The following is a 57,671-nucleotide window of genomic DNA, read 5'->3' as shown; positions in this document are numbered from 1 at the left end:
TGCACATCCGAACCCGCCCCGGGTTCGAGGTCCTCGTCGCGGGCCGCGCCGACGCCGTGCGCGAAGTCGAGCGTGCGCAGCCACGCCCAGTCCACCGGCCGCCCGTCGGCGTCGGCGTCCATCACCGCCGCCCACTGGTCGACGTCGTCATGGGCGCGCGCCAGCCAGGCGGCGCCGTCGCCGGCGGAAGCCATCGTCATCGCCATCCCCTCGTCCCTCTCCGGCACCGGCGCGCCGCGCCGGCCGGCGCTCACAGGTCGAAGCCCAGCTCCTGCGCGGCCTCGGTCGGCACCGGGTCCTCGCACCACAGGTCGGACAGGTTCTCGTCGCTGCACAGCGAGCGGATCTCGGCCCGGTCGATGTACACCTCGCCGGACAGGTGGTCGGTCTCGTGCTGGAAGATGCGCGCCGGCCAGCCGTGCAGGCGCTCCTCGTGGCGGTTGCCGTCCTCGTCCTGCCAGCGGGCGACGATGTCGAGCCAGCGGCGGCGCACCGCCTGGTAGCCCGAGAAGCTCAGGCAGCCCTCGTAGAAGCTGGCGGTCCGCTCGCCGACCGGCTCGTAGCTGGGGTTGATGATGACGTGGAACGGCAGCTCGCTGATCTCGCGCGGGTCGTCCTCGTCGCCCTCGCGCACGTGGTCCTCCAGCACCGCGATGGCCAGCCCCAGGCCGATCTGCGGGCCGGCCAGGCCGACGCCCGGCGCCTCCAGCATCGTGGCGCGCATCGCGTCGATCAGCTTGTCCAGCGTGCGCTTGGAGAGCTGGCCGGCGTACGGCTCGGTCCGCTGGCGCAGCACCGGCTCGCCCATCTGCACGATCGGCAGGATCCGCTCCTTGCCGCCGGTCTTGATCAGGCGCTCGACCTCACGGTTGAGCTCGGTATCGACTTTGGCGTGTTGCCCGAACATCGCGGTTCCTTTCCGTGGTTCGCATGGTTCTCATGGTTCGTGTGGTTCGTGTGGTTCGCGGCCGCGGGCCGCACCGGCCCGTATGGCCCATATGGCCGACGCAGCCCGCATGGCCGCAGGCGGGCCGCATGGGTCCGGGACGCCGGTCGCGCCCGATCGCGCCGGTTCACCGGCCCGCCGCTGCCGCAGGGCTACAGCGCGAGCTCCTCGGCCACGACGGCGGCCAGGCGCCCGCACACCGCGTCGGCCTGCTCCTGCGTGGCGGCCTCGGCCATCACGCGCACCAGCGGCTCGGTGCCGGAGGGGCGCAGCAGCACGCGGCCGGTGTCGCCGAGCAGCCGCTCCTCGCGTTCCACGGCGGCCTGCACCTTGGCGTTCGTGGAGGCGGCCATCTTGTCGACGTTCGGCACGTTGACCAGCTGCTGGGGCAGCTGCGGGAAGTCGGCGGCCAGCTCCTTGAGGCTGCGGCCGGAGCGGACGACCTCGTTGCACAGCGTCAGCGCGGTGAGCGTGCCGTCGCCGGTGGTGGCGAACTCGCGGTTGATGACGTGGCCGGACTGCTCGCCGCCCAGCGTGTAGCCGCCGCGCAGCATCTCCTCGAGCACGTAGCGGTCGCCGACGTTGGTCTGGACCGTGGCGATGCCCATGTCCTTCAGGGCGAGCTTGAGGCCGAGGTTGCTCATCACGGTGACGACCAGCGTGTCGTGGGCGAGCTTGCCCTCGGCCTTCTTGGCGCGGGCGAGGATGCCCATGATCTGGTCGCCGTTGACCATCGTGCCGTCCTCGTCGACCGCCAGGCAGCGGTCGGCGTCGCCGTCGAAGGCCACGCCCATCGCCGCGTCCGAGGCGCGGACCATCGCCTGCAGCTGCTCGGGGTGCGTGGAGCCGGCGTTCTTGTTGATGTTGTAACCGTCCGGCGAGGCGTTGATGACCACGACCTCGGCGCCGGCGCGGCGCAGCGCCTCCGGGGCGACCACCGAGGTCGCGCCGTTCGCGCAGTCGGCGACGATCTTCAGGCCCTCGAGCGGCTTGGGCTGCACCTTGTCCGGGCCGATCGGGGCGATCGTGGAGACCAGGTGGTCGATGTACAGGTTGGTGGCGGTCACCGTGTCGTGGCTGACGCGGCCGACGCCGGCGCCGGTCGGGCGCTCCCAGTCCTGGCCGAGCACGGCCTCGATCTCGTCCTCCTTGGCGTCGGCGAGCTTGTAGCCGCCGCGCGCGAAGAACTTGATGCCGTTGTCCGGCATCGGGTTGTGCGAGGCGGAGATCACCGCGCCCATCTCGACGTTGAGCACGCTGGTCAGGTAGGCGACGCCCGGCGTGGGGATGATGCCCGCGTCGATGACGTCGAAGCCGCCGGCGCTCATGCCCGCGGACAGCGCCGAGGCCAGGAAGTCGCCGGAGACGCGCGTGTCGCGGCCGATCAGCGCGCGGCGGCGGCCCTCGGGGCGGCCGTCCTGGCTGGCGGGGTCGCCCAGCACGCGCACCGCGGCGTCGCCCAGATCGAGCGCCAGCCTCGCGGTGAGGTCGCGGTTCGCAAGTCCTCGTACGCCATCGGTTCCGAACATTCTGGGCATCGTCACTTCTTCCTTCCGCAAGGCGGCATGGGCCGCTTATCCATGTACCGTCACCATGGTACTCACCCCGGGCCGGATCGGCCGCGCCGATGCCGCGATGCTGCCCCGTTTCGACGCATTTGCCGCATGGGCCGCATGTGCAGGCCCAATATGGCGGGAACCGTGCGTCCCGCGTCCGCGGATCGCACGGTTCCCGACGGTTGCCCTCCCTCGGGCGCCGTCACAGGGCGGCGTTGTAGTCGCGCACCTTGAGCATGCGGTGCGAGGCGTCGACGTTCTCGAGGATGATGCGGCGCAGCGCGTTGTCCGCGTCCTCGTGGCCGGCCAGCCAGGCGTCGCCGAGCTCGACCAGACGCGCCGGATCGGCGTTCACCGGGTACAGGCCGTTGAGCAGCGCCTCGGCCATGTGGAACGTGCGGTTCGTCCAGATCCAGTCGATCTCCTCGAAGTAGCGGTCGGCGTACGGCTCGGCCAGCTCGGCCTTCGCGGCGGTGCAGCCGCGGGCGACGGCCTCGAGCTGCATGTTGGTCAGCGACTCGTTGCGGATCGCCTCGTTCCACGCCCAGTCCTTGGCCTCGGCGGTGGCGCGGGAGGCGCGGGCGCCGAGCGCGAACTCGCGGTTCTCGGTGGTGTCGCGGCGGGCGAGCTCCTCGTCGATGCCGGCCTCGTCGACGAGGTTCACCGTGGCGAGGGCCTTGATCAGCGACCAGCGCATGTTGTTGTCGATCTGCAGGCCCGGCATGCTCACGGTGCCGTCGAGCAGGCCGCGCACGTTGGCGGCGAACTCGGCGTCGCCCTCCTCGCCGTAGGTCAGGTAGGCGCCGACCAGCTGGAACTGCTCGTCGGAGCCGGCCTCGGCGGCGTTCGCGAGCTTCCACAGCTCGGCGGCGACGTGCCGGGCGACGTCGGCGCGGCGGGCGGGGGCCACGTAGTGGTGGGCCGTCGTGGAGACCTGGCCGAGCGCGTAGCGGAACGTCGTCGACTCGTGCTCGGTGGCGAGCGCCTTGAGGCTCAGGTCGATGAACCGCTCGGCCGGGAACTCGGCGTCGCGCGTCATGTCCCACAGCGACAGCCAGACCACGGAGCGGGCCAGCGCGTCGTCGAAGCGGTACAGGTTCTCGGCCGCGAACTCGAGCGACGCGTCGTCGAAGCGCAGCTTGGCGTAGGTCAGGTCGTCGTCGTTCACGAGGATGAACGCCGGGCGCGGGCGGCCGGCGGCCTGCTCGACCACGGTGGTCTCGCCGTCGACGTCCAGCTCGATGCGGTCGGTGCGCACGATGCGGCCGTGCCCGTCCTCGTCGTAGAAGCCGATGGCCAGGCGGTGCGGACGCAGGACCGGATGCTCGGCGGGCGCGGTCTGGGTCAGGGTCAGCGAGGCGATGGTGCCGTCGGCGCCCTCCTCGACCGTGGCGGCGATCGTGTTGGCGCCGGCCTGCTCGAGCCACTTGGCGCTCCACGCCTTCAGGTCGCGGCCGGAGGTCTCCTCCAGCTCGGCGAGCAGGTCGGCGAGCGTCGCGTTGGAGTACGCGTGGTTGTTCAGGTAGTGGTTGATGCCCTCGAAGAAGCGGTCGCGGCCCACGTAGGCGACCAGCTGCTTGAGCACGGAGGCGCCCTTGGCGTAGGTGATGCCGTCGAAGTTCACGTACGTGTCGTTCAGGTCGTTGATCGGCGCGACGATCGGGTGCGTGGTCGGCAGCTGGTCCTGGTTCAGGCCCCAGCTCTTCTCGCCGGAGTTGAACGTCGCCCAGGCGTCGCGCCACTCGGTCGCCTCGGCGGTGGCGAGCGTGGAGGTGAACTCGGCGAAGGACTCGTTGAGCCACAGGTCGTTCCACCACTTCATCGTCACGTAGTCGCCGAACCACATGTGCGCGAGCTCGTGCAGCACGGTCACCACGCGGCGCTCGGCCATCGCGTCGGTCACCTTGGACTCGAAGACGTACTGGTCGCGGATCGTGACCAGGCCGATGTTCTCCATGGCGCCCGCGTTGTACTCGGGCACGTAGATCTGGTCGTACTTGGCGTACGGGTAGGGGATGCCCCAGGTCTTGGCGTAGAACGCGAAGCCGGCCTTGGTGACGTCGAACAGGTAGTCGACGTCCTTGGCCATCGCGTCCTTGAGCGCCTGGCGGCAGTACATGCCCATCGGCACGGTGCGGCCGTCCTCGTTCGCGTACTCGGTGTGCCACTCGGCGTACGGGCCGGCGCAGATCGCGGTCAGGTACGAGCTCATCGTCACGGTCGGCTCGAACGTCCACAGCCGCACGCGCTCGGCCGGGTGGTCGCCCAGCGTGCCCTCGGCGGTCATGCCGTCGACCGACGAGACGGCGTGCACCGGCTGGTTCGACAGCACGGTCCAGCTTTCCGCGGCCAGCACCGAGAAGTCGAACACGGCCTTGATGTCGGGCTGGTCGAACACGGCGTAGACTCGGCGGGCGTCCGGCACCTCGAACTGGGAGTACAGGTACACGTTGCCGTCGGAGGGGTCGACGCTGCGGTGCAGGCCCTCGCCGGTGTTGGAGTAGCGGCACAGCGCCTTGACGACGACCTCGTTGTGCTCGCGCAGGCCCGTGAGCTCGATGCGGTCGTCCGCGTACGCGGCGGCCGGGTCGAGCGGCTCGCCGTTGAGGACGATCTCGCTGACCTCGTCGGCGATCAGGTCGAGGAAGGTCGTGGCGCCCGGCGTGGCGTCGAAGGTGACCCTGGTCGCGGAACCGAAGTTCCGCGCGCCGACCGTGACGTCGAGCGAGACCCAATAGTGAACGGGAGCCGAAACTACGGCCTTGCGCTCCCCGGCTTCGACCCGGGTCAGGTTTGCTCCTGGCATTGTGTACCTTTCTGCTGTTGCGGTTTCCCGCGTCCGGTGCGGACGCGGCGATGACATCGCCGGGCCGGTCTCATGGACCGGTCCGGCGCATGGGTGTCGGTTTTCGGTTGTCGGTTGCCTGTGCCGTGTGCTGTCGCCGCTGGCTCCGACGCCGGCCTCTTCCGGCCGCCGCCAGCCGCCGCCAGCCGCCGCTGGGCGCCGCCGGGCGTTCGCGTCCCGGGGCTACTCGCGCTCCCCGGCCTGCGCGATGTCGGCCACCACGGGCACGATCATCGGCTTGCGGCGCAGGCGGCGGGCGATCCAGCCGCCGAGCGTGCGGCGCATGATCTGCTGCAGCTTGTAGGTGTCGCGCGTGCCCTGCATCATCGCGTCCTCGAGCTGCTCGACGATCTGGTGGCGCACCTTGTCGAACTCGCTTTCGTCCTCCGCCACGGCGTTGAGGAAGATCTTGGGGCCGGTGACGACCTCGGCGTGCTCGGTGTCCACGACGACGAAGCTGGACACGAAGCCCTCGGTGCCGAGGATGCGGCGCTTCTCGAGCTCCTCGTCGGTCAGCTCGCCGACCGAGTCGCCGTCGACGTAGACGTAGCCGCACGGCACCGAGCCGACGATGGCGGCCTTGCCGTGGTACAGGTCGACGACGTCGCCGTCCTGCGCGAGCACGACGTTGTCCGGGTCGACGCCGGTCTTGACGGCGATCAGGCCGTTGGCGATGATGTGGCGGTTCTCGCCGTGGATCGGCATCGCGCACTTCGGCTTGACGATGTTGTACAGGTAGAGCAGCTCGCCCTCGTTGCAGTGGCCGGAGACGTGCACGGCCGCGTTCTCCTTGTTGATGACGCGGGCGCCGAGCTGGACGAGCTTGTTGATGACCTTGTACACCTCGTGCTCGTTGCCGGGGATCAGCGAGCTCGCCAGGATCACCGTGTCGAACTCGTTGATCGTGATGTCGCGGTGGCTGCCGTCGGCGATGCGGCCCAGGGCCGACATCGGCTCGCCCTGGGAGCCGGTGCACATGTAGACGAGCTTGTCGTCCTGCACGTCGTTGGCCTGCTTGAGGTCGATGACGGTGCCCTCGGGGATGTGCAGGTAGCCCAGATCGGCGGCGATCGACATGTTGCGCACCATCGAGCGGCCGACGAACACGACCTTGCGGCCGTACTTGTGGGCGGCGTCGACGACCTGCTGCACACGGTGGACGTGGCTGGAGAAGCTGGCGACGATGATCTTGCGCGTCGCCTCGGCGAACGCGCGGTCGAGGGCCGGGCCGATCGAGGTCTCGGGCTTGACGAAGCCGGGGACCTCGGCGTTGGTCGAGTCGGCCATCAGCAGGTCGACGCCCTGCTCGCCGAGCTTGCCGAACTCCACCAGGTCGGTGATGCGGTGGTCCAGCGGCAGCTGGTCGAGCTTGATGTCGCCGGTGTCGATGAGGCTGCCGGCCGGGGTCTTGACGAACACGGCGAGCGCGTCCGGGATCGAGTGGGTGACGTTGATGAACTCGAGGTTGAACGGGCCGACCTTGAGCTTGTCGCGGCCCTGCACCACGGTCATGGTCGGGGTGATGCGGTGCTCCTTGCACTTGGCCTCCACGAAGGCCAGGGTGAGCTTGGAGCCGATCAGCGGGATGTCCGGGCGCAGCTTGAGCAGGTAGGGCACGCCGCCGATGTGGTCCTCGTGGCCGTGGGTCAGCACCAGCGCCTCGACCTTGTCGAGGCGGTCCTTGATGTAGTGGAAGTCGGGCAGGATCAGGTCGACGCCCGGCTGCTCCTCCTCGGGGAAGAGCACGCCGCAGTCGATGAGCAGGATGTGGCCGTTGTATTCGACCACGTTCATGTTGCGGCCGATCTCGCCGAGGCCGCCGAGCGGCACGATGCGCATCGAGCCCTTGCGGTACTTGGGCGGGGGGATCAGGCCGTTGGGGTTCTGCGGTTCGGCGTCCTGCCGGGACCTGGCGCCGCGCTTGCCCGCGCGGGAGGCCTTGCCGTCCGACTTGCCGGCGCCGGCGGCCTTGGCGGCCGACTTGCCGGACTTCGCGGCCGCGTCGGACTTCGCCGACTTGGCGGACCTGGCGGACTTGGCGCGGGCGGGTCGCTCGCCGGCCGGTTCGGCGTCGGACCGGGAGGCGCCGCGGTCCGCCGTCTCGACGGTGCGGCCCGTCGCCTCGGCGATGATCTCGTTCATCACCGCTTCGATGGCGGGGTCGGTCACCGCCGACGCGCCGCGCTTGCGTGATTGCTTCGTGGTGTGCTGTTCTTCAGTGGTCATACTGTTCTGGTTGTCCTATTTGTGTTCGGTGCCTCCGCCTGTGCGGGGGCGAGGTCTTCGGTGCGCGCGCTCTTCGGCGCGCGCGGTGCGGTCGGACCGCCGGCGGTCCGTCATGGGACGGGTCCGGGTCGGCCGCCCGCCCGGGCCGGCAGGCCATGTCGGGGCGACGCCGCGCGTGCCCGGGTGACGTTCCATACGGTCCATGACGGGACACCCCGCGCTCGGCGCCTGCCTCGGACGACGCTCCGGTTCCGCACCCGTCCGGACACGCCTATGCGCATCGGGCTGCGTGCGCGCCGCTCGTCGTCGGCCGTCGCATCGGCTCGGCGCCGATGCGGTGCGCGCCAGCGGTGTGTCGGACCGGTGCTCCCGGTCCCGTCGTTGCCGGCAGATCCATTCTTTCGTTATCGTCTTGTCTTGTCCGGTCCGGTCGGGCCGGTCGGTCCGTCGCGGCCTCCATGCGTCGCCGCGGACTTCGGCCCCGACCGGGTCGGCCATATCCGGGCGCCTAGAGCAGCCCGGCCTCGCGCATGCCGCGTTCGGCCCGGGCGATCTCATCCGGTCCGGGGCCGACGTTCGGCAGGCGCATCGAGGTGTCGTCGAGCAGGCCGCGCACCTTGAGCGAGGCCTTGGCCATGACCGCCTGGAATCCGTTGCCGTTCAGCGCCTCCACCAGCGGTGCCAGGCTCACGGCGATGCGCTGGGCCGTGTGGATGTCGCCCCGGTCGAACGCCGTGGCCAGGTCGCGCATCGAGCCCGCGGCGGCATGGGCGATCACCGAGATCACGCCCACCGCGCCCACGGACAGGAACGGCAGGAACAGGCCGTCGTCGCCGGAGTACCAGTCCAGGCCGGTCTCCATGCGCTTGCGCACCGCGCCGGCGATGTCGCCGGTCGCGTCCTTGACGGCGCTGACGTGGTCGAGTTCGGCGAGGCGGCAGTAGGTCTCCAGCTGGATGCGCACGCCGGTGCGGCCGGGCACGTCGTAGACGATGATCGGCTTGTCCGCGGAGGCGTTCACCGCGCGGTAATGCCGGAAGATGCCCTCCTGCGAGGGGCGCGAGTAGTACGGGGCGACGACGAGCACCGCGTCGGCGCCGGCCTCCTGCGTCTGCTCGGCCATGCGCACGGAATGCACGGTGTCGTTCGAGCCCGCGCCGGAGATGACCGGCACGTCCACGGCCTCCTTGACGGCGCGGACCAGGTCGACCTTCTCGTCCATGTGGGTGACCGGGGATTCGCCGGTCGTGCCGTTCACGAGAATGCCGTCGGCGCCGTCGAGAACCAGCTGCTTCGCCAAGCGCTGCGCGGTGTCGTAGTCGATGGATCCATCGGATGTCATCGGCGTGATCATGGCCGGGATGATGCGCCCGAACGGCGCCGGATCAAGGAGATGCATGGAACCGTCACTCATAGTCTCAAAGGTACTTCGCGGGCGGGACGCGGAATCCGGCCCGCGACAAGGGGCCGGGCCGCCGGATGCGCCCCGCCGGCCGGGTCACAGATCGAGGAACCGGTCCAGTCCGACGGTGAGGCCGGCATGCCCGCCCTCGGCGAGCTTGCGCACGGCCAGCAACACGCCAGGCATGAAGGAGATGCGGTCGAAGCTGTCGGCGCGGATCGTCAGCTGTTCGCCCGCGTTGCCCATCAGCACCTCCTCGTGGGCGTTCAGGCCGCGCAGACGCACGGCGTGCACGTGGATGCCGTCGACGACCTGGCCGCGCGAGCCGCCGTCGGTCTGGGTGTTGTCCGGCACCGGCGCCAGGCCGGCGTCGCGACGCGCCTGCGCGATGGCCTGCGCCGTGTGCAGGGCGGTGCCGGAGGGGGCGTCGACCTTGTTGGGGTGGTGCAGCTCGACGACCTCGGCGGATTCGAAGTACGGCGCCGCCAGCTTGGCGAAATGGTCGGCGAGCACGGCGGAGATCGCGAAGTTCGGCGCGATGAACACCGCCTGGTTCGCACGCGGCGCGCCGGCCAGCGCCACCCCGATCTGGTCCAGGCGCTCGTCGGTCCACCCCGTCGTGCCGACGACCACGTCGACGCCCTGGGCGATCAGCGCCAGCACGTTGTCCAGCGTGGCGGACGGCACGGTGAACTCGACGGCCACGTCGGTGTTCCCCGGGGTGATGACCGACAGGTCGTCCCCCGCGTCGAGGGCGAACGCCAGCTGCATGTCCTCGGCGCCGTTCACCGCCTCGACCACATGCGACCCCATGCGCCCCTTCGCGCCGACCACTGAAACCCGAATCATGCCATACCTCCTTGCCATTGCCCCGGTCCTGCGCCGCGGCCGTCGCCGCGAATCCGCGGAACCGGAACCGGTGTGTGTTCCGATGCCATTATCGATGCGGGACACGCGACCGGGTAGATATGTACCAGGCGGCGTGTCCACTGCTACCGGTTCCGAGACTATCGCGCGGCGCGAACAGCCCGGCGGATGCATCGCCCGGCGCGAACGGGTGGACTCTTCGGAGCGGTCCTCGCGGTAGTCGGTATACATGCGTCGCCCGGCGCGAACGGGTGGACGACGAAGTCACGGATAGACGACGTGATCATGGATAGACGGCGCAGCCACGGGTACCGGGCGGACGCGGTCAACGCACGACCGGGAGGATGCGTCGGAGCAGGCCGCCGGACGGGACGGATTCCGGCCACCCGCGACGCAATCACGGATGGCCGGACGACGCGGCGCATTATTCGCTCAGCGCGCCCCGGTCGGCGCCGGACGCGGCACGGCGCCCTCGTAGATGAAGATGTCGCCCATCATGTCGTGGTCCTCGGGATGGTCGGCGGCGTACCGCTCGGCGACGCATTCCAATCCCTGATGGTCGTAGAAGCCCACGTCGCACGACGAATCGGTGTGCAGATAGTACCGTTCGACGCCGCACGCGCCGAGGTACGCCAGCGCACGGCGCCACAGCGTACCGCCGACGCCGTGGCCGCGCGCGTCCGCGGACACCAGGAACAGCTCGATCTCGCCCTGCGCGGTCGCCTCGACGCCGCTGTCGCGTTCCATCTCCTCCTCGACCGCGTGCCAGTGCAGCGCACCATCCAGGTGACGGGTGTCGGGAACGCTCGCGCGAATCCGGTCGTCGATCCGGCCCAGTTCCGCCTGCGCTTCGGGGAACGCCGCCGGCAGCCCGGCCACGCGTGTCAGCGTCACGCCCATGAACCGGCCGTCGCGTTCGGCGATGTCGCCGCGCGACGCCGGCGCCAGGTAGTGCATGACGAAATGTCGGGACAACAGCGCCGACTCGGGCGTGCCGAAACCCCATGTCCGCTCGTACTCCTCGACGATCGCATCGACGTCCTCCCATGCCATCGGTCGGTAGACGACTCCGTGGCGGTCGTCGCCGCGTGTCGCCGCTCCGGTCGTCATCGTCGTGGTCGTCATCGTATCCGGTTCCTTTCCTCGCAGGTGCGATGTCCGTTCACGTGCGCCCGCCCACACGTGCAGTCCGAGACCCGCGCATCCCCGTCAGGCCGACATGGCGCATTTCAGCCACGCCGTCGCGGCCACCCGCCGTACCTGCCCACCGACCGTCATCGGTCGTCGAACGCCGCCCGACGCCGACGATCGTCGAACGCCGTCAGTCATCGTCGGATTGCTCGGGGATGCCGCGATGCAGCTCGTCAAGGATCTCCTGTTCCGTTTTCTCCCGCGCGCGAAGCTCTCGCCTGCTCTCGTCGGGTTCACTCAGATAGTAGAGCGTCGCGTCGATGCTGTCCAGCGGGATGCCTTCGATCGACGACAGCAGCAGCCGGTACAGGTCGAGCTGGACGAGCTTGCGCTCCGCGTCCGCCTGCCTGCCGGGACGACGGCCGGTCTTCCAGTCGACGATCGTATAGCGTGTGACGTCCTCGCCGTCATCCAGGCCGCCGAAGAACACCGCATCGAGCTTGCCGTTCACGATGGCGCCGTTCAGCTGCGGTATGGACGCGACGATCTGGCGTTCGGCCCACGCCGGATCCCGCGATGCCCACCGCGAGTCGGCGAGCCGGCGCTGCCAGACGAGAAGATCGTTCCGAGGCACGCCCGGATTATCCGAGGCGGATGCTTCGGCCCGCCGCAGGTCCTCCAGCATCGCACGACGGCTGAGGATGCCGCCGTGTTCCGCATCCGCATCGCCGCGCGCCGCCATGATGAACCGTTGCGCCCATGCGTGGAAGATCGTGCCCGACTCGGCCGCCGGCGAGGCGACGCTGGGCACGGGCCGCACGATGCCGCGCCAGTATGAGCGTTCCTCCCTGTCGCTCAGCCCGCCGGCGATCGCCTGCAGGCTGGTCACGCTTTGGCGACGCCCGCCGATGATGCGCCGTGCCCGTTCCCTGACCACGCGGTCCAGTGCCTCGCCTTCCAGAACCCCGTGCATCAGATCGGCGTCGTCCACCACCATGCGGGTGAGGGCCAGCAACCCGTGTTCCCGTTCGATGCCGTCGGCTCCGGAATCCGTGCCCGCCGTCCGCTCGTCGGATTCCCGTCCATCGCCATCCAGCAGAGCCAGCACCGCCCGTGCGCCGTCCTGCAGGCGCCGCATGACCGGTTCGCTCAAGGTCGCCGGCCAAGCCAGGCCGGTATCGCCGGCACGATCCGGAATCGGCGTCATCCAGGCATCGCCGACGATCGCGTTCATATAGTCCTGCGCGCGCTCCCCGGCGCAGAACCCCTCGGGCAGCGGCGGCAGCGTATCGACCACGACGCCGTCACCGTCCTCGGCGTCCTGCGAGGCCCGCGCGACGGCGGCCCTGTAGGCGTCGATGTCCTGCGCGATGCGGCCCCTGACGTCCGCATCGATGTTGGTGGGTTCGTGCGTCGCGTCCCGCCGGGCGTGCATCGAGTCATGCACCTCCTGCCAGAAGTTCGACGCCCGTCGCGCGGCGCCATGCGCCAGGGCCGGGTCGCGGCTCTCCTCGCCGGTCCGGCAGAAGGTGAGCAGCGCGTCGTGCCGGGCGCGGGTCAACGCCACGTAGGCGATGCGCCGCTCGTCGGCGTGCAGTCGCCGGCCGTATTCCTCCTGCTGCGTCAGGTACCAGCCGTCGGGATCCACGTCGTCCACGCCGTCGCCGAACTGCCGCATGGATCCGAACACCTCGTCGTCGATCTGCTCGACATCGTCCAGGGCGGACAATGCCGCCACCGGATCGCCGCCGACCGGCGCGTCGTGCGGGAACTGCGGCAGTATCGCGGCGTCGACGCGCACCGGGACGGGCACCGCGGTCGGGACCTCCAGCCAGCTCTTCGCGGTCTCCCGGTATTCCGGGGCGTGCCAGACGCCGTGCTCGTCCAATCCGCCGGCGCGATCCTCGTCGCATGCGATGTGGAGGTTGTCCCCCTGCTTGCTGGGGAACACGCCGTCGGCCATGTCCACCACGGCGACGGCGTCCCATTCGAGCCCCTTGGACTGGTGGATGGTCATCAGCTCGACGTCCGCACGGTCGTCGCGCATGTTCATCGCCTCGTCCTCGACGCTGTCGAGCGCATCGGTCCATGACACGAACCCGCGCAACGTCGGCGTGCTGTCGGCGGCGATCTCGCTCGCATACGTATCGACCAGATCGATGATGCCGTCCATCGGCATGTGCGCCACGGTCGGGTTCACCGGGGCGTCATCGCCGCGCAGCGCCTGGGCGACCACGGTGTCGATGTCCAGGTCGAGCGCCTGCACGGCCGTCCGTACCACGTCCGCCAGCGGCCGCCCCACCGCGGAACGGACGTCGCGCAGCATGGCGCCCATACGGCGCACGCCGTCCAGAGACTCCCGGGAGAACGCCGCGCTCCGTGCGACGATGTCGTCGAAGTCGTCGCGCTGCAGCAGGTCGGCGAGGAACACGGTGTTGCCGACCATGTCGCGGTGGTCGTGGACGATGCGGTCCCAGGTCTCCCGAGGCGCATCCGCGTCGGCGACGCCGGCCTCGACCAGCGCGCGGAACTGTTCCGCGCAGTTCGCCTGCTCAGCCAGGCGGGACAGCTCCCGCAGCTCCTCGGCGGCGAGGTGGAATCGCGGGGTGGCCAGCAGCCTCATCAGCGATGCGGAGTCCGTGTGGTCGGCGACCACATGGAGCAGCGCCATCAGGTCGCGTATCTCCGGGCGTTCGAACAGCGCCGAGTACCCGACGACGAATGCGGTCAGCCCGGCCTGTTCCAGCGCCTGCTGGTATCGCGCCATCTGCTGCTTGGTGCGGAACAGCACGGCCACGGTGCCGCGGTGGCCGTCGCCCGATGCGTGGCTGTTCGCTCGGATCGCCTCACGGCAGAAGCGCACCACGCCGTCGATCTGCTGGCCGAGGGTGTCGTACCCGAGCACGCCGATGGTGCCGAGCGGCGCATCCGGCAGGTTGCCCAACGGCGCCACGTCGACCTCGTGCATCGGCGAACTGCTCGGCCGGCGGGGCGAATCGTCCCGCAGCGGCATCGTCAGGTTGTTGGCCGCCTCGAGCACGACGCGCGAGTTGCGCCGCGTGACGGTCAGCGCATAGGGCTGCTCGCCGGCGGACATGCCGAAGTCCCGTTGGAACATGCGGAAGGCGCCCGGGCTGGCGCCGCGCCACGCGTAGATGGATTGGAACGGATCACCCACCGCGTTCACCGCGCATCGCTCGTCCCCATGCCCGTCGCCGGCGTGGAACAGCGCGGCGATCAACGTCGCCTGCGTGGTCGAGGTGTCCTGGTATTCGTCCAGCAGCACATGGCTGAAGCGAGTGCGGTAGCGCCGGCCGATCGAGGGGAACCGCGTGATCAGCTGGTACGCGGCGATGGTGAAGTCGCTGAACTCCGCCATGTTCAGCCGTCGCTTCTCGGCGGCGTACTCGGCGACCAGCCCCAGCAGCAGTTCCCGCTTCTCCGTCGTGCGCAACATCCGGGCGCACTGCCAGAGGCAGTTGTCGTGCAGTCTGGTCCGGAACTCGTCCAGCTTGTTCTGCCATGCGGCGTCGGTGACGTTCTTGTAGCGTCGGGGGCGCCTGCCGATGCTGGGCTGGGACTCGGGGACCTGCTCGTCGCCGATGGCCCGGCCGATTCTGGCGGCGAACGCGCCGTCCCAGGCGCGGATGCGGGCTATGGCGTCGTCGATGTTGTCGCAGCCCGAGCCGATCATCGTGCCGCCGATGGCGTTCGACAGCTGCAGCACGTGCTGCGTCAGCCCCGCGAACGATCCGGTGTCCACCGTGGAATCCACGATGTCGCCGATATGCCGTTCGACGACGTTGCTGATGAGCTGCAGGGAGCCGGCCACGCTGAGCGGCTGCGTGTTCTGGTCGAAGCCCACCAGCAGGCCGTACTGCCTGACGATGGTCTGGAAGAACGCGTCATAGGTGTAGATCGCCGGTTTGAGGAAGAGCCGGTCGCCGCCGTCCCGGGAGGCGTCCTCGGCCACCGCGGCCGATACGCGCTCCAGCAGCTCGCCGGCCGCCTTGCGTGTGAACGTCAGGCCGAGGATGCGCTCGGGGGCGACGCCGCGCCGGATCAGCGCGATGATGCGTCGCGTCATCGTGTAGGTCTTGCCCGACCCCGCGCCGGCGACGACCAGCACGTCATCGTCCGCCGGCGCGTTGACGACACGGTCCTGTTGCTTGTTGCCGTCGATGCTTCCGCTCATGACTGCCTCATTTCGAACACGGTGCTGATCTGTCCGGCGCAGGCCGGGCATACCGGCTTCAGCCGGCAGGACTTGATATGGTCGGGGGTGGGATGGGCCGTCAGGGTCATGGACCGGCTCGCGGCGCCGGCGTAGAACACCCTGGCGATCATGGTCAGGGCCCAGACCGCCTGGGTACCGCGCAACGACAGCAATTGGTCCCATGCGTGCCGGCTCACGCCCTCGGGGGCCATGTCCGGCAGTTCCGGAACATCCAGCGCCGCCTCGGCCTTCAGACGGGAACGCGGGGTGAACGAATCCGCATTCAGGCTCTCGCCGGCGAACAGGGGCGGCTGGAAGGCGCCTTCGGCGCCGTAGAAGCTGGCGGGGCTGTCTTTCTCCGCCACGTAGAACAGGTCGCTCTGCGTGATGCGTGGCGAGCCGGTGGACGTATCCGGCTGTGCATCGGAGAATGCCAGGCCCAGCTGATAGCACACCAGCTGCAGGTTGTTCACCATGTATCGCGCGTTCCTGGCCCGGCCGGTCTTGTAGTCGATCAGCCTGACCGTTGCGGTGCCGTCGCCGAGATGGCGGTGCTCCAGCCGATCGATGGTGCCGGACAGCCGTATTATGAGATCCTCGGACATCCCTTCGGGCCAGCCGCCGACCAATGAGCCCATCATGGCGAGCAGCTCGCCGCTCCCGATCGGGTCGACACCGGGCAGCGCGTTATACCGCCGCAGGATGTCGTCGAGGCCGAACCGGGCGGAGAACTGCCGCTCGCATTCGACTCGGTCCAATGTGCCGACGGCGAACAGCTTCGCGTTGCCGCTATGGTATCCGTCGCGATGTCCATTGGCGAAATACGTGGCGATGTTGGTCAGCACCTCGCGGGCGGCGCGGTCCCTGCGCGTCGCCTCGAAGCGTTGCTCCGGGTCGGCGGCGGCCGACGGGTCGCGTCGCAGCGCCCCGTAGATCGCCATCAGCCGATCGGTGATCGCATCCACGCGTTGCTGCGGGGCCGCGTCCGCCATATACCCGGGCAGGTCCAGTCCTTCCTCGCTGCCCTGCTGGGCCACGGCGTGAATCAATGTGCCGAAGGATGTGCTCACCGACCCGGCCCGGGGGCCCGCGCAGCGGTTCTCGATCGTCCAGCACACCGGGCACGCCCAGATGCTGTCGACGGACGACGGCGACAGCACCGCGACCGGGGCATGGGATGACGGCTCCACGGTTTCGGTCGCGGATGGTTCCGTCGCCGCCGTGGCCGCCGGCGTCCGCACGAAGTTCCATCGACGAGGATTCGCGGACGGCAGCCCGTGACGGGCCAGCAACGCCAATGCCCGCGCCGCGTCCATGCCCTGCGCCGAGTCGGCCCCGTGCCGGGCCAGTGCCACGCGGGCGGCGGCGACCAGGCCACGGGGGTCGGCATCGAGGCCGCCATGGTCGCCGTCCCGCTCCGCTCTGCCGGTGTCCGCCCCACCGTCCGGCGCTGCGCCGGACGGTCCGTCGGGCACCTTGCCGTCGTGACGCTCCGGAAGCGCACCCACCGTGGCGAATCGGACGCCATCCCGTTGACGCTCGAATCGTTCGGGGACATAGCCGAACAGGAAATCCGAGGGAACCGTGTCGTCGTTCCACACGGCGCTGACGGTGACGACGTCATCGGCCCGGGTGAGCGCGACCAGCAGTCCTTTCTTCTCGCTGGACAGCACTGTGGACAGCCTGTTGTCATGCCCGGCCCGGTCATGGTCGGGTATCGTGCCCCGAAGCATGATGTCGGCGAGGTCCTCGCCGCCGAACAGCGTGCTGCGTTCCGCGAGATTCGGCCAGACACCCTGCTGGAGCGCGGGAAGCCAGACATAACGCCAGTGTCTGCCGGCCGCCCCGGCCGGTGTGGTCAACGTCACCGCCTGTTCCACGGGACCGACGTGCGCAAGCGAATCGGCCTCGATCTCCATCGCGCGCACCTGCGCCATGAACGAGACGATGTCCTGCCCGGTCGCCGCCCCCTCGGCGATCTGGAACAGACGCATGGCCGCGTCAAGCCGGTCGTTCGCCGCGCGTCCTTCGGGCGTGTTCGACAGCGCCGTGCGCTGCCATGCCGAGGCCACGCCCGCGGCGTCCCAAGCGACCGCCAGCGCGTACCGGGGCTCCTCGGAGGTGAGCCGCCCCAGCCCGTCGTCGACGGACGCGACGAGACGCCATAGCCGGGCGAACGCCCTGCCCTGCGGATCACGGCCGAGCACCGCGTCGATGGCGTCGAGCACCTCGGACGCCGGTGCCGACGCATCATCGAAAACCAGCATCACATACAGTGCATCCTCGCCGAACGGCAGGTCGTCCCCGACCGCCGCGGTCTCGCTGATGCGGCTGTCGTCAATGGCCACGGAGACACCGTCGTTCCGGTCCTGTCCCCGGTCCCGGTCGTGCTCCACCGACGCCCGTAGGTCGTTCCACGATGCGACCAGACGCGCCAGGCGGCCCTCCGACGGCGGATCGCCCGGCTCTGTACCCCCCGGTTCGGGAGCCGTGCCATCGCCGGCGGATTCCATGACGATATCCGCCAGCGACGCCAATGCGCCCATCGCGGACGAGACCGGCTCCAGCCGCGCGGTCCGCCCCTCCCCGGGGCGGCTTCCGGTCGTGACCAGCGGACTGCCCATCAGCGACGCGACCCGCGTGCGCACGTAGGCCGCGATCGCAGCCAGCGGCATCGCCACGCCGGCAATCCCCTGGTGGCGCAGTCGAGCCAGCTCGATCAACGCGAACAGCCCTTGGACGAATGGTTCGTCCTTCAGCGGACGATTCACCGACGAGTAGCGCACCGGCACGCCGTCATGCCGCAGCCGCTCGCCGAACGTGCGCACCGTCGCGTTGTCGTGCGCGATGACCGCCATGTCGTTCCAGTCCACGCGCGCGTCAAGGTGCAGGCGTTTGATGCGCCACACCACGTCATCCAGTTCCTCGCGCGCCGACCGATACAGCGCGGTCGCCACACTGCCGTCCCCGGGCAGCGGGGAGTCCGGCGCCAACCGCGCGATTGGAAGCGCGCCCTCGTACCGCGGCAGCTTCCACGCACGCTCGGCGATCGGAAGCGGCTCGTCCTCGGGAGAGGGGATCGACAGCGACACCCGGGCGGCGATTACGTCACGATACGTATGGCCCCGCATGCGTGACTCGCCATGCCGCGCGTCGGCGCGGCCGCCATCGCCCGCATCATGTTCGGGGAGCCGGTACAGCCGGGCGCCGAGCGGACCGGACTGCGCCCGGGCGAACAGATATTCCGGATACGATCCGCGGAACGTCTGCACGGCTTCGTCCGGATTGCCGATGAGCACCAGCCGCACGCCGGACGCCGACAGGGCCTCCAGAAAACGCAGGCCGGCCAGCGTCGTGTCCTGGAAATCATCGACCACCAGCAATGCGGGCAGCACGACTGCCCCGCCGCGTCCCGCCGCGGCGCTCCGCCCGAGCATGGCGGCCCCTTCGACCAGCAGCCGCGACGCGTCCAGCCGGTACTCGCCGGGATAGTGGCGTGCGATGGACTCCACGTATTCCCGGCGCAACGCGAACGCCAGCCTCCATTGCAGCTCCAATCGTTGCGTATCCCGAGGCAGGCCACGCAGCGTGCGGATCAGCGTCTCCTCACCGGAGAACGAGGCGCCGAGCTCGTTGATGCGCGCCAGCATGTCCCGGAGCTGGGCGACGAACTCCGAGGATATGCCGCGTTCGAACATCGCGAGCGCCGTCGCGTCGGCACGGTCCGAGTCCTCGGCGACGACGGTGTCGGCCCAGTCGTCATCGGCGAAATAGTCCCGCAGCAACAAGCAGGTGCCGCACATGTCCCCCGAACGGACGTGGCCCACATGCACGGCCACCACCTGGCGCAGCAGCGCATCCTGTTCGGCGCCGTTCAGCAGCCTGGGGGCAGGGTCCCCGGTGGCCGCACGCGAATCCGCGATCACACCGAACGCCAGCGCCGACAAGGTCGTCACCGGCCTTGCCTTCGACGATGCGCCGACCTCCCTGATGACGCGGTTGCCCAGCTCGTCGGCCATGACGCGTCCGGACACGGTCATCACGGCGTTCGCATCCCCGAATGCGCGCAGCCCACGCAGCAGCGCCGCATAGGCGAACCGGGTCTTTCCGCATCGGGGAACGCCCGCCACCACCAGCGGCCGTGCCGCCGCGTCGTCGCCTTCGAACAGCAGGTCGAGGGCGTGCCATACATCGTCATGTCCGTTCATGGCTCCCAGCCTAAACACCCCGTTCAGCCCTAGGTACATATCTACCCACCCCTGCGTGTCGCGCACGGCGTCGGGCGAAGCGGCATCCCTCACCCCTCCATGGCCGCCCACACCGCGGCCGACAGGTCGCGGATGGAGGCCTGCGCCGCGGACGGATCGGCGACGCCCTCGGTCAGCACGGCCAGCACGTAGTCCCCCGTCGTCGCCGAGCCGTCGATCGCCGCCGACGTGTCCGCCGTGGCGAACACGATGGCCGCATCGTTCTCGACGCCGTCGATCTCGCCGGTCTTGTTCGCCACGGCCGTGCCCGTAGGAACGCCTCCCGGGATCTTGGTCTGCCGGGTCTGGGCCAACAGCAGGCCGAGCATCCGCTCGCTCCAGGCCGGCGACACCAGCTCGCCGCGGTACACCGCGGCCATGAACCTGCCGGCGTCGGACGCGCTGGTCTGCTTGCGCGTCGGGTCGCCGTCGACCACGCCCAGATACTGGTCGATGAACGTGTCCTCGAATCCATACTCCGCCGCGATTCGGTTCACCGTCGCGAATCCGGCGTCCGCGTCCCCGTCTCCCAGCAGGTCGATCAGCGTGTTGGTGGCCTCGTTCGAGCTCACCGTGATCATCTGTTCCAGCAGCGTATCGATGGCATCGCTCTCGACGAGCGAGCCGTCCGCGATGCGTTGGAACACCGACAGCATCACGTAGAGCTTGATCACCGACGCCGAATAGCTCCGGTGGCTGTCGATCGCGATGGAGGCACCGGTCGCCAGATCCTCCGCATATACCTGCCAAATCCCCTGATATCCCTCGATGCGCCGCGTCAGCTCGTCACGCAGCGTATCGAGGCGGCGCTGCGCCACCGCCGCGTCAGCGGAAGGCACGGCGTCCCGGCTCAACGTCCCGACGGCTCCGACGGGCGCGACGCCGTCCGCGGCGACGTCGCCGTCCACGCGTCGCCCCATCCACGCGCCCCCGGCGCCGCAGACCAACGCCATCGTAAGTGCGGCGGCGGCCATGGTCAGCGCACGCCGCCGACGCCGGTGCGTATGCCGACCGGCATGCCCGGGCGTCGATCCGTTTCCCGTGTCCGCGGTCATGTCACCGGGCATCCAGCATCGTCGTCCACACGGCGTCGAGGATGTCGGAGGTCAGCGCCGCGGCCTGTTCCCGTCCGAGGTGTTCGGTGATCACCGCCACGCCCACCGCGTCCTCGCCGTTCCCGATGACGACGAAATAGTTGTAGGCGTCCTGGATGCCGGCCCCGCGGTGCGCGTGCACCGTCGCCCCCTGCGGTACGTCCACGCCCTCCGTCGCGATGTCATGGTTCATCAGCAGGTAGGCGCCGTCGTCGATCGCCTCGGCCAGCATGCGCGCCGCGTCGTCGGATGACGTGTAGTTCTCGCGCCCCTCCTGCGATGCGGCCACGTCGCCGAAGACGCGGCCGAAGCTCGTATGCGCGTACCGGTGATCGGCGAGCCAGGAGTTCAGCCCGTCCAGCCCGCCGATGTCGTCGATGAGCGCATTGGCCGCCTCGTTGTCCATCGAGCGCAGCATCTGGCCGGCCGAGTCGCTGGGGCGACCGGCGTTCGTGTCCGTGTACGCCAGGTACACCGGCAGGTACAGTCCCGCCGCCACGTAACGGCGTTCCGCGTTCCGTGACGAGTAGCTGCGCAGCCCGTCCTGCGTGATGACGGACACGGCGACGTCGGTGGTCGAGTAGCCGTCCACGATGGCGTCCACGGCCGACTGGTCCAGTGTCCGCGACGTCGACCGTCGCGCCTCATCCGACGCGCCCTCCCCCTCATCATCGGACGGCGACGCATCGGCGCCCGGTTCGGTCTCCTCCGGCACGGCCGACTGGCCGCCGGGTTGTTCGCCGCCGCGACGCACGGCCACGACGGCGAGCGCGACGACCAGGGCGACGACCGCGAGCGCGGCCACGACGATGGCGACGACGGCGCCCGCCGGGCCGCGCCGGTGTACCGGTTCGGCGGAGGACCCGTCGTCCGTCGTGGACGGCGCGGGGGATTCGCCGACCCCCGGACTTCCATACGACCCCGGCAGCACCGAGCGCTCGGCGTCGGCGTCCGGAAGCCGGCCGAGCGGCTGGCCGCAGGTCGTGCAGAACCGTGCGCCGGCGTCGTTTTCAGCCCCGCATCGATAACAGAACATCATTCCCTCCCGCGCCGACGCCATGGTTCCCGATTCATCGGTATCTCGATTATCGCGCCTGCCTCCGCCATCGTCCATCGGCGGTTCCGAATGCCGTGCCTGGCGTATCGGTACGGGGGGCAGCCCGACCACCCCCCGAACATGCATCTTTCTTAGCTGCAGCCAGCTGCTTTTCAGGGCACATACAGCATATATAAAGTCGCAAAAACCTTGCCATTGCAACGAACACGCCGAGGTGCGCACCGCTGTCCGCAACCCTCGGAACAATGACCCCTAACCCACGCAGAGCAGCGTGAGTCGATTGGGGGAATCGAATTCAGGGAGGGACTCGACGATGAGCACCGCTACGACGCCGGAGCCGCGAATCGCGGGATACACCGGCATACGAAGGCTGGGCGGAGGCCCGGCATCCGCAGTGTACCTCTGCCGGCAACGGGGGCGTCGGCGGGAGGTCGCCGTCAAGGTGGCCGGAACCGTCGGCGACGACGGCTGCCGCCGCGCGATACGCAACGAGATCGCATGCCTGTCCCGCATCCCGAGGCATCCCAATATCGTACGGATGCTGGATTGCGGGGTCACGGCGGACGGAGCCGACTACCTGGTGCTCGAATACGCTTCCGGAGGAGCGTATCGCGCCGCGCCGCGGCGCCACCGGACCGATGCCCTTCTTGCGATCGATGTCGGGATCCGGATCGCCGACGCGCTGCATGCGGTCCACCGCGCCGGCATCGTGCATCGCGACGTCAAGCCGAGCAACATCCTGAAGTCGGCAACGGGAAATCCGGTGCTGGCGGATTTCGGCGTGGCGGCCTCGATGTACCAGCCCCAGATGCGAACCGGCCATTCCGACACCTGGGCGGCGCCGGAGGTGCGTTCCGGGGCGAGCGGAGGGACCGTCGCCGCCGACATCTATTCGCTCGGCGCCACATTGTGGGCGCTGACGACGGGGACGCCACCGCCCATCTCCGGCTCACGGCCCATCGGTTCGTTCCGCCCCGCGGCGGTCTCGCGCACCTCGTCCCCGAAGCCACGTACCGAAGACGTTCCCGCGCCGATGGCGGCGGCGCTGCGTCGTTCCCTGGACGACGACCCCGAACGCCGCTATCGCACGGCCGCGGAGTTCGCGAACGAGCTGCGCCGCATACGGCGCGTGCTGCGCGGGCGGACGTCTGCGGTTTACGGCCATGCGGCGGCGCGACCGCGGCGCACGGTCCCGGCACCGGTACCGACGCCGACGCCACGCTCGTGCGCACGGTTCGCACGACGCGACGACCGTATGGCGTACGGCGCCGTCGCCGCGATGACGGCCATCGCGCTGCTGCTCGTCGTCGCGATATCGCCGCATGCGGACACCTTCGGGCCCGTCGCTCGACTCGGCGGCCACGAACGGCCATCGCCGGCGACCATGGTAGGGGGCATGGACGGCAGGCCCGGCATCGAAGCGCCGGAGACGGTGCCGGCGCCGACCCGGTTCCGCGGCGTCATCGACGGCGAAACCGCCACGTTCAGCTGGACCAATCCCGATCCGATGCCCGGCGACTCGTACGCATGGTCCGTCCTCACAGAGGACGAACCGACAGCACCGACACGCACCTCGACCACCGACGAGACCGCCGTGACGATCGCGGACGTACGCACGCCGCGTCTGTGCATGGCGGTCAGCATCGTGAGAGAGGACCACGCCATGTCCGAGCCCGCAATCACCTGCGCGGCCCGCTAGACGACCGACGAATACCGCTGCAGCACCGACGGATAGGGGGACCGCCATGACACAGCGACACATCACGCATCCGCATGACCATCACGCGGGCAAGGCACGGCCTTACCGCAACCGACGCACGCGATGGACGACGCCGCTGCTCTCGCTGGCGCTGCTGCTGGCGCTGGCCGCAGGAGCCGTCGTCGTCAGGTCCGTCACGCATGCTCAGGTTCACTTCGATGACGGCACGGTATGGGTCACGTCGACGCAGCACCGCAGCGCCGCCCGTTTCAATGTGCGCGTCGGGCAGGCCAACGGCTTCATCGCATCCGAGACGGCTGACTTCGACATCGCCCAGCAAGGCGACATCGCCATGCTTGACGAACGGACGAGGACGTTCGGCATCGACGCGGCCACGTTGGACCGTTCGGACCCCGTGCGCACGGGCATGGAGCTGTCGATGGCGTTGGGCGGTCGGACGCTCGCTCTGCTGCATCGCGCCTCCGGCGACGTCTGGATCCATGATATCGACGGCATCCATGCATTCTCCACACAGAGCACGCCCCACATGATGCTGGGGCCCGGAGGCATGGTCGCCGTCGACCACCGCGGAACCGCCTATGGCATACGTCCTTTGGACGGCGCGGTGTTCGCCATGGTGCCCTCCGACGACCGGCCCCGGCGAATCGCCGTCATCGACGACGCGGCCAAGACACGAATCGATGCGTTCAGCGTGGTCGGAGGCACGCCCGTCGCAAGCGTCGCGGGACGGATCCTGTGGCCGTCGGGCGCGGCGGACACGCAGATGGATCACGTGACATTGCAGCGGCCTCCGAGCGACCACAGGCAGAACGGCTGGATCGTCGCGGCCGGGGACGGTTCGGCGTTCGTCCTTGACCTCGGCCGGCCCGATGGCGGTATGCGCCGCATGGACGGTGGCGACGGATCGCCGGCGGAACCGGTGTCGACGGACGGATGCGTTCACGGGGCATGGAATCAGCACGCCGACAATTATCTGCGTCTGTGTTCCGCCACGGACGATGCGGCATTCGTCACGATGAACGGCATCACACCGACCAGCGATGTGCGGCTGCGCGCCAATCACCGTCTGGTGGTGCTCAACGACGTCGCCACAGGCACCGTATGGAACCCCGGCGAATCCACCGACGCGATCGCCCTGCGATGGGACGGCGCAAGCGTCGAACGGGAATCGCAGGACGATCCCGCCCGGACCGCCGATACCGACGTATACGACTATGGAACGGACTGCTCCGACCGGACCGGTCTGCTCAGTGCCGAACAGGACGAATTCGGCGTCCGCCCCGGCACCAGGCGGATTCTCGATGTGCTGCGCAACGACCGGCAGACCGGCTGCACGCCGCTGCGCATATCCGCCGCGACCGTTCCCCAAGGCAGCGGCATCGCCGTCGAGGTGACACGCGATGGCCGCCGGCTCCAACTCGATGCGGCCGAGGCCGAACCGGGGGTCGTCGCCATCGGTTACCAGATCGACGACGGCGGACAGGGCACGGCGTCGGGGACTGTCCGGCTGCATATCGCCGACGACGGGAACCGAGCGCCCGTCCAGAGCGACGTGCCACCCGACATCGCCGTGGAACGACGGGCGACCTATACGACGGACGCCCTGTCGATGTTCGCCGATCCGGACGGCGATGCGATGACCTTGGTATCGGCGCGTCTGCGCAACACCGATCAGGCCGCCATCACTGCGCGCCCCGACGGCAACCTGGTCTTCACCGCCGGTTCCATGGCATCCGGCCGTGCATGCGTCGAGGTCGTCGCCTCGGACGGCCATGCGACGGCCACGGGACTGATGTACTTTTCGATCAGTCCCGAACACACCCTCCCCGCCGTGATCGACCCGGTCATGGTACGTACGCTGCCGGACGTGAAGACCGTCGTCGATCTGCGCCCATACGTGCATGGCACGTCCGCCGAGGCGCCCCGGCTGTCCGACATCGCCCCCGCCGACGGAATCGACGTCGCCATGAACGCCGGGCGGATGTCCCTGACCGTCACCGCAGGCGACGTCGGCACCCATGAGATACCAGTCACCATCACCCAGGGCGAGGTGGCGGCGACCGGCATTGTGCGCGTGGACGTCGAGCCTCGCCCCGACCGGCCCGCCAAGCCGATCGTCGTCGATGACGTAGCCGTTCTCGATGTGGACGGCACCGCCATCGTGGAGCCCCTCGTCAACGACATCGACCCTTCCGGAGGCGTGCTCGTAGCGACATCGGTGCGATGCGACGCCGATTCCGACGCCAAGGTCAGCGTCGTCGACGGCAGCCGCATATACATCACGATGTCCCATCCGCTCACCGCACCGACCGCCCTGGCCTACACCGCGGCCAATGCGGCGGGAACGTCCCGGGGAATGGTCACGGTGCTGCCGGCGGCTTCCACCCCCGCCACCGGTGCGATCGCAGCGCCGGACATTCCCGTGCAGGTGCGGACCAACGGCATCGCCACGGTCGATGTCCTCGAACACATCACCGGCGACGACGGCACGGTCGCCTTGGACCCGCTGGTGCGGCACGACAAGACGTTCGACGGGCTCGCTTTCGTTTCCGGGCGCACGGTGCGATACCGGGCCGGCAACAATCCGGGGACGTACAAGGTCGTCTACACGGTTCGCAACGCACTCGGCACCGCCGCTTCGGGAACCATCACCTTCATCGTGCGCGATGTCGACGCCGGCGACACGGCACCGCCCGCCCCATACGACGTCGAGGCACAGGTCTCGGCGGGATACTCGACACGCATTCCGATCACGCTCGCCGGCGTCGCCGACGGGGAGGACGTGACGCTGCTCGGCCTCGGCAACACACCGCCGTCGCTGGGCCGTATCACCGAAACGGGCGCCGACTACCTGACATACGAGGCGTATCCGGATGCACTAGGCACCGACAAGTTCACCTATGCCGTCGAGGACTCCATAGGGCGCCGCGCGCAGGCCGAGGTGCGCGTGGGCATATGCGCCGACGCCCCAGCTCCGACGGTCCATGCCCAGGACGATGCGGTCACCCTGCGTCCGGGCACCACGGCGGAGGTCACGGTGACGGCCAACGACCATGGCGCCCCGGCCGACGGCCTCGCCGTAGCCGACATCGTCGACAGGCAGGGCGTCGCCAACGTCGCAGCGCGTGGCGACGCCATCGAGTTCACCACCCCTGACCGGGAGGGCGTCGCGTATGTCACCTATGCCGTCGCCGACCAGGCGGGGATAGCCGACACCGCGACCCTGACGATCACCGTCGACCCCGAAGCCCCGATCGCGCCGCCGACGGCCTTCGACTACCGCGTACCGCCCGAGGCCACGATAGACAAACGCACGGTCAGCGTCGACGTCGCACCCTGGATCGGCAATCCTTCGGGGTCACGAAGCGAGCTGGAGGTCGGGCTCGCCGCCCCGCAGGCCGACCGGGCGGTTCTCGGCACCGGCGCCCGGTCCACGATCATCACCATCGAACTGACCGACCGGGCGAGGGCGATTCCGTACACCGTCACCAACACCACGCATGGGCTCACATCCACGGCGTTCATCCATGTGCCGGCATACGGCGTCTTTCCTCCGACGCGGCGGCCGAATCCGCCGGAGCTGCGTGTGCGCGCCCGAGACACCATCACCATCGCCGTCGCCGACCACGTACGCGTGGGCGCCGGGAAAACGGTGCGCATCGATGAATCGGCACCCGTCAGCGCCACCAAGGCCGCCAACGACGACCTGACGGTCGACGAACAGACGCTGCGGTTCACGGCGGTCGGCGGTTATACGGGGCCGGCCTCGATCACCTTCACAGCCTTGGACGGCAGGCCATCGGACGATGGGCGGATCATCAACTCGTCGGTCATCACACTGCCGATCACCGTGATCGACGACGGCGACGCCGCCCCGACGTTCGCCTCCCCCACCGTCGAAGTCGCCTGCGGGGAGTCGACGGTCATCGATCTGACCTCGCTCACCCGGACACCGTTCGGAGGACGGGCCGACCGGGCCGGCTACCGCTACGGCGGAGGACTGTCCTCCGGGCCGGTGAAGGCAAACGTATCCACGGACGGGCGGCTCGCCATCGCCGTCGACCGATCGGCGACGCCGGAATCCGTCGTCGGCGTACCCATCAGCATCGACTTCGGCGGAGGCGCCGTCGACGCCGGAGTCACCGTGCGCGTCACGCCGTCGTCCAAACCGCCGCCACGGGCGGTCGACCATGCGATCGCCATCGCATCGGGACAGACACATGTCATCGACATGCTCAGCGGCGCCTACAACCCCTTCCCCGACGAACCGCTGCACGTCGTGTCCTGCACCGGCTACGACGATGCGCATCTGACCGTCGCCTGCGACGACGACGGCACGGTCGCCATCACCGGCACGGGCGACGATGTCCCGTTCTCCGACACCGTCGTCGTCACGATCCGCGACGCCACGGATTCGAACCGACGCGAAGCCGTCGGCATCATCCGGGTCTCGGTGTTCACCGTCCCGGGGGCGCCGCTGATGGCCGCGGACGCCGTTCGCTCTGACGACGGTTCGGCGACGCTTTCCTGGACGCCGGGACCGACGAACGGCAGCCCCATAGTCGAATACCGAATCGATTGGGATGAAGGCCGCATATCATGCGGCACCATGACCGAGTGCCGGGTGGACGGGCTGACGAACGGCCGCGCCTACACCTTCACGGTGCGCGCCCGCAACGCCGCGGGTTGGTCCGACGCCTCGGGCGCCGTGACCGGCACGCCCGACCGCACGCCGCCCGCCCCCCGCGACGTCCAGGTGCAGGGCGGCCACCGCTCGGCCACGGTGACCTGGCGGCCACCGGAATACGACGGCACCCCGCCCGAGGCGTACACCGTGGAACTCATCGGCTCCGATGGATGGACCGATGAACAACGTGTCGGCCCAGATTGTTCCGCACGGTTCGACATTCCCGACGAGGCGATCGTCGACGGCTTCATCGTCTCGGCGACCGTCACGGCCGAGAACCGAGCCGGCACCGGTGAGACCAGCGCGCCAAGCCCGGGCGCGACGGTCTGGGGCGACCCCGCGTCGCCCACGGTCGACATGGAGCAGACGGACGACGACCACATCACGCTCCGTGTCGCGCTCGGCCAGCTACGCAACGCCGGATGCCGCGGCATCACCGTATCCGGCGCGCACGCAGCCGCATTGCCCTGCACACCGACCAATGAGATCACCTGGCGGATTCCACGCGGCCAGTACTGGCGACCGCAATCCATAACCGTCACCGCGGAGCCGGAGCGCCCCGCGGCCGCCCCCGCCTCCGCAAGCGCCATCATCACACCGATACGCGGCATCGCAGCGCCCGACCATGTCGAGGTCGAAGGCAGCGGCGCCACATGCACGGTGCGATGGCGTGGCGTAGGCGAATTCGATGGTTTCCTGATCGACCTCGAAGGATACCCGCAGCGGCGTGCCGCCGCGGACGAGACGCACACGTCGTTCCGTCTGTCCGCATGGCAACGCTGCGGCAGGGCGGCCGTAGCGCAGACCCTATCCGGGCATACAGGACCAACCGCGTCAACGACGAGCGACCATGTCAACGCGGTGCCGGCCAGTCTCGATGGCCTGTGGATCGAATGGGCGGACGCCGACACCGTCACGCTGCGCGACTACGACTTCGGCACGTGGGGCCAGCGCGCCGAGTTCGCGCTGACCGTCAACGGCGTGACGGTCCCTGTCCACGCGGGGCAATTCTCCGTGCCCTTGCCCGGGGTGCCCTCCGATGCCGGCGGCGCATACACATGGACATTCACCGTCACCGGTTCGCACGACCCGAGACTCGACAACACCGCGACCGGGACGATCCGCAACCGGCGGCCGCTGCTGGGCGATGCGCCGCCGACGCCGTTCACCACCCGCCCCTTCGCGTCACAACCACGCTCAAGTTCACCATTCGCACGCACGACATCCAGGAAAGGCGACGACCATGGTCATCGGCACACGAATCCGTAACCGCACCCGCAGACGCACGCCGCGGATGCGTCCCTTGCGGTACACGCGATGGAATGCCGGAACGGCACGCCCGGCATCGAAAGTCCCGACCGTGTCCATGTCCGTTTCTCCGCCGGCGCCGGTCTTCAATCCGAGCGGCCCGGAAAACGACGACACCATCATCACCGCGATTGGCGCTCGGAACGGCACCTCTGCGTCCGCGTCGCATTCCGCCGCTCCCTCAGCCGCCTCTTCCCGCGGCGACGCCGACGCCTCGACCGTGTCCCGCACGTACACACCCGATGCCGAGAACGGGACGGATGAGAGCCGCGCGGAGGCAACCGGTATGGCCGCAGCCGTATCCCACGGCAATCGCGCCGACGACGACAGAACCGGAATCGAGGACGACAGGAGCGGAATCGACGACAAGAACAGGACCGACATCAACGGGAGCAGAACCGGCGGCACAGCCACCGACAACGGCGATGCGGCCATCGGCAGCGGCAACGACCGCCACGACCACGACGGCAACGACCGGATCGACAGCGCCGAGAATCGCGACAACGCAGTCGTCGGCGGCAATCAGATCAACGGTATCAGGAACCGCGGCGGCGCGGCCGACGTCAGCAACGGCAATCGTGAAAGCGATAGCGGCGCCAGCGGACACGAAACCGACGACAAGACCAACGACAACGAAACCAACGACAGCAAAACCGGCCGCAACGCCAGCGACCACGACAAAGGCCGACACAGCGAAGGCGACCACGGCGAAAGTGACCACAACGAAAGTGACCACAACGGAACCGACGCCGATGACACCGTGCTGTCGTTCCGCCATCGGAACATCGAAGAGACGGCCGACCGGAGGGATGGCGGAGTCGCATCGGACGGCATGCGTCCGACGGACGACGGTCGCCGACGTCTCGGGAACGGGACGGGGCCGGTCGGTGCGACGACGTCCGACATCGTACGCTTCCAGCGGATGTTCGCCCTGATGCAGGAGAACATCGCAGGGGTGATCATCGGCAAGCCGACGCCGATTCGTCTGTGCCTCACGGCGCTGTTCGCCGGCGGGCACATCCTGCTCGAGGACGTGCCTGGCACCGGCAAGACGAAACTGGCCACGGCGATGGCCGATTCGCTCCAGGTGACGTGCCGCCGTATCCAGTTCACTCCGGACCTGTTGCCAAGCGACATCACCGGAGCGATGGTCTACGACCAGGAAACGGGGCGGTTCGCCTTCCGCCGGGGCCCGGTCTTCGCCTCGGTCGTGCTCGCCGACGAGATCAACCGCGCGTCACCGAAGACGCAGTCAGCGCTGCTCGAGGTCATGGAGGAGCACGAGGTCACCGCCGACGGCGTGGCCCACGGCGTTCCCGACCCGTTCCTGGTCGTCGCCACGCAGAACCCGCTGGACCAGCTCGGCACCTACCGGCTGCCGGAGGCCCAGGTGGACCGCTTCCTCATCCGCACCGCGGTGGGCCACCCCGCCCACGAACGGGGCGTGGACATCCTCAGACGCATGGATTCCGGCCGTTCCGACACCGTCCATCCGCTGATGTCCGGCGACGACGTGCGCCGTCTGCGTTCCTCGTTATGCGGTGTACATATCGACGACCAGATCCTGGAATACATCATGACCATCGTGGAATCCACGCGACATGACGAGCATGCGGCATCCGGCTCGTCCATGCGCGGCGCATTGGCGCTGGCGCGGTGCGCCCGCGTATGGGCCGCCTCCGACGGCCGAAGCTACGTAGTGCCGTCGGATGTCGGCGACCTTGCCGTCCCCGTGCTCGCGCACCGCGTCATGCCCACGCCGGAGGCATCGTACGCCGGCTGGTCGGGAGCGGCGATCGTCGAGCACATCCTCGAAGCACTGCCCGTGCCGGACTTTGGCGCACACCACCCGGAACATCACGACAAGGACACGCCATGACCACGACCACCCGCACGATTCCACCGGCACCAGACACGCCGCGTCGCGTTCTGCACCGCATCGGTCGGACCGCACGGCGAGCCATCGCCGCGATGACGCCGATGGGCCGCGGCGCCGCCGCCGTCTCGGCCGCATGCGCCGCCGCGTATGCGTTCACCGGCTGGGCCGAACTGCTGGCCGTCACACTGACGCTTATGACGCTGCTGGCATGCGGCGTGGCGCAGGCGCACGGGTCCACCGGGTGCCGGGCCGAGCTGACGGCGAATCCATTGCGGGCGACCGTCGGCGGCACCATCACCGTATCCGTGACCGTGACCAACACGGGAACGGCCGCGATTCCGTCGCTTCGCATCGATCTGCCCATCGGCGCGACGCGACGGCGGCTCGACATCGCCCGATTGCCATCGGGCCGGTCCACGGAACAGCGCATCACGATCGCGGCGACGCGCAGGGCCGAAGTGCCCGTGGGGCCATTGACGGTGTGCCGCGGCGACCCCTTCGGTCTGATACGCCACGAACGGCATGCAGCGGACGGCATGGTCGCATATGTGCACCCCGAGATCGTGCCGTTGGACGGCATGGCGCGGGCCGGTACCGGGCGTGATCCCGAAGGCTGCGCCCATCGCAGAATCGTCGACGACGACTTCGACATGCATGGGCTGCGCGCCTATCGGCCCGGAGACGACGTCCGCCGGGTGCACTGGCTGGCCTCGGCCCGGGCACGAACCCTCATGGTCCGGCAGTACGAGGCCGCACAGCGGATGTCCGTCGCCATCGATCTCGATACCAACCCCGACCATTACCGGAACATGCGGGAGTTCGAGCTGGCGGTCTGCGTGGTCGCCTCGATCGGCGTGCACTGCCTGAGGTGGGGGATGCCGTTGTCCGCATCCGCGGGCGGCGCATCCCTGACGCCACGGTCCGCGACGGACTTCCTGGACTGGTGCAGCGGACTTGCGACGGTTCCAGACGTCGACGCCCCGACGGCGCATGGCGTCGTGGACGAGTCGCGATGCCGCTACCACGTGATCGGTTCGCTGGCGAACGTGCGGAGCGGAACGCGGACACCATCCGGCCGGTCAGCTCTTGCGGCGCCGCCATCCGACCGGCCGGTCCTTGCGGCGCCGCCATCGATGCAGACGGTCATACGCGTGGCCGACGGCGCCTCGCCCGACGTGCGCAGGCTCCCCCGGTACACGCTCATCACCATCGGCATGCTGGCGCAGCTGCCGATCATCACGGAGACGGCGCCATGACCGGCACGTTCACACGGCACGGCCGTTCCGCCCCGCCCACACCCACGACTCAGGAACCGGGCAACGCACCTACGCCCACGGCTCAGGGACCGGGCGAGGCAACCACGCCCGCCATCGTCGCGGGCCTGGGAACGGTCGGCGCACTGTCCCTGTGCGCCACCGCCAACCTGATCGATGTCTACGGATCGATCGGCCCATGGCTGTCCGCCGCGCTGCCCGCCTCGGCAAGCGGACTGTTCGTGGCGTGGGTCGGCACGGCTCCGGTGCGGAACCGTTGGATCCAGATGCTCGCGCTTATCCTTGCGCAGTTCGTGGTCGGGCCCGTCGTCGTCTGCGACGACACCACCGTCATGCGTCTGATCCCCACCGTCGATACCCTGACCCGAGGATGGGACGCCATACTCGGCTCGTTCAAGCTGCTGATCGCGATGCCGCCGCCGCTCGGCGCCGCCGACGACGCGCTGATGGCCGTCTGGACGCTGTCGCTGTGGATCGCCGCGCTTGGCAGCATGTTCGCCGTCATGCCCGAGACCGGATGCGCCTCGATCGCGTTGATACCGGCCGCCCTCGGATTCTCCGTCGCCGCCTTGTTCGGCACCAAGGCCGGGTACCTCCGCCCCGCGGCGGGCGTTGGCGCCACGCTGGTCGCGGTGGCATGGATCGCATGGCGTCGCGGCGACTGGCATCCCCGGCGGTGGATGGGCGCCACGCTGGTCGCCGCGATCGCGGCATGCGTGGCGTTCCCCGGCTGCGCCGTCGCGCAGCGCGACCGGCTCGTGCTGCGCGACGTCTACGAGCCGCCGTCCGTTCTGCAGGACATGACCAGCCCGTTGAGCGTCATGCGCTCCCATCTCATGCGCCATCGCGACGACGTCGTCGTGACGGCCACCGGGCTGCCGTCCGGCACGCCGCTGCGCATGGCGGTGATGGACGAATTCGACGGCAACGTCTGGAACGTATCCACCGACGAAGGCACCGACCGGGCACGGTACCGCGCCGCCGGATCCCGGATCGAGCGACGTCGCCACGCCGGGCGGGACGGCGAGTCCGGGGACGGCGCCGCACACGGCGCCATATCCAGAACCGGATTCACCGCCACGCTCACGATGCACCGGTCGCTGGGCAACCGGTGGCTGCCGCTGGCCGGCGCGGCCACCGACGTCCGCTTCGAGCATGACGACGACACGGCGCACTTCCGGTACGACAGCACCGTGGACGCCGGCATGCTCGACGACGGCGTCGAGGCGGGAACGACCTACACGGAGACGGGAACCATCGCCGCCGCGCCATCGGTCACCCGCATCGAACGGGCGACCGCGCAGGCGACGTCCGCCGTGCCGCCCGACATCCCCGACTCGGTCGGCGACCTGGCGTCCGCCATCGCGGGAGGAATCCGGGGCGGCGGCGCGGCGGCGCTTGCGCTGGAGGCGGCGCTCCGCGACCTGGGATGGTTCTCGCATGGCCTGGGCGGCGACTATCCGTCGCCACCCGGGCACGGCAGCCATCGTGTGGACCAGCTGCTGTCCGGAGACACGGCCATGGTGGGCGACAGCGAGCAGTACGCGTCCGCAATGGCGCTGATGGCCCGTGAACTGGGGCTCGACAGCCGCGTGGTGCTCGGATTCGTCCCGAAGACCATACGCGACGGCGGCATACGCGGCAATGGCGAGCGCAGCGGCGGCACAAGCAGCGATGACTCGCACCGAGACGACGCGCGTAGCGACCGCGCATACAGCGACGGCATGCGAGGCGACGGCACGCATGACGATGCCGCGGGCCAGGGGACCGGATCGGCGACCGGACCGTCGGCCGGGCCGGCGACGGTGCGGTACACCGGCAACGACATCGCGGCCTGGGTCGAAATCAATCTGCAGGGTCTGGGATGGGTGGCGTTCTATCCGACGCCGAGCGAGTCCAAGATCCCGGACGACACCACCGATCTCACGCCGCCGGATCCGCGGATGTTGGTCCGGCAGCCGCCCGCTCCGCTGCAGGACCCGCTGCATGACACGACCGTCCCCCGCGCCGATGCCGCCGTCGGCGGCGAGGACGCCGAACGCCGCGCACCGTCCTTTCCCTGGGCGGCCATCGGTCGGGTGGCGGGCATGATCGCGCTGATCGGCAGCCCGCTCTGGATGACGATGCTTGCCGGCGGGGCGATGCTGGCGGGCAAGGCCCTGCACTGGCGATGGCTCAGCCGACACGGCACGCCACGGCGACGCCTCGTCCAGGGCTGGCGGGCATTGACGCTGTTCGCCATGTCATGCGGCATCGTCATCGCCGGTCCGCGCCGCGACCAGGCACGTGCCATCGCCGACGCGCTGCGGCTGCCGGACAAATCGCGCGTCCTTGTGGAAAGTATGGGACGCGAGGCCGACCGTGCGGCGTTCTCCGACGATGACATCGGCGACGCGCAGGCACGCGCATACTGGAGCCAGGTGCACAGGCTCACCGCATCCGTCCTCGCCGCCATGCCCCGGACGCAACGATGGCGCGTCCGACTGTCGCCGCGCGGATACCGCTTGCCCGGTCACCGCGCCGACGCGTGCCGTGCCGCTTCCGTTACGGCCCGTCGGCGTGCTTCGCCCCGGCACCATGCGGCAACCCGACACCGCATGGCATCCCGACGGCCAGCACCGCCGTAGCGCACGGCAGCATCGCGACACCCGACGCCGGGCACGGCGACCGGCCGGTTCAATGATCGACCCGACGATCGGCGGCATCGGACCGGGCGCCGGTTCGGCGCCGGCCCGTCAGTCCGCGTGCCATCCGCCGGACAATCCCCGTCGGCCCATGCGCCCTCCACCAGATGACACACCCGTCGTCCAATCCCCGCCAGGCCGTCAGCCCGCCCGACGGTCCACCCATTGGCCCGCCCGTCGACCGGTCTAGCGGCCGGCCAATCCGTCGAACCGCCCGACAAACCGCCCGACGAGCCGGCTTACCGGCCGGCCAGTCCGTCGGACCGTCCGGCGTCCGACATGCCGCCGGGGTCGGCCCAGGACTCCAGCGCATCGGCCTCGACGCCGCGCAGCGCGGTGAACCGCAGCTCATCGACGCTGTTGGTGACGAACAGCGGCATCCGTATGCCGTACACGCCGCGGGCCTCGCGCCATATCGTCGTCGAGCGCTCCACCGACTGCACCCGTGACCGGTCGGTGAACACGGTGAACAGCGACAGCACGCTGGCCCCGGTCACCATGATGCGGCGCGCGCCGACCGCAGCGTACCCTTCCGAACGGTACTTCAGCCATCGGCACAGCGTCCAGAAGCCGGACACCGCCACCGGCGCCAGCGTCCACCACAGCAGCGCGCCGCCGCCCGCCGCCACGGTCCCGATGACGACCGCCACGACCATCGCCACGCCGACAAGCACCGGCATCAGCACGTAGTACCGCAGCAGCCCACGACCGGTACGGCGCACCTGGTGCGCCCGGATATCCCATTCCGGCAGCATCCGCCGCAGCGCATCGACCACGCGGGCGTCGGAGATCACCGGCAGGATGTCGGCGCCGTTCATGTCGGCGTCCTCGCCGTCCGCCACCGTGGAGGCGCCCAGTCCAAGGCGCACCGACCCCAGCCGGAACAGGCGGCGAACCAGTGACCGACGGATCGTCACGGTCTGGATGCGATCGACGGCGATCGTGGTCACACGGCGGGTGAGCGCGCCACGGACGACGATCAGGTCGCCGCCCCGGCGCCAGACCTCGAACCCGTAGAAGCGCAGCAGCGCGCTGACGGCGCTGACGACGAACATGACCAGCACCACCGCGAGCACCACGCCGACCAGCACGGCCACGCTCGCGGTCACCGCCTGCACCACCGAACGCTCGACGGAGTCGACAAGCCCCCGAGGGACGATGTCCCGCGCCTGCTCGACAACGCCGAGCACGACGAACACCGCCGCGAACATCCCCAGATCGGTGGCGGCGAACAGCATGATGTCCTTCACCGAGGCGCGGAACACCAGCACGCCGTCGATCGGCCGGCCTGCCGCGGCATCGGCGGCCCCGGCTCCCGATAGCCCGCCGACGCCCCGCTCGCCGGCCGCCGACGTCGCCGGCGTAGCAGCCGTCGGCATGGCGTCCGCCGATGTGACGGACGCCGACACGCCGATTGCAGGACCGCTGGACGCCTGCCCGGCGGACGCCGAGCCGTCACCCGACATCTCGGCAGCCGCCGCCTCACGGTCGGTCGATGCGACGCCCGGCACCGCCTCATCCGCCGTCCCACGATGGGCCGACGCGACGCCCGTTGCGCCGACGCCCGACGTTTGGACGGCCGCTGTGCCGACGTCTGGCACTCGCAAGCCCGGCACCGCAACGCCCGACGCCACGGCACCCGGCAGCCCGATTCCCGGCGCCGCGGCACCCGATGCCGCGACTCCCGGCACCATCTCACCGCCTGGCGCACCGTCAGCCGCTTTACCGCCAACCGCCCCGCCGCCGGATAACGCTCCACCGGCCGCCTCATCGCCACCCGCCGCGCCGCCAGTCACCGCGCCATCAGCCGCCGCTACGCCGTCAGCCGCCGCGCCGCTCATCACGTCGCCGGCCGCCTCACCGCCGGACAACGCTCCACCGACCGACTCGCCACCAGACGACACTCCGCCTGCCACCGCACCGTCAACCGCCGCCGCGCCGCCGGCCACCGTGCCGAAGCCCGTTCCGCCGACGCCCGCCACGCCGGCCACCGCCGCACCGACCCGCTGCCGCCGGGCCTCCAGCTCCATCTGCAGCGACACGGGCACGGCCGTCAGCACCATGGAGGACTCGGAGCCGGCGGCGGTGACGGTCAGCATCACCACGTCGAACGGCCGCATGTAGATCGGCGCGCTGCTCGACACCGCATGGATGCGGTCGTAGGCGATGGTCACGCGCCTGCGGTTGAGCACCCCGGAACGCAGGGTGATGCCGTGGTCGTCCAGCATATAGGCGCGTGTCAGCCACACCACGACGGGCGAGACCAGCATCCAGGCCACCACGCCGGCCACGCCGATCCAGACGGCGGTCGTGACCCGCCAGTCGTCGCGGTTCGGTATCGCGATCGCCAGCATGGTGAGCGTCAGGGTCACCGCGGCCTTCGCGGATTCGATCAGCGCCTTGACCAGCGCGACCGGATGCATGCGCCGCCATCCGCCGCCCATCACACGTCCTCGTTCGCGGTGAGCACGCGCGCGGTGATCAGATCGACCACCCGCATGGCCTCGTCCTGGTCCAGCGCCTCGATGTCGTGCTCGCCGACCGCGGTGTGCACGCTGACCGCCATCAGGCCGAACCGGCGCAGCAACGGCCCCTGCTTGGTGTCGACGTGCTGCACGCGGTTGAACGGCACGGTGACCGACTTGCGGAACATCCACCCCTTGCGTATCCGCAGGTCGCGCCGCCCGATGGAGAAACGCTGGAACGCGTACTCGTAGCGCGTCTGCAGCGGCTGCGTCGCCAGCTCGACGGCCGCGAACCCGGCGATCACGCCGAGCACCAGGCCCTGCCAGAAGCCCCACCAGTCCACGGCGACGAACACCGCCGCCAACGCCGCGCACACCGCGATCGTCGTCAGGTCCGCCACCACGGAACGCAGCAGCCAGACGCGCCTGACCCGTTCGGGCAGGCTGCGCCATTCGCGCGGCTCGGCGTGCGGCATCGCATCCTGTTCTGTCATGCGCGTCATCCTACACAGGACGCCGACGGCCCGGCAACCCCCGACGTCGGGGCACCCCCGCCGGACGGCGGGACCGAACGGCGGGACCGGAAGGCGAGGCCGACACAGCAAGATCGGTACAGCAGGACCGGCACGGCAAACCCGGCGTGCCAAGACCGGACGGCCCTCCGGCGACGCGACAAAAAAGCGCGGCGCCCGCAGATGCGGATGCCGCGCTCGTTCAGGGAGCTCCGGGGCTCGCCCCGGACCTCACCGTCACAGGTTCAGGTCGCCCAGATCGCCGAGGTCGCCCAGATCGGCACCACCGAAGTCGGCGCCGCCCAGGCCGCCGCCGAGGTCGTCCTGGCCGCCCTGGTCGTCCAGGAAGTCGTCCGGGTTGAAGTCGTCGCCGAGCTTCAGGTCGCCGAAGTCGATGCTGGAGAAGTCCACATCGCTCAGGTCGGCGTCGGAGAAGTCGGTCGTGTCGTCGCCGCCCAGGCCGAAGTTCGGGTAGATCGTCTCGCGGATCGCCTTGTCCGGCTCGACCACCGCGTTGCGGTAGCGGGCCAGGCCGGTGCCGGCCGGGATGAGCTTGCCGATGATGACGTTCTCCTTGAGGCCCTTGAGGTCGTCCTCCTTCTGGTTGAGCGCGGCCTCGGTGAGCACGCGGGTCGTCTCCTGGAAGGAGGCGGCCGACAGCCAGGAGTCGGTGGCCAGCGAGGCCTTGGTGATGCCCATGAGCTCGGGACGGCCGGCCGCGGGCCTGCCGCCGTTCTTCACGGCCTCCATGTTCGCCTCGCGGAACTTCGCCTGGTCGACCAGCTCGCCCGGCAGCAGCTTGGTGTCGCCGGAGTCGATCACGGTGATGCGGCGGAGCATCTGGTGGACGATGACCTCGATGTGCTTGTCGTGGATGTCGACGCCCTGCGAGCGGTACACATTGTGCACCTCCTCGACGATGTTGACCTGCGCGGCGCGCGGGCCGAGGATGCGCAGGATCTTCTTCGGATCCACGGAACCCTCGATCAGCTGCGTGCCGGCGGCCACGTGGTCGCCGTCCTTGACCAGCATCGGGGCGCGGCGGGTCACCGGGTAGGTGATCGGCTCGACGCTGGAGTCGTCCGGGGTCAGCGTGACCTGGCGGCCGCGGTCGGTGTCCTCGACCTTGACCGTGCCGGCGAACTCGGCGATCGGGGCCTCGCCCTTCGGGGTGCGGGCCTCGAACAGCTCGGTGACACGGGGCAGACCCTGGGTGATGTCGGACGCCGAGGCGACGCCGCCGGAGTGGAACGAACGCAGCGTCAGCTGGGTGCCAGGCTCGCCGATGGACTGGGCCGCGACGATGCCGACGGCCTCGCCGACGTCCACGAGCTTGTTCGTGGCCAGCGACCAGCCGTAGCACTTGGCGCACACGCCGCGCTTCGACTCGCAGGTCAGCACGGAGCGGGCCTTGACCTCCTCGACGCCGTGCGCCACCAGGTCGTTGAGCACGTCCATCGACAGCGCGTCGCCGGCGTGGTACAGCACGGTCTCGCCGTCGGCCGGGTCGATGACGTCGGAGGAGAGCAGACGCGAGTACGGACCGCCGTCGGCGGCCTTGACGAGCACCAGGTCGCCGTTCTCGTCGCGCTCGGCGACCTTCATGCTCAGACCGCGCTTGGTGCCGCAGTCCTCCTCGCGCACGATGACCTCCTGCGAGACGTCGACGAGTCGACGGGTCAGGTAGCCCGACTCGGCGGTGCGCAGAGCGGTGTCGGCCAGGCCCTTGCGCGCGCCGTGCTGCGAGATGAAGTACTCCAGCACGGACAGGCCGTCGCGGTAGTTCGACTTGACCGGACGCGGGATGATCTCGCCCTTCGGGTTGGCCACGAGGCCTCGCATGCCCGCGATCTGGCGGATCTGCATCCAGTTGCCTCGCGCGCCGGACTGGACCATGATGTTCACGTTGTTGTCGTCATGGAAGTTCTCGCGCATGGCGTCGGCGACCTTGTCGGTGCACTCGGTCCACAGGTTGATCAGCTCCTGGCGGCGCTCCTCGTCGGTCAGCAGGCCCATGTCGTACTGCGAGTTGACCTTGGAGGCCTGGTCCTCGTAGGAGTGGATGATCTCCTCGCGCTCCGGCGGGGCGACGATGTCGGAGTACGCCATCGTGACGCCCGACCACGGCGCGCGGGTGAAGCCCAGGTCCTTGAGGGCGTCCAGCGTGGCCGCGACCTGCGCGGTGGAGTAGCGGGTCGCGATGTCGTCGACGATCTTCGACAGGCGGCCCTTGGGCACCTGCTCGTTGACGAACGGGTAGTCGACCGGCAGCGTCTCGTTGAACAGCATGCGGCCGTAGCTGGTGGCGAACAGCACCGAGCCGTCGGCGAAGCGCTCCTCGCGCACGACGTCCGGGGTGCCCGGCACCGGGTCCACGACGTCGACCTCGCCCGGCTCCCAGTCCTTGGGCAGCACGAAGTCCTTCGGCAGGCGGATCAGCACCTTGGCCTGCATGTCGATCTCGTGCAGGTCGAGCGCCATCTGCGCCTCGGCCAGCGACGAGAACACGCGGCCCTGGCCCTTGGCGCCGTCGATGACGGTCGACAGGTAATACAGGCCGAGGATCATGTCCTGCGACGGCATCGTGACGGTGTGGCCGTCGGCCGGCTTGAGGATGTTGTCGGAGGCGAGCATCAGCGAGCGGGCCTCGGCCTGGGCCTCGGCGCTCAGCGGCAGGTGCACGGCCATCTGGTCGCCGTCGAAGTCCGCGTTGAACGCGGCGCAGGCGAGCGGCGGCAGGTGGATGGCCTTGCCCTCGACCAGGATCGGCTCGAACGCCTGGATGCCCAGGCGGTGCAGCGTCGGCGCGCGGTTGAGCAGCACGGGATGCTCCGCGATCACCTCCTCGAGCACGCCCCACACCTCGGAGTCGCCGCGGTCGACCAGACGCTTGGCGCTCTTCATGTTCTGGGCGAAGTTCAGGTCGACCAGTCGCTTGATGACGAACGGCTTGAACAGCTCGAGCGCCATCGGCTTCGGCAGGCCGCACTGGTGCATGCGCAGGCTCGGGCCGACGACGATCACGGAACGGCCCGAGTAGTCGACGCGCTTGCCGAGCAGGTTCTGGCGGAAGCGGCCCTGCTTGCCCTTGAGCATGTCGGACAGCGACTTGAGCGGACGGTTCGAGGCGCCGGTGACCGGGCGGCCGCGGCGGCCGTTGTCGAACAGCGAGTCGACGGCCTCCTGGAGCATGCGCTTCTCGTTGTTGAGCATGATCTCCGGGGCGCCGAGCTCGATGAGGCGCTTGAGTCGATTGTTGCGGTTGATGACGCGGCGGTACAGGTCGTTGAGGTCGGAGGTCGCGAAGCGGCCGCCGTCCAGCTGCACCATCGGGCGCAGGTCCGGCGGGATCACCGGGATCGCGTCCAGCACCATGGCCTCCGGCTTGTTGTCGGTGGTCAGGAAGGCGTTGACGACCTTGAGGCGCTTGAGGGCGCGGGCCTTGCGCTGGCCGGAGCCGGTGTCGATCTCCTCGCGCAGCTGCTTGGCCGCGGCCTCCAGGTCGAAGTCCTGCAGGCGCTTCTTGATGGCCTCGGCGCCCATGCAGCCCTCGAAGTAGTCGCCGTAGCGGTCCTGCATCTCGCGCCACAGGTCGACGTCGCCCTCCATGTCGCCGGGCTTGAGGGACTTGAAGCGGTCGAACACGGCGGAGATGCGCTGGATCTGGTCGTCGTAGCGCTGGCGGATGGCCGCCATCTCGCGCTCGGCGCTGTTGCGCAGCTTCGTGCGGGCGGGGCCCTTGGCCTCGCCGGCGGCCTCGAGCTCGGCCAGGTCGGCCTCGACCTTCTTGGCGCGCTCCTCGATCTCGTTGTCGCGGCGCTTCTCCAGGTTGCCGATCTCGGTGTCGAGCTCCTCCTGCAGGTCGGGCAGATCCTGGTGGCGCTGCTCCTCGTCGACCTTGGTGACCATGTACGCGGCGAAGTAGATGACCTTCTCCAGGTCCTTCGGCGCGATGTCCAGCAGGTAGCCGAGGCGGCTCGGCACGCCCTTGAAGAACCAGATGTGGGTCACGGGCGCGGCCAGCTCGATGTGGCCCATGCGCTCGCGGCGCACGCGGGAGCGGGTGACCTCCACGCCGCATCGCTCGCACACGATGCCCTTGAAGCGCACGCGCTTGTACTTGCCGCAGGCGCACTCCCAGTCGCGGGTCGGGCCGAAGATCTGCTCGCCGAACAGACCGTCCTTCTCGGGCTTCAGGGTACGGTAGTTGATGGTCTCGGGCTTCTTGACCTCGCCGTGGCTCCAGCTGCGGATGTCATCGGCGGTGGCCAGGCCGATCCTCAGTTTGTCAAATGCGTTGACGTCCAGCACTTGTGTTCCTGTCTTTGAAATGGGTTTCGTTCACGTTGGAGGACCCCCGCCGGGGCCGCCGCGCGGCGGCCGGCCGGTCGGGAGTCATGGCATCACTGGTATTCGGGCGCCTCGGCGATCTGGCTCTCCTTGGCGGCGGCGTTGGGGCTCGCGCCGATGTTGAAGCCCAGGTCGTCGGAGGAGGACACGGGGTCGTCGTCCTCGTCCTTCATGTCGATGACCACGCCGTCGGCGTTGAGCACCTCGACGTTCAGCGACAGGGACTGCATCTCCTTGAGCAGCACCTTGAACGACTCGGGGATGCCCGCCGGGGGCAGGTTGTCGCCCTTGACGATCGCGCCGTAGACGCGCACGCGCCCGTCGACGTCGTCCGACTTGGTGGTCATCATCTCGTGCAGCGTGTAGGCGGCGCCGTAGGCCTCGAGGGCCCACACCTCCATCTCGCCGAAGCGCTGGCCGCCGAACTGGGCCTTGCCGCCCAGCGGCTGCTGCGTGATCATCGAGTACGGGCCGGTCGAGCGGGCGTGGATCTTGTCGTCGACCAGGTGGTGCAGCTTGAGCATGTACATGTAGCCCACCGAGATCGGCTTGGGGAACGGTTCGCCGGTGCGGCCGTCGAACAGCTGCGCCTTGCCGTCCTCGCCGACGAGCTTGTTGCCGTCGCGGTCGGCCAGCGTGGTCTTGAGCAGGCCGTGCAGGGTCTCCTGCTTGACGCCGTCGAACACCGGGGTGGCCACCGGCGTGCCCGGCTCGCCCTTCTCGGCGCCCTTGGGCACGTACTTCTTCCACGCGGCCTCGAGGTCCGGGTCGAGCGTGATGTCCCAGCCGGCGTGCGCCACCCAGCCCAGGTGCATCTCCAGCACCTGACCGAGGTTCATTCGGCTCGGCACGCCCAGCGGGTTGAGCATGATGTCCACCGGGGTGCCGTCCGCGAGGAACGGCATGTCCTCCTCGGGCAGGATGCGCGAGATGACGCCCTTGTTGCCGTGGCGGCCGGCGAGCTTGTCGCCCTGGGTGATCTTGCGGTGCTGCGCGATGTAGACGCGGATCATCTGGTTGACGCCGTTGGGCAGCTCGTCGCCGTCCTCCTCGGCGTCCTCGCGGGTGATCTCCTTGACCGCGATGACGGTGCCGGTCTCGCCGTGGGGCACGCGCAGCGAGGTGTCGCGCACCTCGCGGCTCTTCTCGCCGAAGATGGCGCGCAGCAGGCGCTCCTCCGGGGTCAGCTCGGTCTCGCCCTTCGGGGTGACCTTGCCGACCAGGATGTCGCCGGCCTCGACCTCGGCGCCGATGCGGATGATGCCGCGCTCGTCGAGGTTGGCCACGGCGTCCTCGCCGACGTTCGGCAGGTCGCGGGTGATCTCCTCGGCGCCCAGCTTGGTCTCGCGGGCGTCGATCTCGTACTCCTCGATGTGGATCGAGGACAGCGTGTCGTCCTGCACCAGGCGCTGGGAGATGATGATGGCGTCCTCGTAGTTGTAGCCGTTCCACGGCATGAACGCGACCAGCAGGTTCTTGCCCAGGGCCATCTCGCCCTTCTCGGTCGCCGGGCCGTCGGCCAGCACGGTGCCGGCCTCGACGCGCTCGCCGTCCTTGATCAGCGGGACCTGGTTGTAGCAGGTGGTCTGGTTCGAGCGCTGGAACTTGGCCAGCTTGTAGCTCGAGGTGGTGCCGTCGTCGTTCATCACGCGGATGATGTCGGCGGACACGTAGGTGACCACGCCCGGCTTCTCGGCCAGGATCACGTCGCCGGAGTCGATGGCCGAGCGCCACTCGGAGCCGGTGCCCACCAGCGGGCGCTCCGACTTGATCAGCGGCACGGCCTGGCGCTGCATGTTGGTGCCCATCAGGGCTCGGTGGCCCTCGTCGTGCTCCAGGAACGGGATCAGCGAGGCGCCGACCGACACCATCTGGCGCGGGGAGACGTCCATGTAGTCGACCATCTCGACCGGGACGTCCTCGGCCTCGCCGGCGGCGTCACGCACCAGGGCGTCCTTCGAGACGAAGTTGCCGTTCTCGTCGAGCTCCTGGTTGGCCTGCGCGATGACGTGCTCGGTCTCGCGGTCGGCGGTCATGTACACGACCTCGTCGGTCACGTGGCCGTTGACGACCTTGCGGTACGGGGTCTCGATGAAGCCGAACGGGTTGATGCGGCCGAAGGTCGCCAGCGAGCCGATCAGACCGATGTTCGGGCCTTCCGGGGACTCGATCGGGCACATGCGGCCGAAGTGGGACGGGTGCACGTCGCGCACCTCCATCGAGGCGCGGTCGCGCGACAGGCCGCCGGGGCCCAGGGCCGACAGGCGGCGCTTGTTGGTCACGCCGGCCAGCGGGTTGTTCTGGTCCATGAACTGGCTGAGCTGCGAGGTGCCGAAGAACTCCTTGATCGTGGCGTTCACCGGGCGGATGTTGATCAGGGACTGCGGGGTGATCGCCTCGGCGTCCTGCGTGGTCATGCGCTCGCGCACCACGCGCTCCATGCGGCTCAGGCCGGTGCGCAGCTGGTTCTGGATCAGCTCGCCGACCTGGCGGATGCGGCGGTTGCCGAAGTGGTCGATGTCGTCCACGTCCACGCGCAGCTCGACGTCCTCGCCGTCGCGGCGGCCCGGGAAGGTCTTGTCGCCGGCGTGCAGCGCCACGAGGTATTTGATCGTGGCGATGATGTCCTCGCGGCTCAGGCTGCGGTCGTTGACGTCGGTCTCCAGGCCGAGCTTGCGGTTGATCTTGTAGCGGCCCACGCGCGCCAGGTCGTAGCGCTTGGTGTTGAAGTAGAAGGACTCCAGCAGGTTCTTGCCGGCCTCCGGGGTGGCGGTGTCGGCCGGGCGGATCTTGCGGTACAGGTCGGTCAGGGCCTCGTCCTGCGTCTCGACGGTCTCCTTGTCGAGCGCGTCGAGCACCAGCGGGTAGCCCTGGAACGCCTCGCGGATCTCCGGCTTGGTCATGCCGATGGCCATCAGGAACACGATGGCGGACTGCTTGCGCTTGCGGTCCACGCGCACGCCGAGCACGTCGCGCTTGTCGATCTCGAACTCCAGCCAGGCGCCGCGGCTCGGGATGATCTTCGCGCCGAAGACCTCCTTGTCGGAGGTGCGGTCCGGCGTGCGGTCGAAGTACACGCCCGGGGAGCGCACGAGCTGCGAGACGATGACGCGCTCGGTGCCGCCGATGATGAACGTGCCGTGCGGGGTCTGCAGCGGGAAGTCGCCCATGAACACGGTCTGGCTCTTGATCTCGCCGGTGTCGCCGTTCTCGAACTCGGCGTTGACGTACAGCGGCGCGGAGTAGGTGTAGTCCTTCTCCTTGCACTCCTGCACGGTGTGGCGCGGCTCCTCGAAGTACGGGTCCGAGAAGGTCAGGCTCATGGTCTGGGCGAAGTTCTCGATCGGCGAGATCTCCTGGAAGACCTCGTCGAGGCCCGAGACGTGCGGCACGGTGTTCGTGCCGTTCTCCAGGTCCTCCTCGACGCGCCTGCGCCAGCGCTCGTTGCCGACCAGCCAGTCGAAGCTGTCGGTCTGCACGCCCAGCAGGTAGGGCACATCGATGGGCTCGCGGATGGAGCCGAAGTTCACACGGTCCGACGCCTTGTGCAGATCAATGTCGTGCTGGTCGGCGCGTGCGATGATGGTGGTGGTACTCGTCGTAGCTTGTTCGGCAGCCAATGGACGTTCCTTATCGCTCGCTTGGTTCTTCGTGTTCAATCCCCGGAAACGCCTGGACGGCCGCCATATGCCTGATCGCGGGCGCTTCCTCATTGCCGGCATGCCCGCCATATGACATGCGTATACGCAAATTAAATATAATACCACACCGCGACACACCGCGCCATGACTTGCGACACGCCGTGCCGTGCCGGTGAGGGGCCGGCGCGACGCTACTGCACCGTGAACGTCACCGGGTCGCTGACCACGTCGGGCTCGTCGGCCAGGCTCAGCTGGGCCACGTAGGTGCCGGCGTCCACCTTCGGCAGGCTCGCGTCCTCCACGCACTCGGAGCCGGAGCGGTTCGCGTTCCAGGTGATCGTCTGCGTGTCGACGTCGCCCTTGGCCATCAGCAGCATGCGGTCGTCGACCGGGCAGGAGTCGGAACGCCAGACCTCGTCCCCGCCGGAGGTGATCGTCAGCACGCGGTTGCCGTTCGACCCGTTGACCAGGCAGCTGCCCGACCCGGTGTACGTGATGCTGGCCGAGAAGTCGAGCGACCCGCCGACGCCGACGCTGGCCGCCGACGGCACCAGCTGCAGCGTCACCTCGCCGGCCAGGCACTCGCGCACGCCGGTGACCTGCGCCGGATCGGGCATCGCCTCGCGCTCGACGCCCGGCGCGCCCTGCACCGCCCGCACGCCGACGGCGACCGCGCCGCGCACGAGGCTGTACACGCAGAACACCGTCAGCGCCAGCGCCGTCAGCAGCGCGACGCCGACGACGATGCGGCGGCGACGGTATATCCGCCGCTGCCGCTTGCTGAGGGTGCGTGTGCGCTTCTTCCCGCCCTGCGCTGGGGTCTTCGTGGCCATAACATCTCAGTCTATGCCGCCGGCGCGCCGGTCGACGGCGGCGGCGGGAATGTCACCGCCTCTTTCACACCCGGCGCGTCCGGCACGCCCGGCCATCACTCGACGCCCTGCGGCAGGAGACGCGGACCGCCACGGCACGCCCGACATGCCCGGCCGTCACGCGGGCAGGCGCAGTCCGCCGCCGGGCTCGATGCACAGCAGGCCGTCCTCGTCGAGCGAGGCGATGCAGGCGTCCAGCTGCGCGCGGTCCGGCCACAGCGCCTCCACCCGCCCGCGCGGCAGCGTCGCGCCGGCCGGCGCGTGGCGCAGCGCGTCCAGCACGATGCCCCGCACCTGCCGGTCGGTGCCCTGGAAGCGCTGGCGCGGTCGGGTGCGCCGCTCCCCCAGCCCGGGCAGCCCCGCGGCCGCGAACCGGCAGACGTCCGCCAGCGGGCACCGCCCGCACAGCGGCGCCTTGGCCGTGCACACCACGGCGCCCAGCTCCATCACCGCCTGGTTCCAGACCACCGACGGCGCCTCGCGGCTTCCCGATCCCCCGCCGTCCCCGGCACCGCCTCCGGGCCCGTCCTCGGGCCCGTCCTCGGGCAGCACGTCGGCGGCGAGACGGCGCTCCCGGGCCGACGCCGCGCCGCCGCGCGACTCCACGCCGAGGAACACGCGGCTGAGCACCCGGCGCACGTTGGTGTCGACCACCGGGATGCGCCCGCCGTACGCGAAGCTGATCACCGCCGACGCCGTGTAGTCGCCGACGCCCGGCAGCGCGACCAGCGCGTCGTAGTCGTTCGGCAGCCGCCCGCCGTAACGCTCCGCCACCACGCGCGCGCACTCCTGCAGCCGCAACGCGCGGCGCGGGTACCCGAGCCGCCCCCACGCGGTGATCACCTCCGCGGTCGAGGCGCCGGCGAGCGCGGCGGCGTCCGGCCACGCCTCCATCCACGCCTCCCAGTACGGCACCACACGGCTCATCTGCGTCTGCTGGCTCATCACCTCCGAGACCAGCACGCCCCAAGGCGTGGCGCGGCCGAACCGCCAGGGCAGGTCGCGCGCCTCGGCGGCCCACCACGCGGCCAGGCGCGCATGCGCGTGCGCCGCGAGGTCCGCGGCGCCGAACTCGTCGCTGTCATCGATATCAGGCATCCCTCCATTGTGCACGACGGCGTGCGGTTGCGCCCTCGGGCGGGCCGCGCCCGGGGCGCGCTGTCGGCTCGCGGCCCTATCGTGGCATGCGTGACGAATGAAGCGACGAACCCCGAATCCCAGGTCGAGCAGATGTACGAGTACGGCTACCGCAGGTCGAACTACGGGCCGGACGAGCTGGTGACCGACGCGCACGGCAACCCGATCAGCGTCGTCGACGCGATGCTCTCCGCGGAGGACGCGAGCAAGGCGGAGACCGTCACGCCGCATCTGTGCTACTACTCGCCGCGCATCCCGGGCAACACCGGCTCGGCGATCCGCCTGTGCGCGGTGACCGGCACGATCCTGCACCTGGTCGAGCCGCTGGGCTTCAATCTGCACGACACGAAGCTGCGCCGCGCGGGGCTCGACTACCACGACATGGCCCATGTGGTGCTGCATCCGAACTTCGAGAACCTCGTCGAGTCGATGCCCGGGTCGCGCATCATCGCGTTCACGGCGCACGCCACGAAGCTGTACACCGAGGTCGAGTACCGTCCGAACGACATCCTGCTGTTCGGCCCGGAGCCGGGCAACATCCCCGATCCGGTGGACGTCATGTACGGCCCGTACGTGGCCGAGCAGGTGCGCCTGCCGATGCGCCCGAGCCTGCGTTCGCTCAACCTGACCAACTGCGCGTCGATCGCCATCTACGAGGCGTGGCGCCAGCTCGGCTTCGCCGGCGGCCGGTGAGCGAACGCCCCGGCGGCTGTTCGGTAGGCACATTATCGCTTCGGTAGGCACCGTCCTCGATGGATGGACGCTGCAGCGATGGCGGCATGCCGCCGTTTCCGCGGAACCACCCGACCGCGTGCCCGGGACGGGGTGCCTACCGAAGCGTCGAAGTGCCTACTGAACGGGGCCCGGACGCCCCGCGCGCCGAAATTCACGCCGGCTGCGCCGCACGCGGCGGGGCGCGGCGGCGCGAGAGGCCCGCGCGATATGCAAAGGGGCTCCCGGGATGCGCGGGAACCCGGGAGATCCCATCAGCGAGGACACCGCGCAATCCCCGACCCATGCAATGCGCCGGAAGCCCGGGAGGCCCGGCGTCGAAACGCCCGGACCGCAGGCCGCATAACTGTGTTCCTGTATCGGACAGCGGGCGACGGCCCGGTACGCCGGGTCCGGAACCCCCGTTCCGCAATCCGACATGCCGGCTTGCGGCCCGCTACCGGATTCCGGCGCGCCGCGCCGTCTCCCCCCGTCGCCGCTCCAGGTGCGTCGCCGCACCGACGACGCGGATTAACGTTCTCCCAACATCCGTCTGAACATCCGCCAATATCGCCGTCCGACAGTGGACGCGCAGGATGCCGGAAGGGAGGACGCATGGAACATCGCACGCAACGGATCGATCGACGGCCGGGGGCGGCCGGCCACGACGTCGCGGCGTCGGCCGCGTTTGCGACCACCGCCACGCCTGCCGTCGCCGCGACGCGGCCGGCGTCCGCGCCGGCCCTCGCCGGCGAGGGCCGGCGCATCGCCCGCATGGCGACGGCGGCGCGCGCCGCATGGTCCGGGGTCTCCTACCAGGCGCTGGTGCTGCTGTTCATGGGCGGCAGCGTGCTGGGGTTCCTGTTGGAGGGCGTGTGGTGGGTGGTCAGGTACGGCCGCTGGGAAAGCCATTCGGCCACCGTGTGGGGGCCGTTCTGCACGATCTACGGCGTGGGGGTCGTGGCCGTGTATCTGCTGCATCTGCTGGTGCGCCGGCGCCCGCCGATCGCCCGGTTCGTGTGGTTCGCGCTCGCCGGCAGCGTGGTCGAGTACGTCACCAGCCTGCTGCAGGAGCATCTGCTCGGCCTGTCGACCTGGGACTACAGCTGCGCCGCATGGAATCTCGACGGCCGCATCAGCCTGTCGATGACGCTGTTGTGGGGGCTGCTCGGGACGCTGTGCTCGGTGGCCGTCTGCCCGGCGTTGTCCCGCGCGCTCGCGCATGTGCGCGGCCGGGCCGTCACCGTGGTCTGCGTGGCGCTGACGCTGTTCATGGCGGTGGATTGCGGGGTGTCCGGCATGGCCATGGCGCGCTGGAGCGACCGGCAGGACGGCGTGGCGGACGCCTCGCCCGTGGGCGTGATGCTGGACGAGGCGTTCGACGACGCCACGATGGCCCGTCTGTTCCCGAACGTCAAGTTCGTGCGGTCCGCCTCCTGATACCCAGCGCACAATGTGCAGTTCTTCACGCTGAGAGGGAATTATCCGGCGCTCAGCGTGAAGAACTGCACATTGTGCGTTGGGGTGAAAGCCCTGCGATGCCGGGAGCGATTCCCTGATGGCAAGCGGCGCCGGCTGATGCAAACCCATCCGATCCAGAAGCCTCATCCGACGCAAAGGCCTATCCGATGCAAAGGCCTATCCGAGCCGAAAGCCCATTCAATCCAAAAGCCTATCCGGCGCAAAAGCCCATCCAATGCAAAGGCCTATCCGATGCAAAGGCCCTTTTCGATGAAATGGCCCCCTCCAATGAGATGGCCCCTCCCGATGAAATGGCCCATCTCATGGGGGAAACCCATCTCATGCGGAAAGGGCTATGCGATATGCAAAAGGGCTCCCGGCGATGCGCGCGGGGAGCCCGGGAGGCCCGGCGCCGGAGCGTCCGGACCGCAAGCCGCGGGGCTAGTTCTTGAAGCTGTGAATCGGCGCGGGGATGCGGCCGCCGCGCGTCACGAACGCCTCGCAGCCGGCCCGGTTGACCGGCATGATCGGCGCGTAGCCCATCAGGCCGCCGAACTCCGCCGAGTCGCCGACGCCCTTGCCGTACACCGGGATGATGCGCACGGCCGTGGTCTTCTGGTTGACCATGCCGATGGCCGCCTCGTCGGCGATGATGCCGGAGATCGTGGCGGCCGTGGTGTCGCCGGGGATGGCGATCATGTCGAGGCCGACCGAGCACACGCAGGTCATCGCCTCGAGCTTCTCGATGGTCAGGCAGCCCGAACCGGCCGCGTCGATCATGTTCCTGTCCTCGGAGACCGGGATGAACGCGCCGGACAGGCCGCCCACGTACGAGGACGCCATGATGCCGCCCTTCTTGACCTGGTCGTTGAGCATCGCGAGCGCCGCGGTGGTGCCGGGCGCGCCGACCTGCTCCAGACCGATCTTCTCGAGCACCTCGCCGACCGAATCGCCGACGGCCGGGGTGGGCGCCAGCGACAGGTCGATGATGCCGAAGGGGATGCCGAGGCGGCGGCTGGCCTCCTGAGCCACGAGCTGGCCGACGCGCGTGATCTTGAACGCGGTGCGCTTGATCGTCTCGCACAGGAACTCGAAGTCGCGGCCCTCGGCCTCGTCGAGGGCGCGGGAGACCACGCCGGGCCCGGAGACGCCGACGTTGATGACCGCGTCGCCCTCGGTGACGCCGTGGAAGCCGCCCGCCATGAACGGGTTGTCGTCCGGGGCGTTGCAGAACGCGACGAACTTGACGCAGCCGTAGCTGTCGTTGTCGCGCGTGGCGTAGGCGATGTCCTTGATGATGTGGCCGAGCAGCTCGACCGCGTTCATGTCGATGCCGGTCTTGGTGGAGCCGACGTTCACCGACGAGCAGACGATGTCGGTCTCGCTCAGCGCCTGCGGCAGCGAGCGGATCAGCATCTCCTCGGCCGGGGTCATCGCCTTGGAGACGAGCGCCGAATAGCCGCCGATCAGGTCGACGCCGACCTGCTTGGCGGCCCGGTCGAGCGCGTGCGCGAGCTTGACGAAGTCCCCGGACGACGCGCAGCAGCCGGCTCCGACCAGCGAGATCGGGGTGACGGTGATGCGCTTGTTGACGATCGGGATGCCGTAGTCGCGTTCGATGGCCTCGCCGGTGGCGACCAGATCCTTGGCATAGGTGGTGATCTTGCGGTAGATGTTCTCGGCGACCACGTCCACGTCGGCGCCGGCGCAGTCGAGCAGCGAGATGCCCATCGTGATGGTGCGGACGTCGAGCTTCTCCTGCTCGATCATCTGATTGGTCTCGTGGACCTCCATGATGTTCAGCATGTGCATGTTCCCTTCGGTGCGATCTTCGGGTTGGATGGTGCGTGACGAGCTGCCGGGCAGCCGTCAGACACGGTGCATCTTGGTGAAGATCTCCTCGCGCTGGCAACGGATCTTGACGCCGATCTGCTCGCCGAGCGCATCCAGGTCGGTGACCATGGCGCCGAATTCGGTGTCGGCGTTCGTGTAGTCGACGATCATCATCATGTTGAAGAACCCGTCGATGATGGTCTGGGAGATGTCGAGCACGTTGACCTGATGTTCGGAAAGGTACGTGCAGACGCGGGCGATGATGCCGACGGTGTCCTGGCCGACGACGGTGATGATGGCCTTGTTCATGCGTGGGTCTCCCTGTTCTCGCGAGATGCCGGTTGGATGAATGCCCCCAGTATAGGGACTGCCGCCGTCAAGCCGCGTCGGATGAACCATGCACGGCAGCACTGCGGCAGCAGCGGCCGTAGTCGTGCAACCCCATCGGTTTACCCGCATACCGTCCGCAACAGCACGCGTCACGCATACGAAAGCGACCGGGGAAAAACCGTGACAGGCCTCTCCCCGGCCGCTTTCCCGGCATAGTCTCACCGAATCCCGCAGGGTCCCGCAGGACCCCGGATGCCGGAATCGGCGATCAGGCCTCGCGACCGGCGGAGGCGGAGGCGACCGCGGCGAGTGCGCGCGGCGCGTGGAAGCCGCGCGCCGCGAACTCGTCGGCGATCAGCTGCGCGACCTGCTGGCCGCGGCCCTTGTCGACCAGCGCGATGATCGAGCCGCCGAAGCCGCCGCCGGTCATGCGGGCGCCGTACGCGCCGTTGGCGCGGGCGACGTCCACCGCGACGTCGAGCTCGTCCACGGTGACCTCGTAGTCGTCGCGCAGCGAGTCGTGCGAGGCGTTGAACAGACGGCCGGACTCGGCGATGTCGCCGGCGGCGAACGCCGCGACGAACTCGTCGACGCGGCCGATCTCGGTGACCACGTGGCGCACGCGGCGGCGCATCGTCTCGTCGGGCAGGCGGTCGAGCACCGCGGCGAGCGCGGCCTGCGGGTCGTCCGAGGCGGCGATCCGCTCGGCGGTGGCGCGCAGATGCGGGTCGCCGAGGATGGCCGCGGCCTGCTCGCAGGTGCGGCGGCGCTGCTCGTACTGACCGTCGTTGAGCTGGTGCTGGGCCTGGGTGTCGACCACGAGCAGCTCGAGGCCGTGCTTCTCCAGGTCGAACTCCTGCTGGGAGACGCTGTCGACGGCGCTCAGGCCGGGCCGGCAGTCGAGGCGGATCGCGTGGCCGGCGGTGCAGCGCATCGAGGCGTTCTGGTCGAGGCCGCCGGTCGAGGCGCCGGCCATCTCGTTCTCGGAGCGGATGGCCATGTCGATCAGCGTCACGCGGCCCTCGTCGGTGGCGCCGTGGCCCAGGCCGTGCACGTCGTCGAGGGCGAGCGCGGTCACGCAGGTCATCGCGGCGGAGGAGCTCAGGCCGGAGCCGAGCGGCACGCAGGAGACGTAGGCCGCGTCGAAGCCGCGGACCTGGTCGAAGCCGGCCTCGCGCATGGCCCAGGCCACGCCGGTCGGGTACGCCGCCCAGCCGGAGACGCCGCGGGCCTTGAGGCCGTCGAGCTCGGCGCCGGCCACGGCGGTCGGGTCCACGTCGGAGACGAGGCGGACCGTGGTGTCCTCGCGCGGCCTGAGCGCGAGGAAGGTGCGGTGCGGCAGCGCGATCGGCAGGCACAGGCCGGCGTTGTAGTCGGTGTGCTCGCCGATCAGGTTGACGCGGCCGGGGGCGGCCCACACGCCCGCCGGCTCCTGGCCGAACGTGGCGCGGAACAGGGCGGCGGCCCGGGCGACGCCGTCGTCGTGGGAGATGGGTTCGATGAACGTAACGGAAGTCATGTGTCTTCGTCCTTTGTCGTCGGGCTGTCCGCCGGTCAGTCGTCGATGTCGATCGGGCCGAGCTCGTGGAAGCGCCGGGCGATGAGCTCCGGGGTCGTGTCCGAGATCCAGGCGGCCATGCCGGACTCGGAGCCGGCGAGGTACTTGATCTTGTTCGCGGCGCGGCGGAACGAGAAGAACTGCAGGTTCAGGCGGTAGTGCTCGCGGCGGGCGTCGTGGATCGGCGCCTGGTGCCAGGCGGCGATGTACGGCAGGTCCATGCCCTTGCCGTCGCCCTTGTCGAAGAACGCGTTGCCGCGCTTGAGCAGCGTCGAGTACATCTGGGCGAGGTCCCAGCGCTCCTGGTCGTCGAGCTGGTCGAGGGTGAGCACGTCGCGCACCGGGGCCACGTGCACCTCGAGGGGCCAGCGGGCGGCGGCCGGCACGTAGGCCACCCAGCTGTGGTTGCGCATGACCACGCGCTCCCCCGCCTCGATCTCGGCGTTCATGATGTCCTTGAGCAGGTTGCCGCCGGTGCGCTCGAAGTACGCCTCGGTGTGCTTGAGCTCGGACTCCATCTTCGGGGCGATGAACGGGTAGCAGTACACCTGGCCGTGCGGGTGCGCCAGCGAGACGCCGATCTCCTGGCCGTGGTTCTCGAACGGGAAGATCTGCTCGATGCCCTCCATCGTGGAGATCTCGGCGGTGCGGAAGGCCCAGGCCTCCACGACGGTGCGCAGGCGGCGCACCGGCAGGTCGGCGGGCAGGCCGTTCTCGTCGGGGTCGAAGCAGATGACCTCGCAGCGGCCGGCGGCGAGCCTGCGCTCCCACAGCGGGTTGCCGTCCACGTAGTCCACGGCCTCGGAGCGGCCGGGCACGCGCACCATCGACGGGAAGCGGTTCTCGAAGACGACGACGTTGTAGTCGGTGTCGGGGACCTCGTTGTCCTGGTAGGGGTCGCCGGGCTTGCGGGCGGCCAGCGGGTTGCCGGTGGCGGTGGCGCCGGGGCCGGCGGTGATCGGCCGGTTCATGCGCGCGGTGGCCATCGGGATCCAGTCGCCGGTCAGCGGGTCGCGGCGCATCTCCGGGGCGGCGTACGGCACCTCCTCGCCGGCGGCGTTCAGCTGGTTGGCGAAGCGGTAGGCCAGCGGGCGGGGGTCCTCGAGCTCGCGGGTCTTGGCGCCGCTGACATACTCGGGGTCGTCGTCCAGATAGAAGAAGTCACGTCCGTCCGCCAGCGTGGTCGGCGTGATGCGAATGTGCTCCGCGGCGTACGGACCGGGAACGTAATTCGCGAATTCGGCCATGGTTATCACTCACTTTCCTCGGTTTGCTCGCTCTGGTGGGCCAGGACGAGCTCTTTGACCAAATCTCGGGTCTTGGCGACGGAGTCGGGGTCGAGCCCGTCGTCGGTGATGACCGTGTCCACCTGGTCGAAGCGGGCGAACAGCGACAGCGACGTGCTGCTCCACTTCGTGTGGTCGGTCAGGATGATGGTGCGGTCGGCGATGTCCATCATCGCCATGTCGGTGGCCGCCTCCAGCGAGTTCGGCATCAGGAACCCGCGCGGGATCGACACCGAATGCGTGCCCAGGAACACCGTGTTCACGCGCAGCGATGCGATGACCTTGTCCGCGATCGGCCCGACCAGAGAGTTGGACCGCGTGATCACGCCGCCGGTGACGATGACCTCGACGTCCTTCGATTCGAGCGCCTGCACGAGCTCGGCGACGGGAATCGAGTTGGTGAGGATCGTGATGCCGCTGGCCTGCTGCGATTCGAGCAGGTGCTGCGCGAAGACGTACGCCGTGGTGCCGCCGCCGATGGCGATGACGTCGCCGGGGGCGACGTACGAGACGGCCTCGCGCGCGATGGCGTCCTTGAGGCCGACGTCCATCTGGGACTTGACGGAGAACAGCGGTTCGCTCAGCAGCGTGCTGGTGGTGACGGCGCCGCCGTGCACGCGCTTGAGCAGCCCCTTGTCGGCGAGCTCGGCGATGTCGCGGCGGATGGTCATCGCGGAGACGCCGAGCTCCTTGGACAGGGCCGTGATGCGCACCGCGCCGCGCGTGCGCAGTCGGCTCAGGATGAGATGCTGACGTTGCGATGAAATCATGCGAACATTATCGCACACATTCACCCAAAATCACAAGCTGAGACGTTCGATTTTGGGGTTCGACACGCCGAAGAGAACGCAAACATCGCAGGAAACGCGCAAAATCTCACATTCACGCGGCGAATCGACGGCCGTCGCCGCCCGCGGACGCGGTCCGCCACGCACCCGCGGACGGCGGCTACCGCCCGGCGCCCGGAGGTGACACAATAGGAGCCATGACCTACGTTTCCGAAAGCTTCTGGCATGACGCCGTCAACAAGGCGACCACCGACCTGTTCACCTTCGGCTACAAGCACATCGTCAAGCCGCACTTCGTGTTCAACCACACCCCCGACGTGGCGCACGACCAGATGATCGAGTTCTGCCGCGTCACCCGGAACATCCCGCCGCTGATGTGGCTGCTGCGCGAGATGCTCGACTACACCGACCCCGTGCTGGAGACCACGGTGATGGGCGTCGACTTCGCGAACCCCTTCGGCCTGTCGGCCGGCCTCGACAAGAACTGCGACATGCCGGTGCTGCTCGACCACGCCGGCTTCGGCTTCGAGACGATCGGATCGGTCACCTCGCGCCCGTGCGCGGGCAACCCCCGGCCGTGGTTCCACCGCCTGCCCGAATACGATTCGATGATGGTGCACGTCGGCCTGGCCAACGACGGCAGCGAGCGGGTGATCCCACGCGCCGAGAAGGCCTGGACGCAGGCCGGATCGATGCAGGTCTCGATCTCCATCGCCCGCACGAACGACGAGCTGGCCGGCGACATCGACGAGGGCATCGAGGACTACCGCATCTCGCTGGAGCGCGCGGCAGGGCGCAGCGCGATGGTCGAGGTGAACGTCTCCTGCCCGAACACGCGCGCCGGCGAGCCGTTCACCGAAAGCCCGGAGAACCTCGACCGCCTGTTCGCCGCGCTCGACACGGTCGAGCGTCCGCAGCCGACGCTGGTGAAGATGCCGCTGAACAAGAGCTGGGAGGAGTTCCGCGACCTGCTGGCCGTGCTCGCCGAGCACAATGTGCAGGGCGTGAGCATCGCCAACCTGCAGAAGGACCGCACCGGCCTGGAGATCCCGCGCGACTGGGAGGGCGGCCTGTCCGGCGGCCCGACGTACCGCGCCAGCAACGCGATGATCCGCCGCGCCTACCGCGAGTTCGGCGACCGCCTGGCCATCGCCGGCATCGGCGGCGTGTTCACGCCCGAGCAGGCCTACGCCAAGATCCGCAGCGGCTCCAGCCTGGTCATGTTCGTCAGCGCGCTGATGTACCGCGGCCCGCAGCAGATCACCGTGTTCAAGCGCGGCCTGGCCGAGCTGCTGCGCCGCGACGGCTTCGAGCACGTCGCCGACGCGGTGGGCGTCGACGCCTGATCCGCCGCATCCGCATACGGCAGGGGCCGTGCATCCGATCGGGTGCACGGCCCCTTGTCGGCTCTTCCGGTTTTCGTGTGTGTCGGGTTCATGGTTGTGAGATTCGTTCCCGTATGGTTTGTCTGAATCCTCCGGCGTGCAGGAGGCTTCTGGTGATGTAGTTGCCGAGGTTGGTGAAGCCGAGGGCGATGCCGCGCAGGTGTTCGAGCCTGCCGTTGATGGCCTCGGTGGGCCCGTTGCTG

Annotated in this window: 31 protein-coding genes and 1 pseudogene (1 of these 32 running past the window's edge); 8 read left to right on the top strand and 24 right to left on the bottom strand. The window is 69.3% G+C overall.

The window, feature by feature from the left end; genetic code table 11:
* The 12 genes from KIH73_RS06270 to KIH73_RS06215 all read right to left on the bottom strand — a co-directional run.
* Positions 1-200: the 5' portion of a PolC-type DNA polymerase III domain-containing protein gene (locus KIH73_RS06270; protein ID WP_236022625.1), read on the bottom strand. Its footprint begins 1,261 nt before the window's first position; only the first 200 of its 1,461 coding nucleotides appear in the window; its start codon is at positions 198-200; its stop codon lies off the left edge, out of view.
* A gap of 50 nt (positions 201-250) precedes the next feature.
* Complete coding sequence (locus KIH73_RS06265; RefSeq protein ID WP_219081661.1) at positions 251-907, bottom strand: peptide deformylase; 657 nt, start codon at positions 905-907, stop codon at positions 251-253.
* Between the two features lie 191 nt (positions 908-1,098).
* Entirely contained in the window at positions 1,099-2,484 is a 1,386-nt protein-coding gene (gene glmM, locus KIH73_RS06260) for a phosphoglucosamine mutase (protein ID WP_219081659.1), read from the bottom strand.
* Positions 2,485-2,704: 220 nt separating this feature from the next.
* Positions 2,705-5,308, bottom strand: a complete 2,604-nt coding sequence (gene pepN / locus KIH73_RS06255) for an aminopeptidase N (RefSeq protein ID WP_219081657.1) — start codon at positions 5,306-5,308, stop codon at positions 2,705-2,707.
* A gap of 222 nt (positions 5,309-5,530) precedes the next feature.
* The gene (locus KIH73_RS06250; RefSeq protein ID WP_236022624.1) at positions 5,531-7,573 is read right to left on the bottom strand and encodes a ribonuclease J; all 2,043 of its coding nucleotides are present in this window, start codon (positions 7,571-7,573) and stop codon (positions 5,531-5,533) included.
* A gap of 508 nt (positions 7,574-8,081) precedes the next feature.
* A complete protein-coding gene (gene dapA, locus KIH73_RS06245) occupies positions 8,082-8,987 on the bottom strand; it encodes a 4-hydroxy-tetrahydrodipicolinate synthase (protein ID WP_219081655.1) in 906 nt (301 codons plus the stop codon).
* Between the two features lie 84 nt (positions 8,988-9,071).
* A complete protein-coding gene (dapB, locus tag KIH73_RS06240) occupies positions 9,072-9,824 on the bottom strand; it encodes a 4-hydroxy-tetrahydrodipicolinate reductase (protein ID WP_219081653.1) in 753 nt (250 codons plus the stop codon).
* Positions 9,825-10,274: 450 nt separating this feature from the next.
* Positions 10,275-10,967, bottom strand: coding sequence for a GNAT family N-acetyltransferase (locus KIH73_RS06235; protein ID WP_219081651.1), 693 nt, complete (start codon positions 10,965-10,967; stop codon positions 10,275-10,277).
* Between the two features lie 196 nt (positions 10,968-11,163).
* A complete protein-coding gene (locus tag KIH73_RS06230; protein ID WP_219081649.1) occupies positions 11,164-15,168 on the bottom strand; it encodes an ATP-dependent DNA helicase in 4,005 nt (1,334 codons plus the stop codon).
* Positions 15,165-19,397, bottom strand: a complete 4,233-nt coding sequence (locus KIH73_RS06225; RefSeq protein ID WP_219081647.1) for a PD-(D/E)XK nuclease family protein — start codon at positions 19,395-19,397, stop codon at positions 15,165-15,167. Before KIH73_RS06225 ends, KIH73_RS06230 begins: the two co-directional genes overlap by 4 nt.
* An 89-nt stretch (positions 19,398-19,486) precedes the next feature.
* Positions 19,487-20,344: a serine hydrolase gene (locus KIH73_RS10920; protein WP_219081646.1), complete on the bottom strand. Its 858-nt coding sequence runs from the start codon at positions 20,342-20,344 to the stop codon at positions 19,487-19,489.
* 148 nt (positions 20,345-20,492) lie between these two features.
* Positions 20,493-21,566: a serine hydrolase gene (locus tag KIH73_RS06215; RefSeq protein ID WP_219081644.1), complete on the bottom strand. Its 1,074-nt coding sequence runs from the start codon at positions 21,564-21,566 to the stop codon at positions 20,493-20,495.
* Between the two features lie 334 nt (positions 21,567-21,900).
* Here KIH73_RS06215 and KIH73_RS06210 point away from each other — a divergent pair, with 334 nt between their 5' ends.
* From KIH73_RS06210 to KIH73_RS10905, 5 genes and pseudogenes are all read left to right on the top strand, one after another.
* Positions 21,901-23,286 carry a serine/threonine-protein kinase gene (locus KIH73_RS06210; protein WP_219081642.1) on the top strand — a complete coding sequence of 462 codons (1,386 nt, stop codon included), beginning with the start codon at positions 21,901-21,903 and terminating at the stop codon, positions 23,284-23,286.
* Positions 23,287-23,332: 46 nt separating this feature from the next.
* Complete coding sequence (locus KIH73_RS06205; protein WP_219081640.1) at positions 23,333-29,263, top strand: fibronectin type III domain-containing protein; 5,931 nt, start codon at positions 23,333-23,335, stop codon at positions 29,261-29,263.
* Complete coding sequence (locus KIH73_RS10915) at positions 29,238-31,181, top strand: AAA family ATPase (protein WP_236022623.1); 1,944 nt, start codon at positions 29,238-29,240, stop codon at positions 31,179-31,181. Before KIH73_RS06205 ends, KIH73_RS10915 begins: the two co-directional genes overlap by 26 nt.
* Positions 31,178-32,023: pseudogene (locus KIH73_RS10910) on the top strand (DUF58 domain-containing protein); the annotation flags it as partial. The gene KIH73_RS10915 and the pseudogene KIH73_RS10910, both read left to right, overlap by 4 nt.
* 170 nt (positions 32,024-32,193) lie before the next feature.
* On the top strand, positions 32,194-35,082 hold the full coding sequence (locus KIH73_RS10905) for a transglutaminase TgpA family protein (protein WP_236022622.1): 2,889 nt from the start codon (positions 32,194-32,196) through the stop codon (positions 35,080-35,082).
* A gap of 296 nt (positions 35,083-35,378) precedes the next feature.
* Here the strand turns inward: KIH73_RS10905 and KIH73_RS06190 are convergent, their stop codons facing one another.
* The 6 genes from KIH73_RS06190 to KIH73_RS06165 form a co-directional block, all read right to left on the bottom strand.
* Entirely contained in the window at positions 35,379-37,562 is a 2,184-nt protein-coding gene (locus KIH73_RS06190) for a PH domain-containing protein (protein ID WP_219081636.1), read from the bottom strand.
* Positions 37,563-37,582: 20 nt separating this feature from the next.
* A complete protein-coding gene (locus KIH73_RS06185; RefSeq protein ID WP_219081634.1) occupies positions 37,583-38,098 on the bottom strand; it encodes a PH domain-containing protein in 516 nt (171 codons plus the stop codon).
* A 255-nt stretch (positions 38,099-38,353) separates the two neighbouring features.
* A complete protein-coding gene (locus KIH73_RS06180; protein ID WP_338023967.1) occupies positions 38,354-42,427 on the bottom strand; it encodes a DNA-directed RNA polymerase subunit beta' in 4,074 nt (1,357 codons plus the stop codon).
* A gap of 92 nt (positions 42,428-42,519) precedes the next feature.
* Positions 42,520-46,086 carry a DNA-directed RNA polymerase subunit beta gene (rpoB, locus tag KIH73_RS06175; protein WP_219081632.1) on the bottom strand — a complete coding sequence of 1,189 codons (3,567 nt, stop codon included), beginning with the start codon at positions 46,084-46,086 and terminating at the stop codon, positions 42,520-42,522.
* 212 nt (positions 46,087-46,298) lie between these two features.
* The gene (locus KIH73_RS06170) at positions 46,299-46,940 is read right to left on the bottom strand and encodes a hypothetical protein (protein ID WP_219081630.1); all 642 of its coding nucleotides are present in this window, start codon (positions 46,938-46,940) and stop codon (positions 46,299-46,301) included.
* Between the two features lie 156 nt (positions 46,941-47,096).
* The gene (locus tag KIH73_RS06165; protein WP_219081628.1) at positions 47,097-48,077 is read right to left on the bottom strand and encodes an HhH-GPD family protein; all 981 of its coding nucleotides are present in this window, start codon (positions 48,075-48,077) and stop codon (positions 47,097-47,099) included.
* A gap of 132 nt (positions 48,078-48,209) precedes the next feature.
* Between KIH73_RS06165 and KIH73_RS06160 the strand changes: the two genes are divergently transcribed.
* Both KIH73_RS06160 and KIH73_RS06155 read left to right on the top strand, forming a co-directional pair.
* On the top strand, positions 48,210-48,809 hold the full coding sequence (locus KIH73_RS06160) for a tRNA (cytidine(34)-2'-O)-methyltransferase (protein ID WP_236022627.1): 600 nt from the start codon (positions 48,210-48,212) through the stop codon (positions 48,807-48,809).
* Between the two features lie 633 nt (positions 48,810-49,442).
* Complete coding sequence (locus tag KIH73_RS06155) at positions 49,443-50,267, top strand: putative ABC transporter permease (protein ID WP_219081624.1); 825 nt, start codon at positions 49,443-49,445, stop codon at positions 50,265-50,267.
* 462 nt (positions 50,268-50,729) lie between these two features.
* Here KIH73_RS06155 and KIH73_RS06150 read toward each other — a convergent pair whose 3' ends face one another.
* The 5 genes from KIH73_RS06150 to KIH73_RS06130 form a co-directional block, all read right to left on the bottom strand.
* Positions 50,730-52,094, bottom strand: a complete 1,365-nt coding sequence (locus KIH73_RS06150; RefSeq protein ID WP_219081622.1) for a PFL family protein — start codon at positions 52,092-52,094, stop codon at positions 50,730-50,732.
* 63 nt (positions 52,095-52,157) lie between these two features.
* On the bottom strand, positions 52,158-52,430 hold the full coding sequence (locus KIH73_RS06145) for an ACT domain-containing protein (protein ID WP_219081620.1): 273 nt from the start codon (positions 52,428-52,430) through the stop codon (positions 52,158-52,160).
* A gap of 289 nt (positions 52,431-52,719) precedes the next feature.
* Positions 52,720-53,970 carry a galactokinase gene (gene galK / locus KIH73_RS06140; protein ID WP_219081618.1) on the bottom strand — a complete coding sequence of 417 codons (1,251 nt, stop codon included), beginning with the start codon at positions 53,968-53,970 and terminating at the stop codon, positions 52,720-52,722.
* 35 nt (positions 53,971-54,005) lie between these two features.
* Positions 54,006-55,256 carry a galactose-1-phosphate uridylyltransferase gene (galT, locus tag KIH73_RS06135; protein ID WP_219081616.1) on the bottom strand — a complete coding sequence of 417 codons (1,251 nt, stop codon included), beginning with the start codon at positions 55,254-55,256 and terminating at the stop codon, positions 54,006-54,008.
* 5 nt (positions 55,257-55,261) lie between these two features.
* Entirely contained in the window at positions 55,262-56,065 is an 804-nt protein-coding gene (locus tag KIH73_RS06130; protein WP_219081614.1) for a DeoR/GlpR family DNA-binding transcription regulator, read from the bottom strand.
* 215 nt (positions 56,066-56,280) lie between these two features.
* On the opposite strand from KIH73_RS06130, the gene KIH73_RS06125 reads away from it, so the two are divergent.
* Positions 56,281-57,429, top strand: a complete 1,149-nt coding sequence (locus tag KIH73_RS06125; protein ID WP_219081612.1) for a quinone-dependent dihydroorotate dehydrogenase — start codon at positions 56,281-56,283, stop codon at positions 57,427-57,429.
* Between the two features lie 88 nt (positions 57,430-57,517).
* On the opposite strand, the gene KIH73_RS06120 is transcribed toward KIH73_RS06125, so the two are convergent.
* On the bottom strand, positions 57,518-57,671 hold a 154-nt coding region (locus KIH73_RS06120; protein WP_219081690.1), incomplete at its 5' end, for a transposase.

The organism is Bifidobacterium phasiani (assembly GCF_019331775.1).
Classification (GTDB): Bacteria; Actinomycetota; Actinomycetes; order Actinomycetales; family Bifidobacteriaceae; genus Bifidobacterium; species Bifidobacterium phasiani.
Note: the sequence above shows the minus strand (reverse complement) of the source record. Positions and strands in the feature narration are given on the sequence as shown.

Coding starts and splice junctions, on each gene's coding strand:
- KIH73_RS06265 (WP_219081661.1), bottom strand. CDS start 907: ATGTTCGGGCAACACGCCAAAGTCGATACCGAGCTCAACCGTGAGGTC.
- glmM (WP_219081659.1), bottom strand. CDS start 2,484: ATGCCCAGAATGTTCGGAACCGATGGCGTACGAGGACTTGCGAACCGC.
- pepN (WP_219081657.1), bottom strand. CDS start 5,308: ATGCCAGGAGCAAACCTGACCCGGGTCGAAGCCGGGGAGCGCAAGGCC.
- KIH73_RS06250 (WP_236022624.1), bottom strand. CDS start 7,573: ATGACCACTGAAGAACAGCACACCACGAAGCAATCACGCAAGCGCGGC.
- dapA (WP_219081655.1), bottom strand. CDS start 8,987: ATGAGTGACGGTTCCATGCATCTCCTTGATCCGGCGCCGTTCGGGCGC.
- dapB (WP_219081653.1), bottom strand. CDS start 9,824: ATGATTCGGGTTTCAGTGGTCGGCGCGAAGGGGCGCATGGGGTCGCAT.
- KIH73_RS06235 (WP_219081651.1), bottom strand. CDS start 10,967: ATGACGACCACGACGATGACGACCGGAGCGGCGACACGCGGCGACGAC.
- KIH73_RS06230 (WP_219081649.1), bottom strand. CDS start 15,168: ATGAGCGGAAGCATCGACGGCAACAAGCAACAGGACCGTGTCGTCAAC.
- KIH73_RS06225 (WP_219081647.1), bottom strand. CDS start 19,397: ATGAACGGACATGACGATGTATGGCACGCCCTCGACCTGCTGTTCGAA.
- KIH73_RS06215 (WP_219081644.1), bottom strand. CDS start 21,566: ATGTTCTGTTATCGATGCGGGGCTGAAAACGACGCCGGCGCACGGTTC.
- KIH73_RS06210 (WP_219081642.1), top strand. CDS start 21,901: ATGAGCACCGCTACGACGCCGGAGCCGCGAATCGCGGGATACACCGGC.
- KIH73_RS06205 (WP_219081640.1), top strand. CDS start 23,333: ATGACACAGCGACACATCACGCATCCGCATGACCATCACGCGGGCAAG.
- KIH73_RS10915 (WP_236022623.1), top strand. CDS start 29,238: ATGGTCATCGGCACACGAATCCGTAACCGCACCCGCAGACGCACGCCG.
- KIH73_RS10905 (WP_236022622.1), top strand. CDS start 32,194: ATGCCGCTACCACGTGATCGGTTCGCTGGCGAACGTGCGGAGCGGAAC.
- KIH73_RS06190 (WP_219081636.1), bottom strand. CDS start 37,562: ATGCATCCGGTCGCGCTGGTCAAGGCGCTGATCGAATCCGCGAAGGCC.
- KIH73_RS06185 (WP_219081634.1), bottom strand. CDS start 38,098: ATGACAGAACAGGATGCGATGCCGCACGCCGAGCCGCGCGAATGGCGC.
- KIH73_RS06170 (WP_219081630.1), bottom strand. CDS start 46,940: ATGGCCACGAAGACCCCAGCGCAGGGCGGGAAGAAGCGCACACGCACC.
- KIH73_RS06165 (WP_219081628.1), bottom strand. CDS start 48,077: ATGCCTGATATCGATGACAGCGACGAGTTCGGCGCCGCGGACCTCGCG.
- KIH73_RS06160 (WP_236022627.1), top strand. CDS start 48,210: ATGTACGAGTACGGCTACCGCAGGTCGAACTACGGGCCGGACGAGCTG.
- KIH73_RS06155 (WP_219081624.1), top strand. CDS start 49,443: ATGGAACATCGCACGCAACGGATCGATCGACGGCCGGGGGCGGCCGGC.
- KIH73_RS06150 (WP_219081622.1), bottom strand. CDS start 52,094: ATGCTGAACATCATGGAGGTCCACGAGACCAATCAGATGATCGAGCAG.
- KIH73_RS06145 (WP_219081620.1), bottom strand. CDS start 52,430: ATGAACAAGGCCATCATCACCGTCGTCGGCCAGGACACCGTCGGCATC.
- galK (WP_219081618.1), bottom strand. CDS start 53,970: ATGACTTCCGTTACGTTCATCGAACCCATCTCCCACGACGACGGCGTC.
- galT (WP_219081616.1), bottom strand. CDS start 55,256: ATGGCCGAATTCGCGAATTACGTTCCCGGTCCGTACGCCGCGGAGCAC.
- KIH73_RS06130 (WP_219081614.1), bottom strand. CDS start 56,065: ATGATTTCATCGCAACGTCAGCATCTCATCCTGAGCCGACTGCGCACG.
- KIH73_RS06125 (WP_219081612.1), top strand. CDS start 56,281: ATGACCTACGTTTCCGAAAGCTTCTGGCATGACGCCGTCAACAAGGCG.